Raw genomic sequence first — 55,958 nt, forward strand, 5'->3', positions numbered from 1 at the left:
TTATACGAGGGTTATCTGGCCAGGGGCCTGAAAACGACTCAAGCCCTGGTCATCATTGGCCGCAAGCTGGCGCGCATCGCCTTTTCGCTCATGAAAAACCTGAGCGAATACCAGTCAAAAGCGGTTTGGGGGGCTTCCCCAAAACCATAGAATCTCCCACATTAGGTATTGGGTGTACCGAATACCGTGTTTACAGGGTCTTTTCGAAGATCTTCGAGTTACGCTGGAAGTTGTACAACGAGGCCCGCGCCGACGGCAGGCGATCCACGCTGCTCGGCACAAAGCCGCGCTCGCGGAACCAGTGGGCGGTGCGGGTCGTCAGCACGAACAAGGTCTTCAAGCCTTGGGTGCGGGCGCGGGTTTCGATGCGCTCCAACAGCTCATCGCCACGGCCGCCATGGCGATACTCCGGATTGACCGCCAGGCACGCCAGTTCGCCAGCATCCGAGTCGGCAATCGGGTACAGCGCAGCGCAGGCGATGATCATGCCTTCGCGTTCCACTACGCTGAATTGCTCGATTTCCCGCTCCAGCACTTCCCGGGAGCGGCGTACCAGAATGCCCTGTTCTTCCAGTGGGCTGATCAGGTCCAGCAAGCCGCCGACATCTTCAATCGCCGCCTCACGCACCAGCTCGAACTGCTCCTGGGCCACCAGCGTACCGCCGCCGTCGCGGGTAAAAAGCTCGGTCAACAGCGCACCGTCCTCGACATAACTGACGATATGGCTGCGCCCCACGCCCCCACGACAGGCCTCGGCCGCCGCATCCAGCAGTTCGGCCTGGTAATTGTTGCCCAGGCGCTGCAGGTGCGCCGGTACTTGTTGCGGGCGCAGTTCGCGCACCAGCCGGCCGTTTTCGTCGATCAGGCCCAGGTCTGCGCCAAACAGCAGCAGCTTGTCGGCGCCCAGGTCGATGGCGGCGCGGGTGGCCACATCTTCACAGGCCAGGTTGAAAATCTCCCCGGTCGGCGAATAGCCCAGGGGCGACAGGACGACAATGGAGCGTTCGTCGAGCAGGCGGTTGATACCCTTGCGGTCGACCCGGCGCACTTCGCCGGTGTGGTGGTAGTCGATGCCGTCCAGCACGCCGATAGGCCGCGCGGTCACCAGGTTGCCGCTGGCCACCCGCAGGCGTGAGCCCTGCATCGGCGAGGACGCCATGTCCATGGACAGCCGCGCTTCGATAGCGATACGCAGGTGGCCGACCGCGTCGATCACGCACTCCAGGGTCGCGGCATCGGTGATGCGCATCCCATCGTGGTAATGCGGGGTCAGGCCGCGAGCGGCGAGGCGGGTTTCGATTTGCGGGCGCGAACCATGCACCAGTACCAGGCGCACGCCGAGGCTGTGCAGCAGCACCAGGTCATGGACGATATTGCCGAAGTTGGGGTGATCCACACCATCACCCGGCAGCATAACCACAAAGGTGCAGTCACGGTGGGCATTGATGTAGGGCGAAGCGTGACGAAGCCAATTGACGTATTCGGGCATAAAACCTGGGCCTGTAATAAAAAGCAGCCAAAAAAGGATGAATCGCTAAACGCACAGCGGGCTGATGGTTATCGTCGGAACAGGCTTGGCGACACGCTCGCTCTCCTTTTAAGTACGGGATGCAATGGGGTTAATTTATGCAGGCTTGAGGCAGTAATGTTCAATCAATTCCCGCAATAGACGCACTGTAGGCGTCAAGCGTGACATTTCAAGGTACTCGCCCGGCTGGTGGGCGCAGGCGATGTCCCCAGGGCCGAGTACCAGGGTTTCACAACCAAGGCGCTGAAGATAAGGCGCTTCAGTGCCGAACGCTACTGCTTCGGCACGATGACCGGTCAATCGTTCCGCGACCCGCACCAGTTCGGCGTCTTCAGGCTGCTCGAAGGGCGGTACTTCGGGGAACAGCGGCGCGTAGTCAATCTGCACCTGATGGCGCTCGGCGATGGGCCGCAGTTTCTGGCGGATAGCCTCGCGCAACACCTGGGGATCCATGCCGGGCAAGGGCCGCAGGTCGAACTCCAGGGAGCACTGGCCGCAAATGCGGTTGGGGTTATCGCCACCGTGGATGCAGCCGAAATTCAAGGTCGGCTGGGGCACACTGAACTGTGGGTTGCGGTACTCCCGTTGCCAGGCCAGGCGCAGGCCGCGCAGCTCGCCCATGGCGTCATGCATGGCTTCGAGGGCGCTGTGGCCCAGGCTCGGGTCCGACGAATGGCCGCTGCGGCCGAGGATATCAATGCGTTCCATCATCACGCCTTTGTGCAGGCGGATCGGCTTGAGGCCTGTGGGCTCGCCAATCACCGCGGCACGCCCCAGCGGGCGTCCGGCTGCAGCCAGGGCGCGGGCGCCGGCCATGGAGCTTTCTTCATCACAGGTGGCGAGAATCAGCAGCGGCTGCTTGAACGGTTGATCCAACAGCGGCAGGACCGCTTCGATGGCCAGCGCGAAAAACCCCTTCATGTCGCAGCTACCCAGCCCTACCCAACGGCCGTCGACTTCCGTCAGCTTCAGCGGATCGGTCTGCCACAGCGCTTCATCGTACGGCACCGTATCGCTGTGCCCCGCCAGCACCAGGCCACCGGGGCCGCTGCCGAAGCTGGCCAACAGGTTGAATTTGCCGGGGCTGACTTGCTGGATATCGCAGGCAAAACCCAGGTCGCCAAGCCAGGTGGCAAGCAAGTCGATCACCGGGCGGTTGGTCTGGTCGAGAGACGCTTGGGTACAACTGACAGAGGGCGCGGCAATCAGGGCGGCAAATTGTTCTTTCATGGACGGTAAAGGCATGCGCTGTCTCTCAACTTCCACAGATGAAACCCATCATAGAACCATCTGCGCTGCACAATAAACCCGTTGCGGCACGTTGCCCGGCTCAGTCCTGTACACTGCACGACCTTGGCAGCCACCTATTCTCCCGGCTGCACTCCCGATCCTGGATGTTCCGGCCATGCAAAAAGAAACCGAAATCAAGCTCCGCGTCAGCCGCGAGACCCTCGCCGCGCTGCGTGAGCACCCGCTCCTGAAAAAACGCAACAAAAGTGGCTGGGAACGCCGTGAGTTGATGAACCAGTACTTCGACACCCCCGAGCGCGACCTGGCCCAGGCCAAGGTTGCCCTGCGCCTGCGCAAAGATGGCGACGAAGTGATCCAGACCCTCAAGACCCGCGGCCACAGCGTTGCCGGCTTGTCGGAGCGTAATGAATACGACTGGAAACTGGCCAAGGCCAAGCTCGACGTGAAGAAACTCGACGGCGAATGCTGGCCCGAGCAACTGGCCGAGCTGGACAAAAAGACCCTCAAGCCGATCTTCACCACCGACTTCGTGCGCGAACGTGCCGAGATCGCCTGGGGCCGTGGCAAGGCCAAGGTGGTGATCGAAGCCGCCCTGGACCTGGGCCATGTGATTGCCGGCAAGCAGAAGGAAGAAATCTGCGAGCTGGAGCTGGAGCTGCGCGAAGGCGAACCTGCCGCCCTGCTGGAACTGGCTGCCGAACTGGCCCAGACCCTGGCGCTGATGCCCTGCGATATCAGCAAGGCCGAGCGCGGTTATCGCCTGTTCGACGCCAACAGCTATTCCCTGAGCCTGCCGGCCCCGCAACTGCAACCAGAAATGCCCCTGGACGACGCCTTCGCCGCGCTGACCTGGCATTTGCTGGGCAGCAGCCAGCGCCTGGCCGAACAGTACCGTTTCAACGGGCACTGGCGCCTGTTGCAGGACTGGGTAGACAACCTCGCCGAAATGCGCGCCCTGATCGGCAGCCTTGGCCAGGCCGCGCCACGCCAATCCACCAGCGAACTGCGCAGCGCCCTCGACGCCCTGCTGGAAGACTGGCGCCCGCTGGTCCAGGCCGGTGAAGACGATGAAGACGTGCGCAAGGCCGCGCCGGAACAGTTCCTCGAAGAATTGACCGACGTGCGCTGGGGCCTGTTCTCACTGAACACGTCCCGCTGGCTGCTGGCCCGCACCTGGACCCTGGAGCGCAATGTGCGCGGCAACCGCCAAGGTGCGGCCCAGGTCGCCAACTGGCTGCCACGCCTGCTGGCCGACGAAGCCGTCGCCCTGCGCCTGCCGCGCTACCAGCAACAGCCGGAAGACCTGGCCGAGCAACTGCCGCGCATCGAGCGTCTGCAGGCCTGGCTGCACCATGCCCGTCACCTGCTGGAGGTTCCAGAACTGGATCGCTTGTACGGTGAACTGAACAAGTTGGCGGCACTGGCCAACCAGCCGATCACCGATGAGTCGCTGGATGCGCGGATGCATCAGGTGATTGCGGTGTATCAGAACCGTGCCTGGAAGACCTTGTTGCGCATGTAAGATTGCTTTCGCGGGCAAGCCCACACACATTTGACCGAGCTTTCTAAAGTAGACCGGTTTGAAGGTGGGCTTGCCCGCGATGACACCCGCCCTCTCACCGCAACACTGGCAGACTGGTAGTGGACTTGATCTCCGACAGTGCCACAATCGAATTGACCTCCTGTATCCCCGGCACCATCGACAGTTTCTCGAAGAAGAAACGCTCATATGCCTCGATATCCGAGGTGACAATGCGCAGTAGAAAATCCACCGACCCCATCAGCACATAACACTCCAGCACTTGCGGGAACCCGCGAATCGCCTCGGTGAATTCCGTGAAGTTGGAACGCCCGTGGGCGTTGAGTTTGACCTCGGCAAAGATCTGCGTGTTAAGGCCGATTTTCTTGCGGTCGAGCAACGTCACCTGGCCTCGAATCACCCCCTCCTCCTTGAGCCGCTGGATCCGTCGCCAGCAGGGCGACTGCGACAGGCCGACCTGTTCGGCAATCTGCGCGCTGGAGAGCGATGCGTCTTCCTGGAGCAGCGCCAGAATCCGGCGGTCGTAGATATCCAACTCACTGTGCATAAAAATACCTTTCAATCCATATTATGCGAATTGCCTGATTCATTTATAAGGCATATCACTCCAACATAGATAAGAAATACCCCACAGCCCATGTAAAAATTTCTCCAGTCAAACTCGGAGAACGACCATGCATTCAGTCCTCGCCAGCCCAGCCACGCGCCTCGACGCCTGGGCAGTCAGCAACAGCCATTGCCAGGCGCGCTATCAGATCCTCGCCGAGGCTGAACCCGATGTGCTGTGTCGGATCCTCAATTACTTCGCCTTGCAGTTTTTGGTGCCACAACAGGTGAGCGTGACACGCGACGAAGACCTGCTGAACATCGACGTGGTGATGGATGGCCTGAGCTGGCACCGCGCCCAGGTGATCGGCGAAAAACTTCGTAACCTAATCAGCGTGTGCTCGCTCGAACTGCAACCCGTTGAATCCACGAGGCTGCAAACCGTACAGGCAGTAGCGCAGTAAAAAGCGGCAACAACCCTCGGGGCGACAGCAACCAGGACCGGACTAGCCTTGGCGCTACCACTTGAAACCGCCCAGGAAACCACCATGCCCGCTGCGCCAGAACTTCAGGATCGCAGGCTTTGCCTCGACGAACTGCTGCCCGCCCTCACCGCCCACGGCATGCTCGACAACGCCCTGGCCGAGCGCTTGCGGCGCACCCCGGGCAATGGCTTGCACCCGCTGGAATTGCTTGCCAACCAGTCACTGCCCGATCCCGCCCGGCCCGGCATGGCGCTGTCCCTGGAGCAACTGACGCAATGGCTCGCCAGTCATGTGGGGCAACCCTATCTGCGCATCGACCCGCTGAAAATCGACGTAGCAAGCATGGTGCCCCTGATGTCCCACGCCTTCGCCCAGCGCCACCATATCCTTGCCGTCGCCCTTGATCGCGACAGCGTGACGGTGGCCAGTGCCGAACCGTACCTGCGAGAGTGGGAGGCCGGCCTGGCCCACGTGTTGAAACGCTCGATCAAGCGCGTACTGGCCAACCCCCAGACGATCCGCAGTTGTACCCAGGAGTTCTTCCGGCTGGCCCGGTCGGTCAGCGGGGCCGACCAGACCACCCCCACGGCGGTCCCTGCCGAACAACTGCTGCACCTGGGTGCCGGCGACCAGGAGCCCGATGCCAACGATGCGCACATCGTCAACATTGTCGACTGGTTGCTGCAATTTGCCTTTGGCCAGCGCGCCAGCGATATCCATATCGAACCCGGCGGCGACCAGGGCCGCGTGCGCTTCCGTATTGATGGGTTGCTGCACGATGTCTATCAGTTTCCGCCCCAGGTCACGACCGCCGTGGTCAGCCGCCTGAAAAGCCTCGGCAGGATGAATGTCGCCGAGAAGCGCAAACCCCAGGACGGCCGGGTCAAGACCAAGACGCCCACGGGTATCGAAGTGGAACTGCGCCTTGCGACCCTGCCCACGGCCTTCGGCGAGAAGCTGGTGATGCGGATTTTCGATCCCCAGGTGCTGCTTCAGGACTTCCCGCAGTTGGGACTGTCGGCCGATGACCTGCAGCGCTGGCAACATATGACCGGCCAGGCCAACGGTATCATCCTGGTCACAGGCCCCACCGGATCAGGCAAGACCAGCACGCTCTATACCACCCTGCGACAGCTGGCGACCCGCACGGTCAACCTGTGTACGGTGGAAGATCCGATCGAGATGGTGGAGCCCGCCTTCAACCAGATGCAGGTCCAGCACAATATCGACCTGACCTTTGCCAGCGGCATCCGCGCGCTGATGCGCCAGGATCCGGACATCATCATGATCGGCGAGATCCGCGACCTGGAAACCGCTGAAATGGCGATCCAGGCGGCATTGACCGGCCACCTGGTGCTGTCGACCCTGCACACCAACGACGCCCCCAGCGCGATCAGTCGCCTGCTGGAACTGGGCATCCCCCATTACTTGATCAAGGCCACATTAATTGGGGTCATGGCCCAGCGTCTGGTGCGCCGGTTGTGCCCGCACTGTAAAAGCCCGGTGGCACTGAACCAGGACGATTGGCGCAGCGCCACCCAGTCCTGCACGCCGCCCCCCGCCAGCGTATACCGGGCCAACGGATGCGCAGAGTGTCGGGAAAGTGGCTATCGTGGGCGCATCGGGGTCTACGAGATCATGCTGATGAATGACGCGGCGAAGGCCCTGGTCAGCGCCGATACCGATCTGCAGGCATTGCGTCGCGAGGCGCTCAAGGGCGGCATGCACAGCCTGCGATTGTCGGGCGCCCACAAGGTTGCTGCGGGGCTGACCACCCTGGAAGAAGTGTTAAGGGTCACGCCTGCGAACGAGTAAACCGTTCTTATCTGCGACAAGCCCGTTACAATCGACAGACCTCGCGTTACCGCCACCACCAGACAAGGAATCGTTATGCAGATCGGAACAGTGCTTCTTCTCTTCGTAGGCTTGGCCATCGCCATCCTGTTCATGGGCTTCAAGGTCGTACCCCAGGGCTACCAGTGGACAGTGGAGCGCTTCGGCCGCTACACCAATACGCTCAAGCCGGGCCTGAATATCATCATTCCGGTGATGGACCGCATCGGTCGCAAGATCAACGTCATGGAAAGCGTGCTGGATATTCCACCTCAGGAAGTGATCACCGCCGATAACGCCACGGTGCAGATCGACGCAGTGTGTTTCTTCCAGGTGGTGAACACCGCCCAGGCGGCGTACGAGGTGAACAACCTCGAACATGCGATCCGCAACCTGCTGCAAACCAATATCCGTACGGTGCTCGGCTCCATGGAGCTGGACGCCATGCTCAGCCAGCGCGACGGCATCAACGAGAAGCTGCTGCGCACGGTCGATGAAGCCACTGCTCCCTGGGGCATCAAGATCACCCGTATCGAGATCAAGGACATCAGCCCGCCTGCCGACTTGATGGCTGCCATGTCCGGTCAGATGAAGGCCGAGCGGATCAAGCGTGCCCAGATCCTCGAAGCCGAAGGCCTGCGGGCTTCTGCAATCCTGACCGCTGAAGGCAAGAAACAGGCGCAGATCCTCGAGGCTGAAGGGGGTCGTCAGGCCGCGTTCCTCGAATCCGAAGCCCGTGAACGTCAGGCCGAGGCGGAAGCCCGCGCTACGCAGGTCGTGTCGGAAGCGATTGCCACCGGTAACGTGCAGGCCATCAACTACTTTGTCGCGCAGAAATACATTGATGCCCTGGGCAAGCTGGCTTCGGCCAACAACAGCAAAGTGATTCTGATGCCGCTGGAGGCCAGCCAGGTCATCGGTGCGGTGGGCGGCATCGGCGAAATCGTCAAGGCTACCTTCGACAACAAGAAAGCCTGAGGCCGGCACCATGTGGGAATTCCTGCAACACCTGTCGTTCTGGGATTGGCTGGCGCTGGGCACGGTGCTGTTGATTCTTGAAGTGTTTGGTGCCGGCGGTTATCTGCTGTGGATGGGGATCGCGGCGGCGGCCGTTGGCGTACTCAAGTTCCTGATTCCGGGGCTTGGGCTGGAACTGCAACTGCTGCTGTTTGCCGTGCTGTCCATACTGACGGCGGTGTACTGGTGGAAGCGCCAGCGCAGCAGTGCCAAGGCTAGCGACCAGCCAGGGCTGAATATGCGCGGATCGGAGCTGGTTGGCCGCACCTTTGTGGTGCATCAGGCAATTATCGACGGTCGGGGCAAGATCAAGGTCGGTGACGGCGTCTGGATGGTCACCGGCCCCGATGCGCCTGTAGGGGCTCAAGTACGGGTGATTGGTCAGGACGGCGTGATTTTACGGATCGAAACTGTTTAGTCAGTCATGGAACTAGGCTGGGTTATCTACAATCAAACCGTTCAGATAACCCAGTCGGAGTCACCCATCATGCGTCTCAAATATGCTGTCGCCACCCTCGCCGTGCTCTCTCTCCCAGTTGGATCGGCCATGGCCGATAGCTTCTGGCGTAATGTCATCTCATCGGGCGCCACCACCGGCTCCACGTACCTGACCTTCAAGGACCACAAGCTGGTAGTCGCCGCCCAGGACGACGCCGGTAGCTTCGTCGCCAGCGACGGCGGCATCCGTGGCCCTTACCTGGAAGCCGCCATGCAGAAAGTGCGTGCAGACAACCCCGGCCTGAAGGCCACTGACATGGAACTGGCCAACGCCATCCTGGCGAAGAACGCCATCGCCGCCGAGTAATACACGACACGCAAAAAAGCCGCTTGTGAAGCGGCTTTTTTGCGCTCGTCGTTCGACGATTCGTTCACGGACGACAGGCTATATTCAGTTGCCCCGTGCGACGATACCGGGGTTGATATGAGCTTTTATTCTTAGTTCTTCTTAAAACGGATGCCTTCAACGTCATGAGCCAACTGCCCTTCCTGCCGTTTTCAAAACCTACCATTGATGAAGCCACCATCGCGGCGGTCGGTGATGTGTTGCGTTCCGGCTGGATCACCAGCGGGCCCAAGGTGCAGGCGTTCGAAACGCAGCTGTCGGAATATTTTGGCGGCCGGCCGGTACGCACCTTCAACTCCGGTACCTGCACCATGGAGATTGCCTTGCGCATCGCCGGTGTCGGGCCGGGGGATGAAGTGATCACCACGCCGATTTCCTGGGTGGCAACGGCCAATGTGATTCTGGAGGTGGGCGCCACGCCGGTGTTTGCCGATATTGATCCGGTGACCCGCAATATCGACCTGGCCCGACTGGAAGCGGCTATTACGCCGCGCACCAAGGCGATCATTCCGGTGTACCTGGCCGGCCTGCCGCTGGACATGCCGATGCTTTACGCGCTGGCCAACAAGTACGGTCTGCGGATCATCGAGGATGCCGCCCAGGCGCTGGGCTCCCGTTGGGATGGCCAGCGCATTGGCGCCACCGGGGATTTTGTCTCGTTCAGTTTCCAGGCGAACAAGAACATCACCTGTTCCGAAGGCGGTTGCCTGGTTTTGAACAATGCTGAGGAAGCGCGCCTGGCGGAGAAGTACCGCCTGCAAGGCGTGACCCGCAGCGGGTTTGATGGCCTGGACGTGGATGTATTGGGCGGCAAGTTCAACATGACCGATATCGCCGCCGCCATTGGCCTGGGCCAGTTTGCCCATATCGAGCAGATAACTGCCCATCGCCAAGCGCTGGCCCGGCATTATTTCGAGTGTTTTGGTAGCGATTTCGAGACAACGTACGGCGCGCAATTACCGCCTGCGGACTTTGAAAACAGTAACTGGCACCTGTTCCAACTGGTACTGCCTGAGCGTGGGGATGGCCTGCCGGCCCGCGCCACGTTTATGGAGCGCATGCAGGCTCAGGGCGTGGGCATCGGCTATCACTACCCACCGATCCACTTGCTGAGTTTGTATCGGGCACAGGGATTCAGGGAAGGCATGTTCCCGGTAGCGGAAAAAGTCGGGCGTTTGATTGTGTCGTTGCCGATGTTTACGGCGATGACCAAGGCGGATGTGGAGCGTGCTGTCGCAGCGGTGAAGCAGGCGCTCAAGCCCTGACCTTTGCAGGAGCCGGCTTGCCGGCTCCTACAGGGGGCGGTGTTACTCGCCAATGGCGGCTTTATAGCCAGCGGCATCCAGCAGCTTGTCCAGTTCGGCGGCATTGCTTGGCTTGACCTTGAAGATCCAGGCTTCGTACGGCTTGTCATTGAGCGACTCGGGGGCATCGGCCAAGGCCTCGTTGACCGCAATCACTTCGCCCGACACTGGCGAATAAATATCCGAAGCAGCCTTCACCGACTCCACAACGCCTGCTGCGTCGCCTGCAGCGAACACTTTGCCCACCTCAGCCAACTCAACAAAAACCACATCACCCAATGCTTCCTGGGCGTGATCGGAGATCCCGACGGTCACACTGCCGTCAGCTTCCAGGCGTGCCCATTCGTGGCTTTCGGCAAAACGTAGTGCGGCAGGGATATCGCTCATAGTCTGTGTCCTCAAAAAGAAATGTCAGCGGCCATTGGCCCGGAAAAGATTAGATCAAGGTTTTACCATGGCGCACGAAGGTCGGTTTGACCACTCGCACCGGGTACCACTTACCGCGAATTTCTACCTCGGCACGGTCGGCGGTTGCCATCGGTACACGCGCCAGGGCAATGGATTTGCTTAGCGTAGGAGAGAAACTACCACTGGTGATCTCTCCTTCGCCAACATTGGCGATACGAACCACTTGATGAGCGCGCAAAACCCCGCGTTCTTCCAGCACCAGGCCTACCAGTTTGAGCTGCACCCCGGCCGCACGCTCGGCTTCCAGGGCGGCGCGCCCGATGAAATCGCGGCTGACGGGTTCCCAGGCGATGCTCCAGGCCATGTTGGCGGCCAACGGTGACACATTCAGGTGGATATCCTGGCCGTAGAGGTTCATGCCGGCCTCCAGGCGTAGGGTATCGCGAGCACCGAGGCCGATGGGCGAGATGCCCGCACCTACCAGGTCGTTGAAAAAACCCGGGGCCTGATCGGCAGGCAGGACGATTTCCAGGCCATCTTCGCCGGTATAGCCCGTGCGCGCGATAAACCAGTCACCGTCGGCACGTCCCTCGAAAGGCTTGAGCTGTTGGATCAACACGCCGCGAGACTGGGTGACCAACTCGGCAATCTTGTGCCGGGCCTGGGGGCCCTGGATCGCCAGCATGGCCAGGTCCGGGCGTTCGCGCATCAGCACCTGGTAGCTGCCCAACTGGCTCTGCATCCAGGCGATATCCTGGTCGCGGGTGGCCGCATTGACCACCAGCCGGTAACCCTCTTCGGTGCGGTAGACAATCATGTCGTCCACCACCCCGCCCTGCTCGTTGAGCATGGCGCTGTACAACGCATGGCCGCAGCCATGCAAACGATCGACATCATTGGCCAACAGGTACTGCAGCCATTCCCTGGCCTGCAGGCCCGAGATATCGATCACGGTCATGTGGGAAACATCAAACACCCCGCAGTCACGGCGCACCTGATGGTGCTCCTCGACTTGCGAGCCGTAGTGCAGAGGCATATCCCAACCGCCAAAATCGACCATTTTCGCGCCAAGGGCGAGATGCAGGTCATACAGAGGCGTACGCTGTCCCATGGGTTTCTCCTTCCGGGCGTGGCGAAGGTGCGGACGGTTGCTGTTCGGGCTACACACCTTGAAATACAAGGCTTGCAGCCACAATCAGCAACCCAACCCGAAAGACGGGCCGCACCGAATGCCGCGCATTGTAGCCTCAAGCCGTAGGACTGACACCTAACCGATTCGTCGCGCCGAACGTCGGATCAAGCCGATGACCGGCAACAGGCCGACCAACACCAGGGTCAGGGCGGGCAAGGAGGCGCGCGCCCACTCGCCTTCGCTGGTCATCTCAAAGATGCGTACCGCCAGCGTATCCCAGCCGAACGGGCGCATCAGCAGGGTCGCGGGCATTTCCTTGAGCACATCGACAAACACCAGCAGCGCGGCGCTCAAGGTGCCGGGCAACAAAAGTGGCAGATACACTTTGCAAAACAGTCGTGGCCCACTGACCCCCAGGCTGCGCGCTGCTTCCGGCAAGGACGGGCGGATGCGCGCCAGGCTGTTTTCCAGTGGGCCGTAGGCCACGGCGAGGAAGCGCACCAGATAGGCCATCAGCAGCGCCGACAGGCTGCCCAACAGCAACGGTTTGCCAGCACCGCCCAGCCAACTGGACACAGGGATCACCAACTCGCGGTCCAAATAGCTGAACGCCAGCATGATCGACACCGCCAATACCGAACCCGGCAAGGCATAGCCCAGGTTGCCCAGGCTGACCCCGGCGCGGATGGCGCGGGTCGGCGCCAGGCGGTTGGCAAACGCCAGCAGCAACGCCACGCTGACGGTGATCAACGCGGCCATGCCACCCAGGTAAAGGGTATGCACGATCAGCCCGGCGTAGCGCTCGTCGAGATCGAAACGCCCGCGCTGCCAGAACCAGGCCAGCAGTTGAAGCATCGGGATGACAAAGGCGCAGGCAAACACCAGGGCGCACCAGCCAGTGGCGGCGGCGGCCTTGAAGCCACTCAGGTGATACAGCGCCTTGCCCCGCGGTCGCTCGTTGCTCGGGCGGCTGGCGCCACGGGCCCGGCGCTCGCCGTAGAGCACCAGCATCACCACCAACAGCAGCAGGCTCGCCAGTTGCGCGGCGCTGGACAGGCTGAAAAAGCCATACCAGGTCTTGTAGATGGCGGTGGTGAACGTGTCGAAATTGAACACTGACACTGCGCCGAAATCCGCCAGGGTTTCCATCAACGCCAGGGCCACGCCGGCGCCGATGGCCGGGCGCGCCATGGGCAGGGCCACCCGCCAGAATGCCTGCCAGGGTGATTGGCCCAACACCCGCGCCGCTTCCATCAACCCCTTGCCCTGGGCCAGAAAGGCGGTGCGCGCCAGCAGGTAGACGTAGGGATAGAACACCAGCACCAGCACGATGATCACGCCACTGGTGGAGCGCACGCGCGGCAGGCGCAGGCCCGTGCCGAACCACTCGCGCAGCAGGGTTTGTACCGGCCCGGAGAAGTCCAGCAGGCCGACGAAGACAAACGCCAGGACATAGGCCGGGATGGCAAACGGCAGCATCAACGCCCAGTCCAGCCAACGCCGGCCGGGGAACTCACAGAGGCTGGTCAGCCACGCCAGGCTCACGCCCAGCACCGTTACACCAACCCCGACGCCCAGCACCAGGGTCAAGGTGTTGCCCAGCAGACGCGGCATCTGGGTGTCCCACAGGTGCGACCAGATTTGCGTGTCGATGCTTTGCCAGGACAGCAACAACACGCTCAACGGCAGCAGCACCAGGGCGGCGACAGTGAAGACTGGCAGGTACCAGCGGCGTTGGGCGGGGTGGGCCAAAAGGAATTCTCAAGCAGTGGATGATGTGGAAACCTGCACAAAGCACTGTGGGAGCGGGCTTGTGTGGGAGCTGGCTTGCCTGCGATGCAGACACCTCGGTTTATCAGCGATACCGGGTGATGCTATCGCAGGCAAGCCAGCTCCTACACAAGCCGCTCCCACATTAGAACTGCGGCGTCCTACAAATTGTACTCAGTTCCAGCCCGCACGATCCATCAGGCGAATCGCCTCGGCCTGGCGCTTGCCCGCCACTTCCACCGGCAGGGTGTCAGCCTTGAACTTGCCCCAGCTCGCCACTTCAGCCGAGGGTTCTACCGCCGGGTTGGCCGGGAACTCCTGGTTGACGTCGGCAAAGATCTTCTGCGCCTCAGGCGTAGTCATCCACTCCACCAGAGCCTTGGCGGCTTCCGGGTGCGGGGCGTACTTGGTCAGGCCAATGCCCGACAGGTTGACGTGCACGCCACGGTCGCCCTGGTTCGGCCAGAACAATTTGACTGCCAGCTTCGGGTCCTGCTTGTGCAGGCGGCCGTAGTAGTAAGTGTTGACGATCCCCACGTCGCACTGCCCGGCGTTGATTGCCTGCAATACCGCGACGTCATCGGAGAAGACATCGGTGGACAGGTTATTGACCCAGCCCTTGATGATTTCTTCAGTCTTTTCTGCGCCATGGGTCTCGATCAGGGTGGCGGTCAGCGACTGGTTGTAGACCTTTTTCGCGGTACGCAGGCACAGGCGGCCTTCCCATTGCTTGTCAGCCAGGGCTTCGTAGGTGGTCAGCTCTGCCGGCTTCACGCGGTCGGTGGAGTACGCGATGGTCCGCGCCCGCAGGCTCAAGCCGGTCCAGGCGTGGCTGGAAGCGCGATATTGCGCGGGGATGTTGGCGTCGATCACCTTGGAAGTGAACGGCTGCAGAATGCCCATCTGCTCGGCTTGCCAGAGGTTGCCAGCATCGACGGTCAGCAGCAGGTCGGCGGTGGCGTTCTGGCCTTCGGCCTTGATGCGCTGCATCAGCGGCGCTTCCTTGTCGGTGATGAACTTCACCTGCACCCCGGTTTTCTTGGTGTAGGCGTCGAACACCGGCTTGATCAACTCGTCGATACGAGAGGAGTAGACCACCACTTCGTCAGCCGCCTGGGCGGTGGTGCTGGCGATAAGGGTGAGTGCCAGGGCAGTCAGGAGGCGCTTGGGTGCCAACATAGGTGCGGTCTCTCGTAGGAAAAGTGAGCGCAAATGATAAGGACTCACATTTAGCATCTCAACCGAACACTGGCCGGAGGAGTTACGAGATGTTGCACGAGTGCCATTTAAGGTGCGACAGATGGCCTCAGGCCTTGGCCAGATCCGGCAGGTCTCCGGTCAAGCCCAATGCCTGGCGCACAAACAGCGCCTTGGCTTCGGGCATCTGGTCGACCATCTTCAGCCCCGCATTGCGCAACCAGCGCAATGGCAACTGGTCAGCCTGGAACAACCGTTCAAAGCCCTCCATCGCCGCCATCAGCGCCAGGTTGTGCGGCATGCGCCGACGCTCGTAGCGACTGAGCACCTTCACATCCGCCAAGCGCTCACCGCGCTCGCACGCCTTTAGCAGCACCTCGGCCAACACGGCGGCATCGAGGAACCCCAGATTCACCCCCTGCCCCGCCAATGGGTGGATAACGTGGGCAGCATCACCAATCAGCGCCAGGCCTTCGGCGACGTAGCGCTTGGCGTGGCGCTGGCGCAGCGGTACGCACAGACGCGGGTCGGCGCTGACCACGCTGCCGAGGCGCCCTTCAAAAGCGCGCTCCAGTTCGCGGCAGAAACTTTCGTCGTCCAGGGCCATCAGGCGTTCGGACTCACTTGGCGTGGTCGACCAGACGATCGAGCACCAATCTTCCTGGCCATCGCGTACCAGCGGCAGGAACGCCAGCGGACCATGGTCGGTGAAGCGCTGCCAGGCGGTACGCTGGTGCGGCTGGCTGCTGCGTACGCTGGTGACGATGGCGTGGTGCAGGTAATCCCATTCGCGGGTGGCGGTGCCGGTCAGGCGGCGCACAGCCGAGTTGGCGCCGTCGGCGGCGATCACCAGCGGCGCGCGCAAAGTGCGGCCATCGGCCAGGGTCAGCAGCCAGTCATCGCCGGAGCGGCGCATCTGCTCCAGGCGTGCATTGGCCAGCAGGCCCAGGTCGCAGTCGTGCAGGCGCTCAAGCAGGGCGTCCTGGACCACGCGGTTTTCGACGATATGCCCCAGCACCTCGGCATGCACACTGGCCGCCGAAAAGTGGATCTGCCCGGTGCCGCTGCCATCCCACACCTGCATCTCGCCGTAGGGGCTGGCGCGGCGGCTGGCGATGCCATCCCACACACCCAGGCGGTCGAGGATGCGCTGGCTGGCGGCCGACAAGGCGCTCACCCGCGGTTCAAACGGCGCATCGGCGTCGAATGGCTTGACGCTCATTGGGCTGCCGTCGAGCAGCAGCACCTGCAGGCCACTGCCCTGCAACGCCAGCGCCAGGGCGCTTCCGACCATTCCGGCCCCGACAATCAGCACATCTGCGCGCATGTCCATGCTTTATGCCTGTCTCGCTGGCGGCTTGCGCCGCACGTAAAGGGTTTTGTCGACTCGCGCCACCAGGGTGCCGGAGCCGTCGTGAATCTGCACCTTGAGGTGCGGCAAGTATTTCTCGCCGCCCTCGGTCTGCCGTCGCACCTCATCGAGCAAGGCCTGGTCGATGGAGAATTCGGCAAACACCGGGCCTTTGCCCGGCGAGATGAAATCAATGGTCGCGGCCTTGTCCCAGACGATGTAGTCGCGCCCCAGGTTCTCCATCAGCATCAGCATGTAGAACGGGTCGACCATCGAGTACAGGCTGCCGCCAAATTGCGTACCGACGTAGTTGCGGTTGTACCAGCCCAGGCCCATGCGCACCTTCACCTGACGAAAATCAGCGCTCATGTGCTGCACACGGACGCCTGCGCCCAGATACGGCGGATACAGGGTCATGATCCAGCGCAACAACCGCGCCTTGCCCAGGCGCTCCGTCAACCACTTACGCATCGGGACGCGTGCCCAGGCCCATGGCCTGCCGGGCGAACCAGCGCTTGGCCGGCGGCAACAGGTCCAGGCCCAGCAGGCCGAGGTTGCGGCCCATGGCGACCAGCGGCTGGCCGCTGCCAAACAGGCGGGTGACCTGGTCGGAGAAGCCCACGGTCAATTGCTGGTCCAGACGCTGGCGTTCGCGGTAGGCCTGCAAGGTCGCCAGGTCACCCGGCACTTGCGGCCCGGCCAACAGGGCCTCGGCCAGCGCATAGGCATCGCGCAGCGACAGGTTGAAACCCTGGCCGGCAATCGGGTGCAAGCTGTGGGCGGCATTGCCGAGGATCACCAGGTGCGAGCGCACTTGCTCCTCGGCCTCCACCAGGGTCAGCGGATACAAGTGGCGCGCGCCAACCTGTTTCAAGGTGCCCAGGCGATAACCAAACACGCCCTGCAACTCGCTGAGAAAACTGCGTTCATCCAGTTGCGCCAAGCGCTGGGCGTCCATGCCGACGCGAGTCCAGACCAGTGCGCAACGGTTGTCTGCCAGCGGCAGCAAGGCCATCGGGCCTTCGTCGGTGAAACGCTCGAAAGCCTCGCCGTTATGGGCTTCGCTGGGGGTGATGTTGGCGATCAGGGCGCTCTGGTTGTAAGGCCGTTGCTTGACGCCAATGCCCAACTGCTCGCGCAAGCCGGAGCGGCCACCATCGGCCAGTACCGCGAGATCGCACTCGATGACAGTTTCATCGTTGAGGGTCAGGCGGTAGCCGTCGGCCAGCGGTTCCATGCGGCTGACTTCTGCAGGGCAACGCCAACTGATCACGTCCTTGTCCAGGCCTTGCCAGAGGCACTGCCCGAGCCAGGCGTTTTCCACCACATAGCCCAGGGCCGGTACGCCCTCTTCGAGCGCCGACAGGCGCGCGGTAGAGAAGCGCCCACGGTCGGAAACATGGATCTGCTTGATCGGCTCGGCGCGCCGGGAAATGTCTTGCCACACACCCAGGCGCTGGTAGATCTGCCGCGCGCCAAAGGACAGTGCCGAGGAACGTGCGTCGTAGCTCGGCTGGTAGCTGTCGCCGGGGGCAAAGGGTTCGATCAGCACGATCTTCCAACCGCGAGCCTTGGCCCCGGCCTGCAACGCCAGCGCCAAGCTGGCGCCCACCAGGCCGCCACCGATAATCGCCAGGTTGACCCGGCTCATCGGGCGGCCGCCATCAGTGCTTCAATCTCGGCCACGGTCTTGGGCACGCCACCGGTCAGAATTTCACAGCCTTGCTTGGTCACCACCACGTCATCCTCGATGCGCACGCCTATGCCACGCCATTTCTTTGCCACGTTCTGGTTATCCGGGGCAATGTAGATGCCCGGCTCCACGGTCAGGGCCATGCCCACTTCCAGCACCCGCCACTCGCCGCCGACCTTGTACTCGCCCACATCATGCACATCCATGCCCAGCCAGTGCCCGGCGCGGTGCATATAGAACGCCTTGTAGGCTTCGCTGGCGATCAACTCGTCCACGTCACCTTGCAACAAGCCCAGCTTTACCAGCCCGGCGGTGATGACGTGCACCGTCGCCTCATGGGCCTGGTTCCAGTGTTTGTTCGGCGCGATCTGCGCAAAGGCGGCTTCCTGGGAGGCCAGCACCACTTCGTAGATCGCCTTCTGCTCGGCGGAAAACTTGCCGTTGACCGGCCAGGTACGGGTGATATCGCTGGCATAGCAGTCGATTTCACAACCGGCGTCGATCAGCACCAGGTCACCGTCCTTGAGCACCGCATCATTCTGCTGGTAGTGCAGGATGCAGCTGTTGCGCCCCGAAGCGACGATGGAGCCGTAGGCCGGCATCTTCGCCCCGCCCCGGCGGAACTCGTAGTCCAGCTCGGCTTCCAGGCTGAATTCATGCAACCCCGGGCGGCTGGCCTGCATTGCCCGGATATGGGCCGCGCAGGAAATCCGTGCGGCTTCGCGCATGACCTTCACTTCTGCGGCGGATTTATACAGGCGCATGTCGTGCAGCAGATGATCCAGGGCAACGAATTCGTTCGGCGGCTGCGCACCGAGGTGCGCCTTGGAGCGGATCACGTTGATCCACTCCATCAGGTGCCGGTCGAACTCGGCATTGCTGCCCATGGCCGAATACACCCGGTCGCGACCTTCGATCAGGCCGGGCAGGATGTCGTCGATATCGGTGATCGGGAAGGCATCGTCGGCGCCGTATTCGCGAATCGCGCCTTCGGTACCGGCGCGCAGGCCGTCCCACAATTCGCGCTCGGCATTGCGTTCACGGCAGAACAGCACGTACTCGCCGTGAATGCGCCCAGGCATCAACACAATCACTGCCTGGGGCTCGGGGAAGCCGCTCAGGTACTGGAAGTCGCTGTCCTGGCGGTAGACGTGTTCGACATCGCGGTTGCGGATCGCCACGGCGGCGGCCGGCAGGATCGCGATGCTGTTGGGTTCCATCTGCGCCATGAGCGCCTTGCGGCGGCGGGTGTATTCCGCTTTGGGGATATGGATCATGGGCAGGTGGGTTCCCTCTCTTAGTGCAGCGACGGCTTGACTGCTGCGGGTTCAGCAGACTTTTTGGTCTCGGTGAACAGCAGCAGCGGCGCGACGCGCAGGTATTCCATGACTTCCATATAGTCGCCTTCGCCGTCTTCGGACTCTTCCAGGGCGTCTTGCACCTGGGAGATGGCTGCCAGGTCCTGCAACACTTCCTTGGCGTCGGTGCTCAGCTCCAGGCCGCCGGCGTTCACGCCAAAGCCATGGAGGAAGCCCTGGCACCATTGACCCAGTGCAGCAGCACGCTCGGTGAGCGGCGCATCATCGGTTGGCAGCAGCAGGACTACGGTGACGTCATCACCGGTCAGCTCGCCTTTAACCATTTCTTGCAAGCCGATCAACGCGTTGCGCACGTTTTCGGTAGGCTCGGTTTCCAGCAGCTCGGCGACGTCGGCCAGCCAGTTGTCGGCGTCAAAGCCGACACCGGTGCAGCTACGGCCCAGCAGCACGCCATGCAGTTCGGCAGGCGAGCAAGGGTGACCGCTGGAGCTCAGCAGTTTGGAAAAAGCGTCGTACGGGGAATTCTGAATAGGCATGATGAGCTAGGCGCCAGGCGGCGCGATGTCTAGAATGAAGCGCTGTATCCTAGCACCGGCAGACGCACCCGACTATCAAGGGCGTCAGATCGTTTATCCTGCAGTTGCCATTCATCAGACAAATCCAGTGGAACCCTATGGAAGACGCCGACTTGCAAGCGCTGATGGCCAGACTCGAATTGCTAATTACCCGGGTCGAGCAACTAAAGAGTCAAAACGGACTCCTATTAGCTCAGGAAAAGACCTGGCGCGAGGAACGCGCTCACCTCATTGAAAAAAACGAAATCGCCCGGCGTAAGGTCGAGTCGATGATTTCGCGCCTGAAGGCCCTGGAGCAAGACTCATGAGTTCAAGCAATAGCGTCACCGTGCAGATTCTCGACAAAGAGTATTCGATCATCTGCCCCCAGGAAGAGCGCAGCAACCTGGTGAGCGCCGCCCGCTACCTGGATGGCAAGATGCGTGAAATCCGCAGCAGCGGCAAAGTCATCGGTGCCGACCGTATCGCCGTGATGGCCGCCCTGAACATTACCCACGATTTGCTGCATAAGCAGGAGCGCCCTGACGTACAGGCCAGCGGCTCGACACGCGAGCAGGTGCGTGACCTGCTGGAACGTGTGGATCTGGTGCTTTCCAGCGATTCAGACGCACCCAAGGGCTGATTGCCGAGTCTGTTTGGGGTATACTCGCCTCACTCCCTGGCGTGCTTGCCAGTCGGCGATGTCCCGGAGCCGATTCGCACTACCCTGGAAGTTGCACGTTGGGCTGGTGTGCATGTCCGCTAGACGGAAAGCCTTAAAGCCTACTGCTTCTTCCACCTTGAACTTTCGGGTTCAAGGGCTTAGTCGACAGCGGTTCTGTCGGGGAGCCTGAATTCCCAAACTCAATGCCAGTCCCCGGACTGGCATTGTTTTATGAGCCGAACACCATGACCGAACCTGCGCCGCTTTCCCGTCCGCAACTTCGACGCATGTTGCGCAATGCCCGCCGCGCCCTGACGCCGGGCGAGCAGCGCCAGGCAGCTCTTGGCCTGTATCGGCAACTGGCACAGCACCCGCTGTTTCGCCGGGCCAAACATATTGCTTTATACCTACCAACGGATGGCGAAATCGATCCGCGCTTGCTGCTGCGCGCTGCCCAGCGCCGGGGCAAGGCCACCTACCTGCCGGTGCTCAGTGCCTGGCCACGGACCAAGATGGTGTTCCAACGGGTACGTCCCCGGGAAAAACTTGCGCCCAATCGCTTCGGCATTCTTGAGCCACGGGTCAATATCGGGCGCCAGCGCAAGGTCTGGGCCCTGGACCTGGTGCTGCTGCCATTGGTGGGTTTCGATGATGCGGGCGGGCGGCTGGGCATGGGCGGCGGCTTTTACGATCGCAGCCTGGCGTACCTGGCGCGCCGCTCGTCGTGGCGCAAGCCGACGCTGCTGGGCCTGGCCCATGAGTGCCAGAAAGTCAAACGACTGGCGCAGGCCAGCTGGGACGTGCCATTGAATGGCACCGTTACCGATAAGAAGTGGTATATCGCAGAGGGGACGCCGCTGGAATCAACGGCGCCGAAATAGCATCAACGCTTGAAGGTTTGTGGCTGCTGCTGTGCAAATTCAACCGGGGCTTCGGTCTTGTTCGACCACAGGCTTTGCGCATACCCGGTGGTCACGACGCCCAGACCGAACAAAATAACCAAAATCCATAGTAAATCCGGTTTGCGTTTCATCGATTGCCCCCCTTCAGGCCTATCACACACGATGACAGCAACGTTCCAAAGTAGTCCGTTCCAGCTGCGTCAAGCTTAAAATCCCGGCATTCTGCGGTAACGTGAACCAACACGCAAACCTTGACGTCAACCGACCGTCGGTTTGTCATGAAATTGACAGACAACCTGCCCAATCCCCTGCAAAGGAGCAAAACCATGGCCTATTGGCTGATGAAGTCCGAGCCCGATGAGCTGTCCATCAAGGGCCTGGAAAAACTCGGCGAGGCGCGCTGGGATGGCGTGCGCAATTACCAGGCACGCAACTTCCTGCGGGCCATGGCCGTGGGTGACGCGTTCTTTTTTTACCACTCCAGTTGCCCCGAACCGGGGATTGCCGGCGTAGGGAAAATCATTGAGGCGGCTTATCCGGACCCGACAGCGCTGGAAGCTGACAGCCATTACTTCGATGCCAAGGCCACCCCGGAAAAAAATCCATGGAGCGCCATTACAGTGGCGCATGTCGAGACCTTCCCCAACGTTCTCGGGCTGGGCTACCTCAAGCAACAGACGGCCCTGGCCGAACTGCCGCTGGTGCAAAAAGGCAGTCGTTTGTCGGTGATGCCGGTGACGGCCCAGCAATGGGCGGCGGTAATGGCCCTGCGTTAACGCCTAACGGTATTCATTTGACCGGTATCAACGGCTATCGGTTACGATCCCGGCAAACTAGGACGCTAACACCGCAGGATGCACCCATGTCGACGTCACATCGCAGTTCGCACTTCTTTGCCTTTCTCCTGATTCTATTGCTGGTGGCCGCCGGTGGCTTCGGCTACTGGAAGTCCACCCTGGACCGCCTGCCGGAAGGTTTGAACATGGGCAATGGCCGGCTGGAGTCCACCGAAGTGCAGATCGCCACCAAGATCCCCGGCCGCCTGGCTGAAGTGCGGGTCGATGAAGGCGACAAAGTGCTCAAGGGCCAACTGCTGGCGCGTATCGACACCCGCACCTTGGAGGCCCAGCGCTCCCAGGCCGAGGCCGAAGTGCTGCGCGCCAAGGAGAACTTCGCCGCCGCCGAAGCCAACGTGCAATTGCGCCAGAGCGAGAACCTGCTGGCCAGCCAGGAACTCAAGCGCACCCAGGAGCTGTACCGCCGCGGCTTCGCCAGCGCACAGCTGATCGACCAGCAACAGGCACGGCAGAACACCGGCAATGCGGCGGTGACGGCAGCCCAGGCCCAGGTCAATGCGGTCAAGGCCGCCATCGGTGCGGCCCAGGCCCAGGTGGCACAACTGACCAGCGAGATCGAAGACAGCAGCCTGCGCGCGCCCATCGACGGCATCATCCAGTTGCGCCTGGCCGAACCTGGCGAAGTGCTCGGTGCCGGCGGGCGCGTGTTGCTGCTGATAGATCCGAATGACCAGTACATGAACCTCTACCTGCCCGCCTCCGTCACCGGTCGCCTGACCGTGGGCAGTGAAGCGCGGATCGTGCTCGATGCCCTGCCGGATCAACCCCTGCCGGCGAAAATCAGCTTTGTCGCCGCCAAGTCGCAGTTCACCCCCAAAGAAGTGGAAACCCGCGACGAGCGCCAGAAACTGGTGTTCCGCGTCAAACTGCGCCTGACTCAACCGAGCGCCGTGCCCCAGGCCAAGCCCGGCATGCCCGGCGCCGGCTATGTGCGCACCGCCGACCTGGACTGGCCGGCCAACCTGCAATGACCGGGCTGGCGCTGCAGGCCACGGGCATCAACCACCGCTACGGCAAGCAACAGGCGCTGATCGACATCGCCTTCAGCCTGCCGGCCGGTACCCGCTGCGGGTTGATCGGCCCGGATGGCGCGGGCAAGTCGAGCCTGTTGGGCTTGATCGCCGGGGTGAAAAAACTGCAGGACGGTGACTTGCAGGTGCTGGGCGGCTCCATCGAAGACCGCCGCCACCGCAACAGCCTGTACCCGTTGATCGCGTTTATGCCCCAGGGCCTGGGCGGCAACCTCTACCCCGAGCTGTCCATCAGCGAGAACATCCGTTTTTTCGCCACCCTGTTTGGCCTGTCCAAAGCCGATTGCGAGCAGCGCATGCACAACCTGCTGCTGGCCACCGACCTGGCACGCTTCGCCGACCGGCCGGCGGGCAAACTGTCGGGCGGGATGAAGCAAAAACTGGGGCTGTGCTGCGCGCTGATCCACGACCCGGACTTGCTGATCCTCGATGAACCCACCACCGGCGTCGACCCTTTGTCACGCCGGCGCTTCTGGGAACTGGTAGAAACCGTACGCAGCGAACGCCCGCAACTGACGCTGCTGGTGGCCACGGCCTACATGGAAGAAGCCGAGCAGTTCGAGCACTGCCTGATGCTCGACCGCGGCAAGCTGATCGCCGATGGCCTGAGCCGCGAACTGGCGGCGGTCACGCCCAGCGGCAAGCTGGATGAGGCCTTCACCCATTTCCAGGGCGACAGCGCGCACAACAACCAGCCGCTGGTGATCCCTCCTCGGGCAAACGACAACACCGACATCGCCATCGAAGCCCACGACCTGACCCTGCGCTTTGGCGACTTTACGGCAGTCAACAAGGTCAGCTTCGCCATTGGCCGTGGCGAGATCTTCGGCTTTCTCGGCTCCAACGGCTGCGGCAAGACCACCACCATGAAAGTCCTCACCGGGCTGATGCCGGCCAGTGAAGGCAGCGCCACACTGCTGGGCAACCCGGTAAATGCCAAGGACCTGGCGACCCGCAAACGCGTGGGCTTTATGTCCCAGAGCTTCTCGCTGTACGGCGAGCTCAGCGTGCGCCAGAACCTGGTGCTGCACGCACAGCTGTTCGACCTGCCCAAGGCCGACAGCGGCCCGCGCATCGAAGAATTGATTCAGCGTTTTGACCTGGGCAGTGTCGCCGAACAACCCTCCGGCGAGCTGCCCCTGGGTTTGCGCCAGCGCCTGTCCCTGGCCGTGGCGGTGTTGCATCGCCCGGAAGTGCTGATCCTCGACGAACCCACGTCCGGTGTGGACCCCGCCGCGCGCGACGATTTCTGGCGTTTGCTGGTGGAGTTGTCCCGCGAGCAAGGGGTGACGATTTTTCTCTCCACCCACTTTATGAACGAAGCCCAGCGCTGCGACCGCATCTCGTTGATGCACGCCGGCAAGGTGCTGGCCTGCGACACCCCGGACGCCCTGCAGCAACACTTCCACGGCGAGACCCTGGAAGCCGCATTTGTCACCTGTCTGGAACAAGCCCAGGAAGCCCCAGAAGCCGCCGCGCCCAGCGCAACCGTCAGCACACCGACCACGCCGCCAGTCAGCAAGCGCGGCTTCAGCCTGGTCCGCCTGCTGGCAGTGGCCAGTCGCGAAGGCAAGGAATTGTTGCGCGACAAAGTGCGCATGGCCTTTGCCCTGCTCGGGGCGATTTTCATGATGGTGATCTTCGGCTACGGCATTTCCCTGGACGTGGAGAAGCTCGCCTTCGCCGTGTATGACCAGGACCAGACGCCACAAAGCCGCTCCTATCTGGAGGCCTTTCGCAGTTCGCGCTACTTCGCCGAACAGCCGCCGATCAGCGATTCGGCCGAGCTGCACCGGCGCCTGCAACGCTCGGAAATCAAACTCGCCTTGGAGATTCCTCCCGGATTTGGCCGCGACCTGTACGCCGGGCGCCAACCGGCAGTGGCCGCCTGGCTGGATGGCGGCATGCCGTTTCGCGCCGAGACCAGCCGCAACTATGTCGAAGCGGTACACCAGGCCAATCTGCAGCAGTTGGCGGAACTCAACAGCTCCCCGCGAGCCCAGCCCGCCGCCGCCAGACTGGAGACGCGCTTTCGCTATAACCAGGACGTGGTCAGCGTAAATGCCATCGGCCCCGGCGTGATGGCACTGATCCTGGCGTTTATCCCGGCCATGCTCACCGCCCTGGGCATCGTGCGCGAGAAGGAGCTGGGGTCGATCACTAACTTCTACGCCACACCGCTGACCCGCCTGGAGTTTCTCCTCGGCAAGCAGGCGCCGTATCTGGTTATCAGCCTGATCAACCTGGCGCTGCTGGTGGCGATGAACCGCTGGCTGTTCGGCGTGCCGTTCAAGGGCAGTGGCGTGACCCTGGCGTTTGGCGGCCTGCTGTATGTGCTGGCCACCACCAGCATGGGCCTGCTGATTTCTGCGTTCACCCGCACCCAGATCGCAGCGATTCTCGGCACCATGATCATCACCAGCCTACCGACCATCCAGTTCTCCGGGCTGATCGTGCCGCGCTCGTCCCTGGAAGGGGCGGCCGCGCTGATGGGCATGCTGTTTCCCGCCGGCTACTTCCTGGATGTCGCCGTCGGCACCTTTACCAAAGCCCTGGACCTGCGCCAGCTGTGGCCACAGTGCCTGGCGCTGTTCGGGTTTTTCCTGGGGTTCACCGGGCTGAGCCTGGTGATGCTCAAGAAGCAGGAGGCCTGATGCATAAGTTCGCCCATATCATGCGCCTGGGAATCAAAGAGCTCACCAGCTTGCGCCACGACAGCGTGTTGCTGCTGTTTCTGTTCTACGCCTTCACCGTCGCCATTTATATGCCAGCGGCCGGTTCAGTGATTGGCGTGCATAACGCCAGCGTGGCCTTTGTCGATGAAGACCATGGCCAATTGTCACGCCAACTGGCCGAAGCCCTGCAACCACCAGAATTCCAGCCCGCCGTGCCACTGGCCTACGACCAGTTGGATAAGGTCATGGACAGCGGCCAGTACACTTTCGTGATCAACGTGCCGGCCAATTTCCAGGCCGACCTCCTGGCCGGCCGCCAGCCGAGCGTTCAGGTCAATGTGGATGCCACGGCGATGAGCCAGGCCTTTATGGGCGCGGGCTATATCGGGCGGATCTTCCAGCGTGAATTGCTGACCTACAGCGGCCAGGCGGACACCAGCCAGCGCGCACCGGCGACCCTCACCACCCGGGCATTGTTCAACACCAACCTGGAAGGCGGCTGGTTCCTGGCGGTGATCCAGATCGTCAACAACATCACCATCCTCGCCATCGTCCTGACCGGCACCGCGCTACTGCGCGAACGCGAACATGGCACCCTCGACCATTTGCTGGTGCTGCCGCTGACCGCCCTGGAAATCATGCTGGCAAAAATCTGGAGCAACATGCTGGTGGTGGTGCTGTGTACCTGGCTGTCACTGGAAGTGGTGGTCAAGGGCATGCTCGGCGTGCCGCTGGCCGGCTCATTGAGTCTGTTCCTGCTGGTAACCGCGCTGTATCTGTTTGCCAGCACTGCCCTGGGCATCTTCCTCGCTACCCTCGCCCGCTCGACGCCGCAGTTTGGCTTGCTGGCGATCCCGGTGATTATTCCGATGCTGCTGTTGTCAGGCGGCAGTACGCCGCTGGACAGCATGCCCGAATGGTTGCAATGGGTGATGCAGGGCTCGCCATCCACACATTTTGTGAGTTTGAGTGCGGCGATTCTGTTTCGCGATGCGGGGGTGAGCGTGGTGTGGCCGGATTTGCTGGCGCTGGCGGGGATTGGCTTGTTGTTTTTTGCGGTGGCGTTGGCGCGGTTCAGGAAGAGTCTGGCTTCTTGAACTTTCACTTATAAAAATCACTGAGCTTATTAAAAAACAAAATGAAAAACTGTCAATTCTGACAGTAGCCGGCGTTTATCTCTCGTTATTAACTATAACAATCGACCGCAAATTCATTGCATCGAGACTCTCGGGAGAGTAAAAAATGAGCGACATATCAGGCTCGGACAAGAATGGCTCCAGCGACGAAGCCCCCTCAGAAACAATAGAGATTAAGGTCGACCGAAATAACCCCACCAGCGTAACAACAGTGAGAGGTGAATATTCATTACATGGATACAAAGGAGCAATCGAGGTTGAAGCCACTTGGAGTAATGGCATTTACATCATACATGCGCTCCGCTATATGTTTGAACGAGGTGCGGTGACGGGAAAAAACCCTCGTTTCGAGATTCACTCTGTTACCTTCGGCGGCCCGATACTAGCAGTCCACCCTCCACAAGATGGCCAATGGCGCGTTTGGGGGTCGTCAACAAAATACACAACATCTAACACAGTAGACACATTCGAGTTCTACTTTGTCTTCGACGCGCCCCCCGATGGGGTATGGCGAACGGATAGAAAAAGAGTGAAAATCTATATATAAGCCCTATTATAACCAGCAACTTAGTTGCTGGTTTTCCAAACTCATTGAACTCCCGCCTATCCGGACTTGTCTCCACGATCCAGTATAAATTTAGTGGACTCAACCAAAGCAGAAATTCGATATTTGAAGTTATATGCCCCAGTGGGGCGGTACTGGCAAGAGTACCTATAAAGGGCGGCAATTGGCATAGCTGGATATCCTCCGAGGATACCCATGTTTCAAAAGGAAAAACTTATCGTTTTACTTTTATATTCGATAATCCTAGATCAGGCGGAGGCCCCACAATTTCCGTCTCCAAAAGCATAACGTTTGCGATAGAAAAACCTCCACAATAGAAACCAACCGAGCCTCTGAATCTTTATCATCATCGTGCAGAGGCGTTACCCCTCCTGAGGTTGGCGCCAAAGTTCGGGTTGCTGACGGTGACGGCCTTGTGAGCGTCGGTAGCTTCAAGGCCCCATCGCCAACAAGCCGACGCCCACAGGATGGGCGCTACTGGATAATCAGATTGTTAAACAACAAATCCTCAACCACCGGCTTGCCCGTCTCGTCATTCATCACTTGCTGCGTCTGCTTCAACGCTTCCTGACGCAACTTTTCCTTACCCTCGACACTGCCCATGCTCTCGACAGTCTGCTGGGTAAACAACGCCACCAGTTGGTTGCGGATCAACGGCTCATTGGCCTTGATCGCCGCCGCCGCTTCGGGGCCGGTCACGCGCAGGGCCACATCCGCTTTGTACACCCGCAGTTTCGGGCCGCCATCCAGGGCATAGTTGCCCACAAAAGGCGGCGTCAGGCTGTAATAGCTGACCTTCGGCGCTTCGCCTTCCTTGGCTTCTTCGGCATGGGCTGCCATCGGCAACGTCAGGGCCAGCATCAACAGGATCCACGCTTTCACAGTTCATTCCTCACATTCGGTTGCCAGTAGCATAACGCTAGCAAGGCAGAGCACAAGCTTATGGCGACTTATCAGGCCGGGGCATGCTCGTTGACCCGTGACCTTACCCACCTACACTTATCGGCCAATACGCCAAAAGGAATAGTCCGATGAAAGCCGTGCTGTGCAAAGCCTTCGGCCCTGCCGAAACCCTGGTGTTGGAAGACGTCGAAAGCCCGGCGATCAAGAAGAACGAGATCCTGCTGGACGTCCATGCCGCTGGGGTGAACTTCCCGGACACGCTGATCATCGAGGGCAAGTACCAGTTCAAACCGCCCTTCCCGTTCTCGCCGGGCGGCGAAGCGGCTGGGGTGGTCAGCGAAGTCGGGGAAAAGGTCAGCCACCTGAAGGTCGGCGACCGGGTCATGGCGCTGACCGGCTGGGGCAGCTTTGCCGAGCAGGTCGCGGTACCGGGCTATAACGTGCTGCCGATTCCGCCGAGCATGGATTTCAACACCGCCGCCGCCTTCAGCATGACCTACGGCACCTCGATGCACGCCCTCAAGCAGCGTGGCCACCTGGCCGCTGGCGAGACCCTGCTGGTACTGGGCGCGTCCGGTGGCGTGGGCCTGGCTGCCGTGGAGATCGGCAAGGCCATGGGTGCCCGGGTGATTGCCGCCGCCAGCAGTGCCGACAAGCTGGCCGTGGCCAAGGCGGCGGGCGCCGATGAATTGATCAACTACAGCGAAAGCAACCTCAAGGATGAGATCAAGCGCCTGACCGATGGCAACGGTGCCGATGTGATCTATGACCCGGTAGGGGGCGACCTGTTTGACCAGGCCATCCGCGCCATTGCCTGGAACGGCCGTCTGTTGGTGGTGGGGTTTGCCAGCGGGCGTATCCCCGAGCTGCCGGTGAACCTGGCGCTGCTCAAGGGCGCAGCGGTGGTCGGGGTGTTCTGGGGCTCGTTTGCCCAGCGCCAGCCGCAGGATAACGCGGCGAATTTCCAGCAGCTGTTTGGTTGGTATGCCGAGGGGAAGTTGAAGCCGCTGGTGTCGCAGGTGTATCCGCTGGACAACGCGGCGCAGGCGATCAATGACCTGGGGCAGCGCAAGGCAGTGGGCAAGGTGGTCGTGCAGGTCCGCCAGTGATTTGAAATGCAATTTATGTAGGAGCTGGCTTGCCTGCGATGGCGGTGGGTCAGCTACGTCTTTGGTAACTGGTCTACCGCCATCGCAGGCAAGCCAGCTCCTACATTTGATCTTCAGTGCGATGAGGAATCTGATCGCGCCCCATACTTATCTATTAGCGACATGTTCGTAAAAGAACATGCAATTACTCCCGTTTCCTGTGTTTGCAGATAAGAGGCGATGCTATTTTCGGTAACGAAACTGTAACATTCGCATCCGCAGTCAAAACAAGAAATTTGGAGCTCTTGAATGTTTGCTTTCTTTCGTCCTGCCCCCCACCAGGCACCCCTGCCTGAAGAAAAGATCGACAGTACCTACCGACGACTGCGCTGGCAGATCTTCGCCGGTATTTTCTTTGGCTACGCGGGTTACTACCTGCTGCGCAAAAACTTCTCCCTGGCCATGCCGTACCTGATCGACGAGGGTTATACCCGTGGTCAACTGGGCCTGGCCATGTCGGCAATCGCCATTGCCTACGGCCTGTCCAAGTTCCTCATGGGCCTGGTGTCCGACCGCTCCAACCCGCGCTACTTCCTGCCGTTTGGCTTGCTGGTATCGGCCGGGGTGATGTTCATTTTCGGTTTCGCGCCTTGGGCAACCTCCAGCGTGACCATGATGTTCATTCTGCTGTTCATCAACGGCTGGGCCCAGGGCATGGGCTGGCCGCCAAGTGGGCGGACCATGGTGCACTGGTGGTCGCAGAAAGAACGCGGCGGCGTGGTGTCGGTGTGGAACGTGGCGCATAACGTCGGCGGCGGTCTGATCGGCCCGCTGTTCCTGCTGGGCATGGCCTGGTTCAACGACTGGCACGCAGCGTTCTACGTCCCGGCCACCGTGGCCTTGGCAGTGGCGGCGTTTGCCTTCATCACCATGCGCGACACCCCGCAATCGGTGGGCCTGCCGCCGATCGAGAAGTACAAGAACGACTACCCGGAAGGCTACGACGCCAGCCACGAAGACGAATTCAGCGCCAAGGAAATCTTCGTCAAGTACGTGCTGCGCAACAAAATGCTGTGGTACATCGCCTTCGCCAACGTGTTCGTCTACCTGCTGCGCTACGGCGTGCTGGACTGGGCACCGACCTACCTCAAGGAAGCCAAGCACTTCACCGTCGACAAGTCGTCCTGGGCGTACTTCTTCTACGAGTGGGCGGGGATCCCCGGTACGCTGCTGTGCGGCTGGATGTCGGACAAGATCTTCCGTGGCAACCGTGGCCTGACCGGCATTGTGTTCATGGCTCTGGTGACCGTGGCGACCCTGGTGTACTGGCTCAACCCGCCAGGCAACCCGATGGTCGACATGATCGCGCTGTTCTCCATTGGCTTTTTGATCTACGGCCCGGTGATGCTGATCGGCCTGCAGGCCCTGGAACTGGCGCCGAAGAAAGCCGCAGGTACAGCCGCAGGTTTTACCGGCCTGTTCGGTTACCTGGGCGGATCGGTGGCAGCCAGTGCAGCCATGGGCTACACCGTGGACCACTTCGGCTGGGACGGCGGCTTTGTGCTGCTGATCGGCGCGTGCCTGCTGGCCATCGCGTTCCTGATCCCAACCCTGTGGCACACCAATAGCGTCAGCTCGGCACGTTAATCGCCGCGATGCCTTTGGCACATCGCTTGAGCCGCGCCTCCAGATTCTTGTCTGGCATGGCGTGGCTACGCAGGGCGTTGACGGTCTGCTCGACATAATCGCGAGTGGTGCCGTAACGCCCGCAAGCGCTGGCAAACACCTGGTTCAGCACACTGTCGGGCAAGTTACCGGCATAGCTGGGCAGGTGTCGCTCCAGCACAAAACCCAATGCCTGCACCTGATTGCCATCTTCAAGCCGGCAACTGAGCCAGTGTGGCCGATAGGATGGGTAAGGCATCTCGCGCTGCCACAAGGCATAGAGCGAGGCCTCCAGTTGATCTTCCGGCAGGCGGTAAGCAAAGCCGCTGCACGAGCCGCCGCGATCCAGGCCAAACACCAGCCCCGGTAACTCCGGCGTACCCCGGTGCTCGTGGGACCACAGGTACAGGCCCCGATGATAGCCATGGACCCGGGCGCGCAGGCGCTGGGTTGCCGAACACTCAGGGCGCCAGATCAGCGAGCCATAGGCAAACAGCCAGACCGGCCCACCCTTGTGCAGACCCATGGTGGCCTGCATCGAGCTCATCAATTGTTCGTGAGTGAGTTGCGGCCCCAGATCAAGCCGCGGCGGGTAAGCCAATTGCAGAAGTTCGGATTCGAGAACGGTCATGGCAGATCGCTTAGGTCTCCTGTGTACTACCAGTTATAGGTGACTTTACCGTAATAGAACGCGCCGCTGTAACCGTAAGGCGAAAAAGTACTATGGGCCAGGTTGCCGCCACTGCTGGCGGTTGATCACCCCGGCCATCGCGTCAGACCCGTAACGGGCCGACGCACCCTCGCGCAGCATTTCAATATGTCGACCGCTCCCCATACCGCTCCCCTTGCAATCAATACCTTTTAAAAATATGAAAAAGCATAAGCAATAGGCCCCATTCGTCAGGTTCACCGCGCAAAGCCGCGCTATTTTCAGCGCCCGTTCAGCCTTTATGCCCGACGGGACATCAAAATAGCGTCACGTCACGACCCACTTAGCCGCGCATTCACCGACTATCGAGGTCGCACCATGAAAAACCGACTTTCCGGCCTGCTGCTCCTGGCGCAGGCCACCACCGCCCTGGCCGCCGAAGCGCCGGCCAACGACGACAAAGGCTTCTGGTACGCCCAGACCAGCGTCTACACCCGGCACTTTGCGCCGGACCCCGAGCACAATAACCATCAAGACCTGATCGGCCTGGAGCGCAATGACGCTGCGGGGTGGGTGTATGGCGGTGCGATCTTTCGCAACTCGTTTCGCCAACGCTCGTACTACGCCTACGCCGGCAAGCGCTTCGACATGGCCGACTATCCGGTGTATCTGAAACTGACCGGCGGGGCGATCCAGGGCTATCGCGGCAAGTACCGCGACAAGATCCCGCTGAACCGCTACGGCGTGGCGCCGGTGATCATTCCGTCGGTGGGTGCGCACTACGGGCCGGTGGCGGCGGAGTTTGTGTTGCTGGGGTTCAATGCGGCGATGGTGACCACGGGCGTGCGATTCTGACGCCGCACACCTGAGTAGACACAGTTCAATGTGGGAGCGGGCTTGCCCGCGATGGCGGTGTAACAGTGCCAGATTTGTTGGCTGACACTCCGCTATCGCGGGCAAGCCCGCTCCCACAGTTTGATCGGCTTACGAGAATGTTTTCGTAGCGGTCAGGAGCGAGGGGCGTAGGCAAATACGTCAGCGCGCATCTGGTGCGCATCCATCCCGGCATTCACCAGCGCGTCCAGCGTGCCGTAGATCATCGCCGGCGATCCGCTGGCATACACATGCACGGCCTTGAGGTCGGTTATGTCTTCGCACACCGCCTCGTGCAACAAGCCACAGCGCCCTTCCCAACCACACAGGTCGCTGACCACTTTGTGCAGGAACAGATTGGGCAATTGCTGCCACTGTTCCCAATGTTCGACCTGGTAAAAATCCTCAGGACGACGCACGCCCCAGTACAGGTGCACCGGATACTTGAACCCCGTGGCCCGGCAATGTTCGATCAGGCTGTGCATCTGCGCCATGCCGGTGCCGGCCGCGATCAGTACCAGCGGGCCGTCGGGTAGCTCGGCCAGGTGGGTATCGCCAAACGGCAGCTCGACCCGCGCCATCTGGTTACGCTGCAACTGCTCGATCAGGCTGCGGGCGCTGTCTTCGCGTACCAGCACATGCAATTCCAGCTCGCGCCCGGCGTGGGGCGCCGAGGCCAGGGAAAACGCCGACTTCTCGCCGTTTTCGCGCTCGATCATCAGGTACTGGCCAGCGTGGTAACGCACCGCTTTGCCGGCCGGGGCCCGCAGGCGCACGCGCCACACATCGCCACCCAGTTCCACGCACTCGCTCAATTGGCAGGCCAGCGTGCGCACCGGCAACTCCCCCGGCGCCAGCACGCCATCCCACAGCACGATGCAATCCTCCAGCGGCTCGGCGATGCAGGTGTAGAACTCGCCATGGTCACGCACCTCGCCGGCCTGTTGCACCCGGCCCTCGACCAACAGCGCCGCGCACACATGGCACACACCGTTACGGCACGCCTGCGGGCAGTCGTAGCCCAGGCGCCGCGCACCTTCAAGAATCCGCTCGCCCGGCTGCAAGTCGAGGACCGCGCCGGAAGGTTGCAGGGTTACACGCATCAATCTATTCCCAATTCTTTCCACATCGCATCGACACGCGCCGTCACGGCTTCATCCTTGACGATCACCCGGCCCCACTCACGGGTGGTTTCACCCGGCCATTTATGGGTGGCATCCAGGCCCATCTTCGAACCCAGGCCCGACACCGGCGAGGCGAAGTCGAGATAGTCGATGGGTGTGTTATCAATCATCACCGTGTCGCGCTTGGGGTCCATGCGCGTGGTAATCGCCCAGATCACGTCGTTCCAGTCCCGGGCGTTGATGTCGTCGTCGGTGACAATAACGAACTTGGTGTACATGAACTGTCGCAAAAACGACCACACACCGAGCATCACGCGCTTGGCATGGCCCGGATACGACTTCTTCATGGTCACGATGGCCATGCGGTACGAGCAGCCCTCGGGCGGCAGGTAGAAGTCGGTGATTTCCGGGAACTGCTTCTGCAGGATCGGTACGAATACCTCGTTCAGCGCCACGCCGAGAATCGCCGGCTCATCCGGCGGCCGGCCGGTATAGGTGCTGTGGTAGATCGGTTTGACCCGGTGGGTGATGCGCTCGACGGTGAACACCGGGAAGCTGTCGACTTCATTGTAGTAGCCGGTGTGATCGCCGTAAGGGCCTTCATCGGCCATCTCGCCCGGATGAATCACGCCTTCGAGGATGATTTCGGCGGTGGCCGGCACTTGCAGGTCGTTGCCACGGCATTTCACCAGTTCGGTGCGATTGCCGCGCAACAGGCCGGCGAAGGCGTATTCGGACAGGCTGTCGGGCACCGGCGTCACGGCGCCGAGGATGGTGGCCGGGTCGGCCCCCAGGGCCACGGAAACCGGGAACGGCTGGCCGGGGTGCTTCTCGCACCACTCACGGAAGTCGAGGGCGCCGCCACGGTGGCTCAGCCAGCGCATGATCACCTTGTTGCGGCCAATCACTTGCTGACGGTAGATCCCCAGGTTCTGGCGGTCCTTGTTCGGGCCTTTGGTGACGGTCAGGCCCCAGGTGATCAGCGGGCCGACGTCGCCGGGCCAGCAGGTCTGCACCGGGAGCATCGCCAGGTCGACATCATCACCTTCGATGACCACTTCCTGGCAGACCGCGTCCTTGACCACCTTGGGCGCCATGGCAATGATCTTGCGGAAGATCGGCAGCTTCGACCACGCGTCCTTCAGGCCTTTGGGCGGCTCGGGCTCCTTGAGGAAGGCCAGCAGCTTGCCGATCTCGCGCAGTTCGCTGACCGACTCGGCCCCCATGCCGAACGCCACCCGGTCGGGCGTGCCGAACAGGTTGCCCAGCACGGGGATATCAAAGCCTGTGGGGTTTTCGAACAGCAGCGCCGGCCCCTTGTTACGCAGGGTGCGGTCGCAAATCTCAGTCATTTCCAGGACCGGGGAAACCGGCACCTGAATACGTTTCAACTCTCCGCGCTGCTCAAGTTGCTGCACGAAATCCCGAAGATCCTTGAATTTCATTAACCATGCCACCCGTAAAATAGGCGTACATCGTACCTGCTCTGAGGGCGGCTGGCAGCCCTATCGACGGCGCAATTGCCCACCAGCTGTGGTTAAAGATTTCAGGCAAAAAAAATGGCGCCCCTGGGGGCGCCATTCTTTCGGACCTGAAACGTCGTATTACTTACGTTTCATCGACAGGAAGAACTCGTCGTTGGTCTTGGTGGTTTTCAGCTTGTCGATCAGGAACTCGATGGCTGCCACTTCGTCCATCGGGTGCAGCAGCTTGCGCAGGATCCACATGCGCTGCAGTTCGTCGTCGGCGGTCAGCAACTCTTCGCGGCGGGTGCCGGAGCGGTTGATGTTGATGGCCGGGAACACACGCTTTTCAGCGATGCGACGGTCCAAAGGCAGTTCCATGTTGCCGGTACCCTTGAACTCTTCGTAGATCACTTCGTCCATCTTCGAGCCGGTTTCAACCAGCGCGGTGGCGATAATGGTCAGCGAGCCGCCTTCTTCGATGTTACGCGCGGCGCCGAAGAAACGTTTCGGCTTCTCCAGGGCGTGGGCATCGACACCACCGGTCAATACCTTGCCGGAGCTCGGGATCACGGTGTTGTAGGCACGGGCCAGACGGGTGATGGAGTCGAGCAGGATCACCACGTCCTTCTTGTGTTCGACCAGGCGCTTGGCCTTCTCGATCACCATTTCGGCAACCTGCACGTGGCGGGTTGGCGGTTCATCGAACGTCGAGGCAACCACTTCGCCGCGCACGGTGCGCTGCATTTCGGTGACTTCTTCCGGACGCTCATCGATCAGCAGCACGATCAGGTGAACTTCAGGATTGTTACGCGCGATGTTCGCTGCAATGTTCTGCAGCATGATGGTCTTACCGGCTTTCGGCGGTGCGACGATCAGGCCACGCTGGCCTTTGCCGATCGGGGCGCACAGGTCGATCACACGACCGGTCAGGTCTTCGGTGGAACCGTTACCGGCTTCCATCTTCATGCGCACGGTCGGGAACAGCGGCGTCAGGTTCTCGAAGAGAATCTTGTTCTTCGCGTTCTCAGGACGATCGAAGTTGATCGTGTCGACCTTGAGCAGGGCGAAATAACGCTCGCCTTCCTTTGGAGGACGGATCTTGCCAACGATGGTGTCACCGGTGCGCAAGTTGAAGCGACGGATCTGGCTCGGCGAGACGTAGATATCGTCTGGGCCGGCGAGATAGGACGCGTCTGCAGAGCGAAGGAAGCCGAAGCCGTCCTGGAGAATCTCCAGCACGCCATCACCGGAGATTTCCTCGCCGCTTTTCGCGTGCTTTTTCAGCAGGGAGAAAATCACGTCCTGCTTGCGCGAACGGGCCATATTTTCTATGCCCATTTCTTCGGCCAGTTGGAGCAGGTCGGTAATCGGCTTTTGCTTGAGTTCAGTCAGATTCATATAGGAATGACGTAATCATTTATAGAGGGGGGGAATTAAGCTTTTGGCTTAATGAGGCCGCGCCGCAGAGAAGGCGACAGGATCGCGTACTAATCGAAAGGAATGCGTCGGCGACGGCTTGCAGGGGGCAGTGGAGAAACCAGTGCGGGGCCGAATGTACCACCTGAATTTCAGAGCGTCTAGCCCTGCTTTACGAAAAAGCCCCGCAATTTGCGGGGCTTTTTGACGACGTTTAGATGTTGGCGTCGAGGAATGCAGCCAATTGCGACTTGGACAGTGCGCCGACCTTGGTCGCTTCGACGTTGCCGTTCTTGAACAACATCAGCGTCGGGATACCACGCACGCCATGCTTGGCCGGGGTTTCCTGGTTCTCGTCGATGTTCAGCTTGGCAATGGTCAGTTTGCCTTCGTAGGTGGTTGCGATGTCGTCCAGGACCGGAGCGATCATTTTGCAAGGACCGCACCACTCAGCCCAGTAGTCAACCAGCACCGGGCCCTGGGCCTGCAGTACTTCGGCCTCAAAGGTCGCGTCGGTGACGTGCTTGATAAGATCGTTGCTCATGGATGTCTCCGGGTTGTAAGCAAAAAAAACGTTGCCCATCATAGCCGCCCTTCCTGCGTTCAGGAAGCCGCTGCTGATTGACTCTTGCTATGGAGCGTCATCATTTTGGATATGGCGGGTTCAAGAGGCCGTCGGAGTCACAAAGGCTATTCCCGTGCGCAACGCAGCGTTACGCACGTGTTCCTGCATAGCTTTGTGCGCCGCCGCGCTGCTGCGCCGGGCCAGGGCCCGGAGGATCTTGCGATGCTCCTGCCAGGTTTCCATCGCCCGTTCCGGTCGGATGAACGGTAGCTTCTGACTTTCCAGAAACACCTCGGCACTGGCGCTGAGGATGCTCATCATCGCCTGATTGCCACTGGCCAACAGGATGCGCTGGTGGAACGCGAAGTCCAGCCGCGCAGCGGCCTCGAAATCCCCGGCCTTGAGTTCCCGGCGCATGGCCTGGACATTGTCTTCGAGCCCATCCAGTTCCTCGGTGGTCAGGGTCATGGCCGCCAGCCCCGCCGCAAAGCCCTCCAGGGCATAACGCAATTGGAAGATATCCAGGGGGCTTGCCTGCGCCGTAAAGGGCCAGGCCACCCCGCTCATGTCGGCCGTCGGTGGCGCTTGCACAAACACGCCTTTGCCCGGCTGCACGCTGACCAGCCCCAGTGCACTGAGCGAAGACAAGGCCTCGCGCAACGAGGCCCGACTGACCCCCAACTGCAATGCCAGGTCGCGCTGGGAAGGCAGTGCATCACCTGGCCCGAAGCCCCGTTGCTTGATCAGTTTGCGGATGGCTTGCAAAGCCGCTTCCGGTACGGCTTGGGCGATGGAATTCATAAAAAACTCAAGATTTCGGTCAACAGTGAGGCTAGTTGTAAATCTATTCTCGCTGGCCGGCAAGCCACGCCCCAAAGGGGCTCGCCGGGTTTTGCGGGCGCTCGAAAAGGGTGCGTAATCGCTTCTGACTGTTCAGACCAGTAAGACCGCTGTACACCTGTAAAACCCTGCCTTGCAGCCGCTTTGGCGCGGCATGGCATGGGCTGTGCAGTGGCAAAACTCAGAAAATCCCTTCGCCCTTTTCGGAGAGTTGCCATGACCAAGCGTTGCAGCGCCCTGCTCACTGCCTTGTTTGCCAGCCTGATGCTCAGCCAGACGCCAGCCCAGGCCAATGGCCTGGACGATATCGTCGCCCGTGGCACCCTCAAGGTCGCAGTGCCCCAGGACTTCCCGCCCTTCGGCTCGGTCGGCCCCGATATGAAGCCGCGCGGCCTGGACATCGACACCGCAAAACTGCTGGCCGAGCAGCTCAAGGTCAAACTGGAACTGACCCCGGTCAACAGCACCAACCGCATCCCGTTCCTGACCACCGGCAAAGTGGACCTGGTGATTTCCAGCCTGGGCAAGAACCCGGATCGCGAGAAGGTCATCGACTTCTCCAAGGCCTACGCGCCGTTCTATCTCGCCGTGTTCGGCCCGCCTGAGGCGGCGATTGCGACCCTGGACGATCTCAAGGGCAAGACCATCAGCGTGACCCGCGGTGCCATCGAAGATATCGAGTTGAGCGCCGTCGCCCCCAAGGAAGCCACGATCAAGCGCTTCGAGGATAACAACTCGACCATCGCCGCCTACCTCGCCGGCCAGGTGGACCTGATCGCCAGTGGCAACGTGGTGATGGTGGCGATCAGCGAGCGCAACCCCAAGCGGGTGCCGGCGTTGAAAGTCAAACTCAAGGATTCGCCGGTGTATGTCGGCGTGAACAAAAACGAGCCGGCACTGCTGGAGAAGGTCAACCAGATCCTGGTCGCCGCCAAGGCTGACGGCAGCCTGCAAAAGAACGCGATGCAGTGGCTCAAAGAACCATTGCCTGCCGATCTCTGAAGCGGAGCTGATTGATGGCCTATCAATTCGACTTTGTGCCGGTGCTGGCCAATACCGACCTGTTGTTGCGCGGCGCGCTGTTCACCCTGGAGCTGACAGCCATCGGCGCCCTCCTCGGCGTGGCCCTGGGCATCGTCGGCGCCGTGGTGCGGGCATGGAAAATCCAGCCGTTCTGCTGGCTCTTCGGGGTGTATGTCGAGTTGATTCGCAACACGCCGTTTCTGGTGCAGTTGTTCTTTATCTTCTTCGGCCTGCCTTCACTGGGAGTACAGTTTTCCGAATGGCAGGCCGCAGTACTGGCGATGGTGATCAACCTGGGGGCCTATTCCACGGAGATCATCCGCGCCGGGATCCAGGCGATCCCTCGTGGGCAGCTGGAGGCCGCGGCAGCGCTGGCGATGACCCGCTTTGAAGCGTTCCGCCATGTGGTGCTGCTGCCGGCGCTGGGCAAGGTCTGGCCGGCCCTGAGCAGCCAGATCATCATCGTGATGCTTGGCTCGGCGGTGTGCTCGCAGATCGCCACTGAAGAGTTGAGTTTTGCCGCCAACTTTATTCAATCGCGCAATTTCCGCGCCTTTGAAACCTATGCCCTGACCACGCTGGTGTACCTGTGCATGGCGTTGATGATCCGCCAGTTGCTCAATTGGATCGGTCGCCGCTATGTGATGAGGAACAGCCGATGAGTGATTTTTCGTTCTGGGACATCGTGCGCAACCTGCTGACCGGCCTGCAATGGACCCTGCTGCTGTCGCTGGTGGCGTTTGTCGGCGGCGGGCTGATTGGCCTGCTGGTAATGACCCTGCGCATCAGCAAAAAGGCGCTACCGCGCAATATTGCCCGGACCTATATCGAACTGTTCCAGGGCACACCGCTGCTGATGCAACTGTTCCTGGTGTTTTTCGGCATCGCCTTGCTGGGGATTGATATCTCGCCGTGGCTGGCCGCCGCGATTGCCCTGACCCTGTTTACCAGCGCCTACCTGGCCGAGATCTGGCGCGGCTGTGTCGACTCCATCGCCCACGGGCAGTGGGAAGCCTCCGCCAGCCTGTCCCTCAACCCTTATGAGCAACTGCGCTACGTGATATTGCCCCAGGCCCTGCGAATTGCCGTGGCGCCGACGGTGGGGTTCTCGGTGCAGGTGGTCAAGGGCACAGCGGTGACCTCGATCATCGGCTTCACCGAACTGACCAAGACCGGCGGCATGCTCGCCAATGCCACCTTCGAGCCCTTCATGGTCTACGGCCTGGTGGCGCTCGGGTACTTCCTGCTCTGCTACCCCTTGTCCCTCAGTGCCCGCTACCTGGAAAGGAGACTGCATGCCTCTGCTTAGAATATCCGCGCTGCATAAGTATTACGGCGATCACCATGTGCTCAAGGGCATCGACTTGAGTATCGAGGAAGGCCAGGTGGTGGCAATCATCGGCCGCAGCGGCTCGGGAAAATCCACGCTGCTGCGCACCCTCAACGGCCTGGAGTCGATCAACGACGGGGTGATTGAGGTCGACGGCGAATACCTCGACGCGGCCCGCGCCGACCTGCGCAGCCTGCGGCAAAAAGTCGGCATGGTGTTCCAGCAATTCAACCTGTTCCCCCATTTGACCGTGGGTGAAAACGTCATGCTCGCGCCCCAGGTCGTGCAAAAAGTCGCCAAGGCCAAGGCTGCGGAGCTGGCCCGGCAGATGCTGGAGCGGGTCGGCCTGGGGGAAAAGTTCGATGCATTCCCCGATCGCCTGTCTGGCGGCCAGCAGCAACGGGTGGCGATCGCCCGCGCGCTGGCGATGTCGCCCAAGGTGTTGCTGTGCGATGAAATCACCTCGGCGCTGGACCCTGAACTGGTCAATGAAGTCCTCAGCGTGGTGCGCCAACTGGCCAAGGACGGCATGACCCTGATCATGGTCACCCATGAAATGCGCTTTGCCCGTGAGGTCGGCGACAAGCTGGTGTTCATGCATCAGGGCAAGGTGCATGAAGTCGGCGACCCGAACGTCCTGTTTGCCCAACCGCGCACGCCCGAATTGGCTAACTTTATAGGCTCGGTGGAACAACCAGGCTGAGGCTTCAGGCGCCGGGTACCCATTCGAAACTGCCCTGCCCCTCGAAGGCCGTTTCGTCACGCACTGCCAGCCCGACCGCTGGCACAAAGGTCTCGATGTTCACCAGCGCTGTAAATCGGCGCCCGTGTATCGGGGCGCCGCCTGCCCGTGCGACCAGCGTCTGGCCGGGCAACAACTGTCCGCTTGGCGGCTCTCCCGACACCCGCAACTCCACCGCCTGCCCATCCACCTGAGGATGCTGCAGGCTCAGGGTGAAATAGCCTTGGCGGCCGAACCGAAAACCTTTCGACCCGGCAGACACCCCCGTGAAACGCAGGGCCATGGGTGCCGACTCGGCACAGGCGATGTTCAGTTGCAGCGTGCGTTTCCCCAGGGCCAACTGGTCTCCCGCCCGCTCCGCGCTGCGGATCAAACCGTAGTCGACCCGGGGCTGGCTCAAGGACATACGGCATTCACCCGCCAGCGCTTCCTCCGGCATCAGCCCCGCCCACAGCAGAACGCTGCACAGAGCGAGGCCAGGCCCAAAGCGGTTCAGGGATTCACTGCGCACGGCAGACTGCCGAACCTGTTTCGTAGAGTTTGTCGTCATCGGTTTCTGGCTCAGGGTTGAGTTGCAATACACAGGAGGTTGAATCCGGCAGGGAGACGCTCAGGGTTTGCGACTCGTCCAGATTGTTCAGGAACACCATGCCCTCACCCACCACGCTGGTCAGGAAGGCATTGCCCGGGCCGAATACCGAGGCCCCTTGAGGCAAGGGGCGCCCTTGCTCGTCACGCACTTCCAGCAGCAGGCGGCGCACTTTCACCACCTCGAAATCAACGGTATTGAAGGATCCACGACCCGCCGTGAGTGCCTTGGTGCCGTTTTTCAGGTCGACACGCTTGGGCAGGGAGCGGGTCTGCACCTCAACGTTACTGTTGAGGTAGGCCGGCAAACCGGCGATCACCGCCTGCCCGCGATAATCGGTCCAGACCGGGCCCTGGGGGGTCGCGACCTTGACCGCGCCAACATCGCCCACCGAGACGATGCCAAAGGTGTCCTGGACGGCGTAGGGCGAGAACGTCACACCGCGTTCATGGGCCACCACGCCGCCCTGCAATTGCCCGGTGTAGCTGGTACTGAAAGAGTCGCGACGCATGCCCAAGCCAACCTGGGTGTAACGCGGTATGGCATTTACCCGGCCTTGAACCGACTGATCACCACTCGTCTGCTCCCGGGCAACACCCACCTCATAATTCACATAGTCGTTCACCCGATCACTGAACGCGCTGCCGAACTCCACCTCGCCCCCGCGCCGGCTGGCATAGGAAGTGACACGACGTTCGCCGCCAAATGGCATGGTGACTTGCAATCGCAGCGACAGCCCTGTCTCGAGAGCATCATTGCGCTCGTGGCGGCGGATATTCCGCTCCTTGCGCGGTCGAGCCCCACCCACCCGGGAGTCGGCGATCAACGACACCTGGGTGCCACTGAAGTCTCGGTTCCAGGAGGCAAAGACATGTTCAGCCGATTGCCCGTCAAATTGCGCACTGTGCGAGTAGCTGATGGAGAAGCCACCCAGCAGCGGGTCAGCCCAGCTCAGGCCCAGGGTGTATTGGTTCTTGAAGCGCGCGTCCAGGTCGTCGCGGGCGCTCGACAGCCCGGCCTCCGTGACTTCGCGATACCCCCGCGTCTGGCGTGTAGCGCTGAGGTTGGCCTCAAGGCTGGCAGACAGCGGGCTACTCAATGAAATGGAGCTGCGAGCGCCGTTGACATTGCCTGAACCATCGCGAGACAGGTTGTGACGCCCGCCCACTGCCAGCCGCTGGAAAAAAACGCTGCTCCATGTTCCGCCCGCGGCCTGGTACTCGTCAGTGCTCAATAGGCCAAAACCCAGCGAAGAACTGCGCCCAAGGCCCCAGGTACCACTGGCCATCGCCACCACCGGGGGCTCCCGCTCGTCCAGCGTTGCGCCCCGCACCTTGCCCATGGAAAAGAAGTAGCCCGGCACCACCGGCACACTCGCGCCAAAGGACGCCGCAGGTACCCTGAAGCTGTGCCCACCGCCACGGGTGCCAATCACGTTCACCTCCAGGTCGCTGGTGCCATTGAGCAACGGCAGGTCAGTCAGGGAGAAAGGGCCTTCCGGTACCAGGGTGGTATGGATCAACACCCCTGACTGGCGCACCTCCACCCTGGACGGGCTGCGAGCCAGCCCTTCGACCACCACCGCGCTGCCGCCGGCCGCGCGCGACTGCCCATCGGGGAACAGTTGCAGGCCGGAGAGCTGCAGCCCGCCGAACACCGGGTTGTTGCTGGAGATCTGCCCCACCTGAAAGGTCGAGCGCAGGCCCGCGAAATCGCGCTGGGCGTAGGCGTTCACATGCTCGCTGCTGGCCTTGCCATTATCGGAGATATAAAACTGGCGACTGCGCACAATCCAGTTGCCCAGGTTGAACCCCGCCTCGGTATAGGCGGAGACGGAGCGGGAAGAGCCACTGTTGAAACGATCCTCAAAACCCTGCACGTCGTAGTTGAACAAGGCCGCCATGCCACCCTGGGAAGCATTGCCCCCGCCCCATTCAAACTCGCGCATCGACTGGGTGGGCACCACCAGGGAGACTTCATCGCTGCCAGGGCTCAGCCGCACAAGGGTCGCCGGGTACTCACCGACAAAATCATGGCACGCCTGATCGCGCGCGATGCCCTGGCGAGTGACCATCGCCGGGACGCGCAGCCCGGCCTTTTCCAGCAGGCCGGGGGTGAAACACAGCTGCCCTTCATAGTCGAAACGCGCTTCCACCAAGCCCAGTGGGTTGCCGTTGACCCGCAACCCGACCACATGGACGCCCTCGCGAAAGCGCGCCGCACTGCGAAAATAATGGGCAACCTTCGGGTCAATACCGTTCGCAGAGAGTACGGCAAGATCAAACCCCTCTCCCAGCTCCAAGGCATGGGCAGGCCCGCTGCACAGTGAGGCCAGCCCGATGACAATGCCCGAGCCATACGCCAGGGAGCCCGGGGCCCGGAAGAACGATGCGGACTGATTGAAACAACCGGCTTTGTCGACAGTTCTCATAGCTCGATCAACCCGCCTCGACAACAACGGGAGCCTGGTAGACGGAGGTCGAATAGCCGTAGACCGTCGCCGGTTGAATCTCGACGGCATTGACCCCTGCGACATTGCCCTCGACCGTGGTCCAAAGCGTTTCGCCAGGCAGCACATAGGTGCGCGACAATATTGCCGGGCGCTTGGCCGGCAGCAGCTGCACCTGTAAGCCCAAGCGGACAACGTAGGCACTGTCGTTCTGCACGGCCAGGCGATTGCCTTGCAGGGTCCACTTGAGCAACTTCCAGGGCTCTTCAAGCCGCGGCAAACCCTGGGGGTGCAGGATCAGCGGCAGGTCCTGGCGAATGGTGATACCAATGGTCGCACGCCCTTCGGCCCTGGCCTGGGGAATCCCTTCAAAAGTGACCCGCTTCAAGCGTTGAGTCTTGAGTGGTTCCTTGAGTGTTGCGATAAAGCGCACTAGTTGTGTTTCGCCAGGTTCCACGCGCGCAATCGGCGGCGTAACAATCAATAATGGTTCCGGGTCTTCAGCAAGATTTTGAATGACCGAATGTAATAAAGCCGGACCGGCATCGGTATTCTTGACATTAATAGTCGCCTCGCCATTTTCTTCATAAAGAATTACAACAGATGTTTCAGGCTCCATACCGTCAGCCAGTACGTTGCCATGTAGTAGCAGAGAAAGACTTACGCCCCCTAGCAGGGCAGTAACTGTATTGAAAAGAAAACTCATCAAGTTCTACCCACACACAATTTAAGAGACCGTCAATACACCCAGGACTGTAAGCAGCCCGCACGCAGTCGCAACAGCTAGTTACGACTGCAGTGCGGATTTACTACCTGTTTAGATACGAGTAACGACTAAGGTGGCAAGGCCGTTCAAAGGAACATCCTTGCTCAGGTCCAGGGCGCTGCCCCGGTTGATGACGGCCTTGACGTTGATCGTGCCGCTGACAACGTTGACCAGTGCTGGAACCGGGCTGGTGGTGCGGCTCCAGGAGTGCTGGTACGGGAACTTGTCGACCCGGCCATCGGCGCTATACATCCAGGCTGCGACAGAGCTGGTCCTTTTGAGCGGTAGCAGGCTGGCACCGGCGCTGGACAGGTTCGAAAGCCTGACCGAATAGCCACCGGTACGCCGGCCATCCACCGCACCCAGGCCAAAGTTCTGGGATTCGGCGAAGCCGGTTCCCAGGATACCCGCAACGGTGCTGGCCGCCTGCGTGTCAGATACCGACAGCGCCATCTGCGTAGCCGCGGTGCCGCAGTTCACGGACAGCGGCAGGGTTTTCTCCTGCAAGGGGTTGAAAGCATTTGGCAAGATAGAAGCTGCACTGATCTGACCATAATCAATGACGCCGCTGCTGATACTGACAGTGCAGGGCGCTGGCTTGATAGTACCAATGACCCTCAAGTTCCCCGAACCACTTGTATCGGCGTGTGCAACCACGCTTGCGGCCAAACAGACAACACCCATTACCAAACCAGATATTTTTTTCATGCTGAACCTGTCACTAGAAGTTATCAGGTGCCTTTATTCCTACCCGGGCAATTGCATTGCCCAACATCCCGCCGTCCGTGACAAATGAGCTGTAAATAAATAACACCAAGGCAGAATTGCCGAGTGACAGTCTCTCCCGCATGCACCCCACTAAAGAATAAGACAATACCCTGATTACTGTCAGAACTATAAAAAACAATCGTCGCCTTAACCCAACTCAAGAGTAGTACCAAACAAATAACCAATGGGTATAACTGATCTTAAGATGTAGGTTAAATCAAGAGAAGTTTCCAAATTTTGAAATTCTACTGTTTCCCATAGATCCTACGGAATAATTACAAGGAACCAATGGAGCCCCCCTACATTCCCTACAAACCTGTGTCCCGAACCTCCGTAGGAGAACTCCTCTGCGCACTACGCGTTGGCGTCAGCGTTTGATCGTGGCACGATGGCGAGGTTATCGACCGAGATCCCCTACCCATGCCGCAATCCCAAGCCAAGAATCTGTCCCTGATCGCCGCCATCGACCTGGGCTCCAACAGCTTTCACATGGTCGTGGCCAAGGCCCAGAACGGTGAGATCCGCATCCTTGAGCGGCTCGGCGAAAAGGTACAACTGGCTGCCGGAATCGACGACGAGCGCAAGCTCAACGAAGAATCCATGCAGCGCGGGCTCGATTGCCTCAAGCGTTTTGCCCAACTGATCAACGGCATGCCCCAGGGCGCCGTGCGCATCGTCGGCACCAACGCGTTGCGCGAAGCGCGTAACCGCGGCGAATTCATCCGCCGTGCCGAGGAGATCCTCGGGCACCCGGTAGAAGTGATTTCCGGCCGTGAAGAAGCACGCCTGATCTACCTCGGCGTCTCCCACACCCTGGCCGACACCCCCGGTAAGCGCCTGGTGGCCGACATTGGCGGCGGCAGCACCGAGTTCATCATCGGCCAGCGCTTCGAGCCGTTGCTGCGCGAAAGCCTGCAAATGGGTTGCGTCAGCTACACCCAGCGCTATTTCAAGGACGGCAAGATCACCCCGGCCCGCTACGCCCAGGCGTACACGGCGGCGCGGCTGGAGATCATGAGCATCGAACACGCCCTGCACCGCCTGACCTGGGATGAAGCCATCGGCTCATCCGGCACTATCCGCGCCATCGGCCTGGCCCTGAAGGCCGGCGGCCATGGCACCGGTGAGGTGAATGCCGAAGGCCTGGCCTGGCTCAAGCGCAAACTGTTCAAACTTGGGGATGCCGAGAAGATCGACTTCGACGGCATCAAGCCCGACCGCCGGACCATCTTCCCTGCAGGCCTGGCAATCCTCGAAGCCATCTTCGACGCCCTCGAACTGCAACGCATGGACCATTGCGATGGTGCCCTGCGTGAAGGCGTGCTCTACGACCTGCTGGGCCGCCATCACCACGAAGACGTGCGTGAACGCACCCTGGGCTCGCTGATGGAGCGTTACCACGTCGACCTGGAACAGGCGGCGCGGGTCGAGCGCAAAGCGTTGCATGCCTTCGACCAGGTCGCTGCAGATTGGGAATTGGAAGACGGGGTCTGGCGTGAACTGCTGGGCTGGGCCGCCAAGGTCCATGAAGTAGGGCTGGATATCGCCCACTACCATTACCACAAACACGGCGCGTACCTGATCGAGCACTCCGACCTGGCAGGGTTTTCGCGCGAGGACCAGCAGATGCTGGCGCTGCTGGTGCGCGGCCATCGCCGTAACATCCCCAGGGACAAGTTCGCCGAATTCGGCGCCGAGGGCATCAAGCTGATTCGCCTGTGTGCCCTGCTGCGCTTTGCGATCCTGTTCCACCACATTCGCGGCACTCAGCAGATGCCGCAAGTCACCCTGCGCGCCAACGGCGACAGCCTGGATGTGGTGTTCCCTAAAGGCTGGCTGGATGAGAACCAACTGACCCAGGCGGATTTCGCCCAGGAAGCCGAGTGGCTGACGCGAGTGGGCTTCAGCCTGAATGTGCACTAACCCCTAGACGCTCTCGGACGACACCGGCGCCCCCGGCAGGAACGCCGGCTCACGAATAGCCTGCGTGGCCTGTTCATAACCATAGGCGACCGAGAGCAGTGTGGCTTCACTGTTGCCCGTACCGTAAAAGTGCAGCGCGGTCGGCATACCCTCATCATCCATGCCCGAGGGCACCGAGATGCCGGGGTAACCGGCGGCGGCGGCAAAGTAGTAACTGTCGGCGCGAAAGTTCGACACGATGGCATCGAGGCGGTGTTCGCTCAGCGGCTTGTCGAGGGTGCCTTTGAAAATCGGCAGAACGGCCGCCCACAGTTGCTCGCGCTGCTCATCCGTCACGTCCAGGCTGTTGATGTGCTCCAGCAACGCCTGGTCCGGTTCCCCGGCTTGCTTGTCGCGCTCGTTGAAGGCAATCAGTTCAGCCAGCGACTTCACTGGCAGCCCTTCCCGGGCGGCCAGGTAGCTGTCCAGGTTTTGCTTGATCCCGGCCAGCAGCGCGTCACTGTATTGATCGTAAGCCTCACGTGAGACACCCGCGTCCAGCCTGCCTATCGGCACCATGACTGCCCCCTTGGCCCCGAGCATCGCGATCGCGTCTTCGAAGTGCTTCCGGTCCGCACGCAGGGCCGGGTCCCTGGCGTCTTCAGGCGACAGCACCGGCAGCGGCGTGTAGCCAATGCGCTTGCCCTGCAAGGCATCCGGTGTGAGCCCGGCGGTGTAGGCCGTTGTTTCGGTCATGGCATTGAGTGCTTCGCCAGCATCGCGCACGTTGCGCGTAAAGGTGCCCACCGCGTCCAGTTTTGAACTGGTCATCACCCCTTCGGTACTCACCAGCCCGGCTGTGGTTTTCAAACCGACCACGCCGTTGTAGGCCGCCGGGGCAATCACCGAGCCATTGGTCTCGATGCCCAATGCCAGCGGCACAAGCCCCTGGGCGACCGCCACCGCCGATCCCGAACTGGACCCAGCCACCTGCCCTCCCAGCCGATGGGGGTTAAGCGTTTGCCCACCACGGGAGCTCCAGCCATCCACCGGCACGCTGGAGCGAAAGTTGGACAGTTCGCTCATATTGGTCTTGCCCACGATCACGGCCCCGGCCTTGAGCAAGTTATCCACAACCTTGGCGTTTTTGCTCGTCGGTGAGCCGACCAGCGCACGGGAACCGGCACTGGTGTGCATTTTCCCACTGGTTTCGAAGACATCTTTCAGGGCAATCGGCACGCCGTGCAAAAAACCGCGCACGGTACCGCTGGCTCGCTCCTGGTCACGCGCCCGAGCCTGTTCACGCGCATCGGGGTTAACCTGCACAAAGGCATTGCCGCCCTGCAGACCCTGATCGATGTTGGCAATACTTTTTAATGAGTCCCGCACCAGGGACTCTGAAGTGACTACCGCCCCAGCCATATCGGACGCCATGGCCTGTGCACTGCGGTAGCCCTTCGGCGGCAAGGCCAGCGCCTCGAATAGCCCCGCAGTTCCGAACCCGATACCTATGCCTGATCCCACCATCGAAAACTCCTTAACTGCCCTGTACAGGCTATCGTCTGATAGCCCAAGGTCAGTCTAGGAACGGGAGCATGGGATCCCCAACCTGGGAAATCTGACGGTCCTGTCCGATTTCCCAGTGAGGGATGTAGGTCTAGTCGATATCAGCGAACCGCCAGCAACGGGCTGCCCAACCGCTCCAGCAACGTGGCCTGTGCACTGCGCGGGTTCTGGTTGCCCGTCGGGGTGTTGCGCACGTAGCGCCCATCGGACTGCAGGCTCCAGCTGTGGGTGTTATCGGTCAGATAACTCTCCAACTCTTTCTTGACCCGCATGATCAGCTTCTTGCCTTCCACCGGGAAGCAGGTCTCCACACGCTTGTCGAGGTTGCGCTCCATCCAGTCGGCGCTGGAGAGGAACATCTGCTCTTCACCGCCATTGAGGAAGTAGAACACCCGCGTGTGCTCGAGGAAGCGGCCGATGATCGAACGCACGTGGATATTGTGGGACACCCCGGCAATGCCCGGGCGCAGGCAGCACATGCCACGCACCACGAGGTCGATACGCACGCCGGACTGGCTGGCCTTGTACAGCGCGCGGATGATCTTCGGATCGGTCAGCGAGTTGAACTTGGCGATGATGTGCGCCGGCTTGCCGTCGAGGGCGAACTGGGTCTCGCGGGCAATCATGTCGAGCATGCCCTTCTTCAGGGTGAACGGCGCATGCAGCAGCTTTTTCATGCGCAGCGTCTTGCCCATGCCGATCAACTGGCTGAACAGTTTGCCGACGTCTTCGCACAGCGCGTCGTCGGAAGTCAGCAAGCTGTAGTCGGTGTAGAGCTTAGCGTTGCCGGCGTGATAGTTACCGGTGCCCAGGTGCGCGTAACGCACGATCTCACCGGCCTCGCGGCGCAGGATCAGCATCATCTTGGCGTGGGTCTTGAAGCCCACCACGCCATAGATCACTACCGCACCGGCCGCTTGCAGGCGGCTGGCCAGTTGCAGGTTGGACTCTTCGTCGAACCGCGCACGCAGCTCGATCACCACCGTGACTTCCTTGCCGTTACGCGCGGCGTCCACCAGCGCATCGACGATTTCCGAGTTGGCACCGCTGCGGTAGAGGGTCTGGCGCACGGCCAGGACATGGGGGTCCTTGGCGGCCTGACGCAACAGATCGACCACCGGGGTGAACGACTCGAACGGGTGCAGCAGCAGAATGTCTTGCTTGCTGACCACGCTGAAGATGTTTTCGCTGTTTTGCAGCAGTTTCGGAATCTGCGGGGTGAACGGCGTGTATTGCAGCTCCGGATGGCTGTCCAGGCTGGTGATGCTGAACAGGCGCGTCAGGTTCACCGGGCCGTTGACCTGGTACAGCTCGGTCTCGGCCAGGTTGAATTGCTTGAGCAGGTAGTCCGACAAATGTTTGGGGCAGGTATCCGCCACTTCCAGGCGCACCGCGTCACCGTAGCGCCGCGAGAACAGCTCGCCACGCAGGGCGCGGGCCAGGTCTTCGACGTCTTCGGTGTCTACCGCCAGGTCGGCGTTTCGGGTCAGGCGGAACTGGTAGCAACCCTTGACCTTCATGCCCTGGAACAGGTCATCGGCGTGGGCGTGGATCATCGACGAAAGGAATACATAGTTATCGCCAGCCCCCCCGACCTCTTCCGGTACCTTGATGATGCGTGGCAACAGGCGCGGTGCGGGGATGATCGCCAGGCCCGAATCACGGCCGAAGGCATCGATCCCTTCGAGCTCGACGATAAAGTTCAGGCTCTTGTTCACCAGCAGCGGGAACGGGTGCGTCGGGTCCAGGCCAATCGGGGTGATGATCGGCGCGATCTCGTCACGGAAATAGCGACGGACCCAGGTCTTGAGCTTGACGGTCCAGTTGCGGCGACGGATGAAGCGCACTTGGTGCTTTTCCAGCTCCGGCAGCAGGATGTCGTTGAGGATGGCGTATTGGCGATCCACATGGCCATGCACCAGCTCGCTGATGCGCGCCAGGGCCTGGTGCGGCTGCAGGCCGTCGGCGCCGGCCTGTTCACGGGCAAAGGTGATCTGTTTCTTGAGGCCGGCGACACGAATCTCGAAGAACTCGTCCAGGTTGCTGGAGAAGATCAGCAGGAACTTCAAACGCTCCAGCAACGGATAGGACTCATCCAGCGCCTGTTCCAACACGCGGATGTTGAATTGCAGTTGCGACAGCTCGCGATGGATGTACAGGCTGCTGTCATCCAGGTTCGGAATCACGATAGGCGGTGCCGCCACCACCGGCTCCGCGACCACGGCAGGCTGCTCAGGCGCAAGCTCCGGCGGGGTTTCGGCGACCTGTTCAACTACCGGGTGCGCATCTTTTACGGCAACTTCTGTGAGTCCTTCGGTATTCATCGAGTGTTCCTGTGAGGGCTATTGTTGCTCTCTAAGCAATTGGGCGGCACGGGCGGCAAAGTAAGTCAGGATGCCATCGGCACCCGCACGTTTAAAGGCGGTAAGGGATTCCAGGATGACGCCTTCACTCAACCAGCCATTTTGAATCGCAGCCATGTGCATGGCGTATTCACCACTGACCTGATAGACAAAGGTCGGCACCTTGAATTCCTCCTTGACCCGATAAAGGATGTCCAGGTACGGCATACCGGGCTTGACCATCACCATATCAGCGCCTTCAGCCAGGTCCGCCGCCACTTCGTGCAGGGCTTCGTGGCTGTTGGCCGGGTCCATCTGGTACGAGGCCTTGTTGGCCTTGCCCAGGTTCAACGCCGAGCCGACCGCATCGCGGAACGGGCCGTAGTAGGCGCTGGCGTACTTGGCTGAATAGGCCATGATCCGCACATTGACGTGCCCGGCCAGTTCCAACGCCTCGCGGATCGCCTGGATCCGGCCGTCCATCATGTCTGACGGGGCCACCACCTGGGCGCCCGCAGCGGCATGGGACAGCGCCTGCTTGACCAGTGCGTCGACGGTGATGTCGTTCTGCACATAGCCTTCTTCATCCAGGATGCCATCCTGCCCGTGGGTGGTAAACGGGTCCAGCGCCACGTCAGTAATCACCCCAAGCTCCGGGAAACGCTCGCGCAGGGCGCGGGTCGCACGCTGGGCAATGCCTTCGGGGTTCCAGGCCTCGGCGGCGTCCAGGGACTTGAGCCCGACGGGTGTGACCGGGAACAGCGCCAGCGCCGGGATCCCCAGTTCAACCCACTGCGCCGCCTCTTGCAGCAGCAGATCAATGGTCAAACGCTCGACACCCGGCATCGACGCCACCGCTTCCCGACGATTTTCACCATCGAGCACAAACACCGGCAGGATCAGATCATTCACCGTCAGGACGTTTTCACGCACCAGACGACGGGAAAAATCATCACGACGGTTGCGGCGCAGGCGGGTAGCGGGAAACAGGCGTTGGGCGGGGGTAAAGCTCACGGCAGACTCCTGAGCCCGGCTTGACGGGCGAGCGTGACAGTTATAAGCGGCCATTATGACGAAGGAATGACAGTTGTGCTTACTCATACGACCGGCATGTGACCTGTAGTCGCATTCATGCTTTCCGTAGGAAATGTTCACTTCGTGACACATCTCGATACTTTCATGAATGTTCACGAAGGCGTAGGCTGCGCGTTCATTTCGCCAGCACCCAGACAATGCTCCAACAATTTCTGAATGACTTTGGCTACTTTGCCCTCTTCCTGGGGACGTTCTTTGAAGGTGAGACCATCCTGGTTCTCGCAGGCTTCCTTGCGTTCCGCGGATACATGGATATCAACGTGGTGGTGGTGGTGGCGTTCTTCGGCAGCTACGCCGGCGACCAGCTCTGGTACTTCATGGGCCGCAAGCATGGGCGCAAATTGTTGGCGCGCAGGCCACGCTGGCAACTGCTGGGCGATCGGGCACTGGAGCATATCCGCCGACACCCCGATATCTGGGTTCTGAGTTTCCGCTTCGTCTATGGCCTGCGCACGGTCATGCCCGTGGCCATTGGCTTGTCCGGCTACCCGCCGGGGCGCTACCTGTTGCTCAACGGCATCGGCGCGGCGATCTGGGCAGCAGCACTGGGCGCGGCGGCCTACCACTTCGGCGCCGTGCTCGAAGGCATGCTGGGTAGCGTCAAGAAATATGAGCTGTGGGTGCTGGGTGCCTTGCTGGTACTCGGCCTGGGCTTGTGGCTGCGCCGGCGCATCCGCAACGCCCGCCTGACCCGGGAAAACTGCGCGGCCGAAAAAGCCCGGCTGGAGCAGGAGCAACTGGCCGAGCCGAAAAAGCCCGAGCCTACGACACCCATCGAGTAAGCCGGCCCCTGCAACAGTAGAGGCCGATGACACTGAGCAGGCTATAGCTGGCCAGCCCCGACCAGCCCAACGCACTGGCCGGCCACAACCCGACCAGCGGCGCCAGCCACACCAGCGGCACATTCAGCCCCAACCGCAGCAGCTCGGCCTTCAAGGCCCACGGGCGATTCTCCAGGGCCACGCCCAGGGTAAACAGGCCCAGCGCCATCACACTCCAACCCAGCACAAGCGCAGCCGTCGGCATGCCCTCGCCAACATTCATCAGGTAGCTGCCCAAACCCACATACGCGGCAAATTGCAGGGCGATGTAAATCTGCTGGCGCGCGTCCAGGGGCACCTCGAATTTACGGAACTGGCTCAAGTCCGGCTTGGCCAGTGGGTACTTGGCCTTGACGTCCGCCGGGCGCCAGCCGGTGCGCATGAACCAGATGCGCAGTTTGTCCCACCCGCTTTCGGTACGCCGGGCATCACTCCACAGCTGGGCATAGAACTGCAGGTTGGCCCACAGCGGATTCCAACTGGCCAGAGGCGTGGTCACGCCAAAGATCACCGGCTCGTTTTCGTCTTCTTCCTGGAACGAGCCAAACAAACGGTCCCAAATAATGAACACCCCGCCGTAGTTGCGATCCATGTAGAGAGCGTTCTGTGCATGGTGGGCCCGATGATTGGACGGGGTGACGAAAAACCACTCGAACCAACCGAGCTTGGGCACATGGCGGGTATGCACCCAGAATTGATACAACAGGTTGAGCGACGCCACGCTGATAAACACCAGCAGCGGCACGCCGACGACAGCCAGTGGCAGATAGAAGATCCAGCTCAGCAAAAAGCCCGTGCTGGTCTGGCGCAAGGCGGTGGTGAGGTTATAGTCCTCGCTCTGGTGATGCACCGAGTGCGCCGCCCACAGAATATTGCGCTCGTGGCCGCAGCGATGCAGCCAGTAGTAGCAGAAGTCGTAGAGGACAAAGGCGAACACCCAGGTCCAGACGCTCTGGGCTGGCAGCTCGAACAGCGCCAAATGCTTGAGGGCGAAGGCGTAGGTCAGCAGGCCCACGCCTTTGGTCAGCAGCCCAGTGGTGGTGGACAATACACCGGTGCTCAAGCTGTTGATGGCGTCGGCCACCCGGTAGTTGCGCTCGCCGCGCCAACGGTCAGCCAACAGTTCGACCACAATCAAGGCAATGAAAAACGGTACCGCGTAAGGGACGAAGTCCATGGGCCAGTCCGGTCAATTATTGTTACATCAAGGTTAGGCCAGTGACCGGATATCCCAATGGCAATGCGAGACAAATAAGTAGACATTTAACGCCATAAATCAGGAGAAATGCCCATGAGCAAAAAGATTGCAGTGATCCTTTCCGGCTGTGGCGTGTACGACGGCGCTGAAATCCATGAAAGTGTTATCACGCTGCTGCGCCTGGATCAGCGCGGCGCTCAGGTTCAGTGCTTTGCCCCGGACATCGCGCAGCTGCATGTGATCAATCACCTCACGGGCGAAGAAATGCCCGAGTCGCGCAATGTATTGGTGGAGTCGGCGCGCATCGCCCGAGGCGAGGTGAAAGACATTCGCGAGGCCCGCGTGGAAGAATTCGATGCGCTGGTCGTGCCCGGCGGTTTTGGCGCGGCGAAGAACCTGTCGAACTTTGCCATCGAAGGCGCCGGTTGCAGCGTCAACCCGGACGTGCTGGCACTGGCCGAAGCCTTTGCCGAAGCAGGCAAGCCCGTGGGCCTGATCTGCATCTCGCCGGCCCTGGCGGCAAAAATCTACGGCCCAGGCGTGACCTGCACCATCGGCAACGACGCCGACACCGCGGCCGCCCTGGACAAGATGGGCGCCACCCACCAGGAATGCGCGGTAGACGAAATCGTCGAAGACAAGGCGCGCAAGCTGGTGAGCACGCCGGCCTATATGCTGGGCAAAAACATCAGCGAAGTGGCATCGGGGATCAACAAGCTGGTGGACCGGGTGCTGGAGCTGACCCACGAGAGCGACTGAATGGGCGACACCGATTAAAAATGTGGGAGCTGGCTTGTGTGGGAGCCAGCGCCCACACAAGCCAGCTCCCACGATTTGACCGCCAGTACCTTCAGGAAGCCGCCACCCGGCGCTTATCGGCCAACCGGCTGCGGCTGTACAGCACCACAATCGCAATGATCGCCACGGCCTGGGCACTCAACGAATACGCATCGGCATGGATGCCCAGCCAGTCGAAGTCAAAGAACGCCACCGGCCGGGTGCCGAAGATGCCCGCTTCCTGCAACGCCTTCACGCCATGCCCGGCAAATACCACCGACAGCGCGCACAGCAACGCCGCGTTGATCCCGAAGAACAGCGCCAACGGCAGCTTCGCCGAGCCGCGCAGGATGATCCACGCCAAGCCCATCAACAGCACCAGCGCCGTGGCGCCACCGG

Annotated in this window: 54 protein-coding genes, 1 other RNA gene and 1 pseudogene (1 of these 56 running past the window's edge); 27 read left to right on the plus strand and 29 right to left on the minus strand. The window is 61.0% G+C overall.

Annotated features, from left to right (window positions below):
• A pseudogene (locus tag HBO24_RS29580) lies at positions 1-150 on the plus strand (IS110 family transposase); the annotation flags it as partial.
• Between the two features lie 40 nt (positions 151-190).
• On the opposite strand, the gene argA reads toward HBO24_RS29580, so the two are convergent.
• Both argA and argE read right to left on the minus strand, forming a co-directional pair.
• Positions 191-1,489 (minus strand): amino-acid N-acetyltransferase, encoded by a 1,299-nt coding sequence (gene argA, locus HBO24_RS13470; protein WP_032858930.1) that lies wholly within the window; start codon positions 1,487-1,489, stop codon positions 191-193.
• A gap of 135 nt (positions 1,490-1,624) precedes the next feature.
• Positions 1,625-2,773 carry an acetylornithine deacetylase gene (argE, locus tag HBO24_RS13475; protein ID WP_169960088.1) on the minus strand — a complete coding sequence of 383 codons (1,149 nt, stop codon included), beginning with the start codon at positions 2,771-2,773 and terminating at the stop codon, positions 1,625-1,627.
• Positions 2,774-2,933: 160 nt separating this feature from the next.
• Between argE and HBO24_RS13480 the strand changes: the two genes are divergently transcribed.
• Positions 2,934-4,301, plus strand: coding sequence for a CYTH domain-containing protein (locus HBO24_RS13480; RefSeq protein ID WP_057960932.1), 1,368 nt, complete (start codon positions 2,934-2,936; stop codon positions 4,299-4,301).
• A 94-nt stretch (positions 4,302-4,395) separates the two neighbouring features.
• Here the strand turns inward: HBO24_RS13480 and HBO24_RS13485 are convergent, their stop codons facing one another.
• On the minus strand, positions 4,396-4,866 hold the full coding sequence (locus HBO24_RS13485; RefSeq protein WP_057440435.1) for an Lrp/AsnC family transcriptional regulator: 471 nt from the start codon (positions 4,864-4,866) through the stop codon (positions 4,396-4,398).
• A gap of 127 nt (positions 4,867-4,993) precedes the next feature.
• Between HBO24_RS13485 and HBO24_RS13490 the strand changes: the two genes are divergently transcribed.
• From HBO24_RS13490 to HBO24_RS13515, 6 genes are all read left to right on the plus strand, one after another.
• Positions 4,994-5,329, plus strand: coding sequence for a hypothetical protein (locus HBO24_RS13490; RefSeq protein WP_170059874.1), 336 nt, complete (start codon positions 4,994-4,996; stop codon positions 5,327-5,329).
• Positions 5,330-5,413: 84 nt separating this feature from the next.
• Positions 5,414-7,165: a GspE/PulE family protein gene (locus HBO24_RS13495; RefSeq protein ID WP_115129239.1), complete on the plus strand. Its 1,752-nt coding sequence runs from the start codon at positions 5,414-5,416 to the stop codon at positions 7,163-7,165.
• A gap of 75 nt (positions 7,166-7,240) precedes the next feature.
• The gene (locus HBO24_RS13500; protein WP_027608388.1) at positions 7,241-8,161 is read left to right on the plus strand and encodes an SPFH domain-containing protein; all 921 of its coding nucleotides are present in this window, start codon (positions 7,241-7,243) and stop codon (positions 8,159-8,161) included.
• A gap of 10 nt (positions 8,162-8,171) precedes the next feature.
• Positions 8,172-8,618 carry an NfeD family protein gene (locus HBO24_RS13505; protein WP_057440437.1) on the plus strand — a complete coding sequence of 149 codons (447 nt, stop codon included), beginning with the start codon at positions 8,172-8,174 and terminating at the stop codon, positions 8,616-8,618.
• 69 nt (positions 8,619-8,687) lie between these two features.
• A complete protein-coding gene (locus tag HBO24_RS13510; protein WP_057440438.1) occupies positions 8,688-9,005 on the plus strand; it encodes a DUF2388 domain-containing protein in 318 nt (105 codons plus the stop codon).
• Between the two features lie 164 nt (positions 9,006-9,169).
• A complete protein-coding gene (locus HBO24_RS13515; protein WP_057440439.1) occupies positions 9,170-10,309 on the plus strand; it encodes a DegT/DnrJ/EryC1/StrS aminotransferase family protein in 1,140 nt (379 codons plus the stop codon).
• Positions 10,310-10,351: 42 nt separating this feature from the next.
• On the opposite strand, the gene gcvH is transcribed toward HBO24_RS13515, so the two are convergent.
• The 9 genes from gcvH to HBO24_RS13560 form a co-directional block, all read right to left on the minus strand.
• Complete coding sequence (gene gcvH, locus HBO24_RS13520) at positions 10,352-10,735, minus strand: glycine cleavage system protein GcvH (RefSeq protein ID WP_057440440.1); 384 nt, start codon at positions 10,733-10,735, stop codon at positions 10,352-10,354.
• A gap of 49 nt (positions 10,736-10,784) precedes the next feature.
• Entirely contained in the window at positions 10,785-11,867 is a 1,083-nt protein-coding gene (gene gcvT, locus HBO24_RS13525) for a glycine cleavage system aminomethyltransferase GcvT (protein WP_057960936.1), read from the minus strand.
• Between the two features lie 156 nt (positions 11,868-12,023).
• Positions 12,024-13,640 carry an iron ABC transporter permease gene (locus HBO24_RS13530; RefSeq protein ID WP_057960937.1) on the minus strand — a complete coding sequence of 539 codons (1,617 nt, stop codon included), beginning with the start codon at positions 13,638-13,640 and terminating at the stop codon, positions 12,024-12,026.
• Between the two features lie 192 nt (positions 13,641-13,832).
• Positions 13,833-14,837 (minus strand): extracellular solute-binding protein, encoded by a 1,005-nt coding sequence (locus HBO24_RS13535; protein ID WP_170044525.1) that lies wholly within the window; start codon positions 14,835-14,837, stop codon positions 13,833-13,835.
• A gap of 127 nt (positions 14,838-14,964) precedes the next feature.
• Positions 14,965-16,182: a 2-octaprenyl-3-methyl-6-methoxy-1,4-benzoquinol hydroxylase gene (locus HBO24_RS13540; RefSeq protein WP_162947810.1), complete on the minus strand. Its 1,218-nt coding sequence runs from the start codon at positions 16,180-16,182 to the stop codon at positions 14,965-14,967.
• A 9-nt stretch (positions 16,183-16,191) separates the two neighbouring features.
• A complete protein-coding gene (locus HBO24_RS13545; protein WP_057444198.1) occupies positions 16,192-16,677 on the minus strand; it encodes a DUF4442 domain-containing protein in 486 nt (161 codons plus the stop codon).
• Positions 16,670-17,857: a 2-octaprenyl-6-methoxyphenyl hydroxylase gene (ubiH, locus tag HBO24_RS13550; protein WP_057960939.1), complete on the minus strand. Its 1,188-nt coding sequence runs from the start codon at positions 17,855-17,857 to the stop codon at positions 16,670-16,672. The genes HBO24_RS13545 and ubiH overlap by 8 nt, the downstream gene beginning before the upstream one ends.
• Entirely contained in the window at positions 17,854-19,176 is a 1,323-nt protein-coding gene (gene pepP, locus HBO24_RS13555) for a Xaa-Pro aminopeptidase (protein WP_115129244.1), read from the minus strand. The genes ubiH and pepP overlap by 4 nt, the downstream gene beginning before the upstream one ends.
• Before the next feature lie 20 nt (positions 19,177-19,196).
• A complete protein-coding gene (locus HBO24_RS13560; protein ID WP_057440443.1) occupies positions 19,197-19,754 on the minus strand; it encodes a YecA family protein in 558 nt (185 codons plus the stop codon).
• 137 nt (positions 19,755-19,891) lie between these two features.
• Between HBO24_RS13560 and HBO24_RS13565 the strand changes: the two genes are divergently transcribed.
• The 4 genes from HBO24_RS13565 (at position 19,892) to HBO24_RS13580 (ending at position 21,317) form a co-directional block, all read left to right on the plus strand.
• Complete coding sequence (locus HBO24_RS13565; protein ID WP_057440444.1) at positions 19,892-20,101, plus strand: TIGR02449 family protein; 210 nt, start codon at positions 19,892-19,894, stop codon at positions 20,099-20,101.
• A complete protein-coding gene (locus HBO24_RS13570; protein ID WP_010207385.1) occupies positions 20,098-20,415 on the plus strand; it encodes a cell division protein ZapA in 318 nt (105 codons plus the stop codon). The genes HBO24_RS13565 and HBO24_RS13570 overlap by 4 nt, the downstream gene beginning before the upstream one ends.
• A 30-nt stretch (positions 20,416-20,445) precedes the next feature.
• Positions 20,446-20,624: non-coding RNA, 6S RNA (gene ssrS, locus HBO24_RS13575), on the plus strand.
• 57 nt (positions 20,625-20,681) lie between these two features.
• Positions 20,682-21,317 (plus strand): 5-formyltetrahydrofolate cyclo-ligase, encoded by a 636-nt coding sequence (locus HBO24_RS13580; RefSeq protein WP_057440445.1) that lies wholly within the window; start codon positions 20,682-20,684, stop codon positions 21,315-21,317.
• 2 nt (positions 21,318-21,319) lie between these two features.
• Here HBO24_RS13580 and HBO24_RS13585 read toward each other — a convergent pair whose 3' ends face one another.
• Positions 21,320-21,469 (minus strand): hypothetical protein, encoded by a 150-nt coding sequence (locus tag HBO24_RS13585; RefSeq protein ID WP_143110453.1) that lies wholly within the window; start codon positions 21,467-21,469, stop codon positions 21,320-21,322.
• Positions 21,470-21,664: 195 nt separating this feature from the next.
• Here HBO24_RS13585 and HBO24_RS13590 point away from each other — a divergent pair, with 195 nt between their 5' ends.
• The 5 genes from HBO24_RS13590 (at position 21,665) to HBO24_RS13610 (ending at position 27,584) form a co-directional block, all read left to right on the plus strand.
• A complete protein-coding gene (locus HBO24_RS13590; protein WP_057960942.1) occupies positions 21,665-22,114 on the plus strand; it encodes an EVE domain-containing protein in 450 nt (149 codons plus the stop codon).
• Between the two features lie 86 nt (positions 22,115-22,200).
• Positions 22,201-23,166, plus strand: coding sequence for an HlyD family efflux transporter periplasmic adaptor subunit (locus HBO24_RS13595; protein WP_057440447.1), 966 nt, complete (start codon positions 22,201-22,203; stop codon positions 23,164-23,166).
• Positions 23,163-25,880: a ribosome-associated ATPase/putative transporter RbbA gene (gene rbbA / locus HBO24_RS13600; RefSeq protein ID WP_170059875.1), complete on the plus strand. Its 2,718-nt coding sequence runs from the start codon at positions 23,163-23,165 to the stop codon at positions 25,878-25,880. The genes HBO24_RS13595 and rbbA overlap by 4 nt, the downstream gene beginning before the upstream one ends.
• Positions 25,880-26,998: an ABC transporter permease gene (locus HBO24_RS13605; protein WP_170059876.1), complete on the plus strand. Its 1,119-nt coding sequence runs from the start codon at positions 25,880-25,882 to the stop codon at positions 26,996-26,998. Before rbbA ends, HBO24_RS13605 begins: the two co-directional genes overlap by 1 nt.
• A gap of 145 nt (positions 26,999-27,143) precedes the next feature.
• Entirely contained in the window at positions 27,144-27,584 is a 441-nt protein-coding gene (locus tag HBO24_RS13610) for a hypothetical protein (protein WP_170059877.1), read from the plus strand.
• A gap of 492 nt (positions 27,585-28,076) precedes the next feature.
• On the opposite strand, the gene HBO24_RS13615 is transcribed toward HBO24_RS13610, so the two are convergent.
• Positions 28,077-28,484 (minus strand): flagellar basal body-associated protein FliL, encoded by a 408-nt coding sequence (locus HBO24_RS13615; RefSeq protein WP_029289542.1) that lies wholly within the window; start codon positions 28,482-28,484, stop codon positions 28,077-28,079.
• A 149-nt stretch (positions 28,485-28,633) separates the two neighbouring features.
• Between HBO24_RS13615 and HBO24_RS13620 the strand changes: the two genes are divergently transcribed.
• Together HBO24_RS13620 and glpT are read left to right on the plus strand one after the other, a co-directional pair.
• Positions 28,634-29,614: an NADPH:quinone oxidoreductase family protein gene (locus HBO24_RS13620; protein WP_170059878.1), complete on the plus strand. Its 981-nt coding sequence runs from the start codon at positions 28,634-28,636 to the stop codon at positions 29,612-29,614.
• Between the two features lie 288 nt (positions 29,615-29,902).
• On the plus strand, positions 29,903-31,240 hold the full coding sequence (gene glpT, locus HBO24_RS13625) for a glycerol-3-phosphate transporter (RefSeq protein ID WP_057440450.1): 1,338 nt from the start codon (positions 29,903-29,905) through the stop codon (positions 31,238-31,240).
• On the opposite strand, the gene HBO24_RS13630 is transcribed toward glpT, so the two are convergent.
• The gene (locus HBO24_RS13630) at positions 31,224-31,889 is read right to left on the minus strand and encodes a gamma-glutamylcyclotransferase (protein ID WP_057440451.1); all 666 of its coding nucleotides are present in this window, start codon (positions 31,887-31,889) and stop codon (positions 31,224-31,226) included. The two genes, glpT and HBO24_RS13630, sit on opposite strands and share 17 nt — an antisense overlap.
• 396 nt (positions 31,890-32,285) lie before the next feature.
• On the opposite strand from HBO24_RS13630, the gene HBO24_RS13635 reads away from it, so the two are divergent.
• Positions 32,286-32,762, plus strand: coding sequence for a sn-glycerol-3-phosphate transporter (locus HBO24_RS13635; protein ID WP_170059879.1), 477 nt, complete (start codon positions 32,286-32,288; stop codon positions 32,760-32,762).
• A 152-nt stretch (positions 32,763-32,914) separates the two neighbouring features.
• On the opposite strand, the gene HBO24_RS13640 is transcribed toward HBO24_RS13635, so the two are convergent.
• The 5 genes from HBO24_RS13640 to HBO24_RS13660 form a co-directional block, all read right to left on the minus strand.
• Positions 32,915-33,883: a CDP-6-deoxy-delta-3,4-glucoseen reductase gene (locus HBO24_RS13640; RefSeq protein ID WP_057960948.1), complete on the minus strand. Its 969-nt coding sequence runs from the start codon at positions 33,881-33,883 to the stop codon at positions 32,915-32,917.
• Positions 33,883-35,349 carry a 4-hydroxy-3-polyprenylbenzoate decarboxylase gene (gene ubiD / locus HBO24_RS13645; RefSeq protein WP_029289556.1) on the minus strand — a complete coding sequence of 489 codons (1,467 nt, stop codon included), beginning with the start codon at positions 35,347-35,349 and terminating at the stop codon, positions 33,883-33,885. Before ubiD ends, HBO24_RS13640 begins: the two co-directional genes overlap by 1 nt.
• A gap of 159 nt (positions 35,350-35,508) precedes the next feature.
• Positions 35,509-36,768 (minus strand): transcription termination factor Rho, encoded by a 1,260-nt coding sequence (gene rho / locus HBO24_RS13650; protein ID WP_003176825.1) that lies wholly within the window; start codon positions 36,766-36,768, stop codon positions 35,509-35,511.
• A 232-nt stretch (positions 36,769-37,000) separates the two neighbouring features.
• A complete protein-coding gene (gene trxA / locus HBO24_RS13655) occupies positions 37,001-37,330 on the minus strand; it encodes a thioredoxin TrxA (RefSeq protein ID WP_029289563.1) in 330 nt (109 codons plus the stop codon).
• Between the two features lie 120 nt (positions 37,331-37,450).
• Positions 37,451-38,152 carry an FCD domain-containing protein gene (locus tag HBO24_RS13660; RefSeq protein WP_057440453.1) on the minus strand — a complete coding sequence of 234 codons (702 nt, stop codon included), beginning with the start codon at positions 38,150-38,152 and terminating at the stop codon, positions 37,451-37,453.
• 255 nt (positions 38,153-38,407) lie between these two features.
• On the opposite strand from HBO24_RS13660, the gene HBO24_RS13665 reads away from it, so the two are divergent.
• From HBO24_RS13665 to HBO24_RS13680, 4 genes are read left to right on the plus strand one after another with little or no spacing between them, the layout of a single operon-like run.
• Entirely contained in the window at positions 38,408-39,193 is a 786-nt protein-coding gene (locus HBO24_RS13665; protein WP_170059880.1) for a transporter substrate-binding domain-containing protein, read from the plus strand.
• A gap of 14 nt (positions 39,194-39,207) precedes the next feature.
• Positions 39,208-39,876 carry an amino acid ABC transporter permease gene (locus HBO24_RS13670; protein WP_170059881.1) on the plus strand — a complete coding sequence of 223 codons (669 nt, stop codon included), beginning with the start codon at positions 39,208-39,210 and terminating at the stop codon, positions 39,874-39,876.
• Positions 39,873-40,523, plus strand: a complete 651-nt coding sequence (locus HBO24_RS13675) for an amino acid ABC transporter permease (protein WP_170059882.1) — start codon at positions 39,873-39,875, stop codon at positions 40,521-40,523. Before HBO24_RS13670 ends, HBO24_RS13675 begins: the two co-directional genes overlap by 4 nt.
• On the plus strand, positions 40,510-41,247 hold the full coding sequence (locus HBO24_RS13680) for an amino acid ABC transporter ATP-binding protein (protein ID WP_057440457.1): 738 nt from the start codon (positions 40,510-40,512) through the stop codon (positions 41,245-41,247). Before HBO24_RS13675 ends, HBO24_RS13680 begins: the two co-directional genes overlap by 14 nt.
• Positions 41,248-41,251: 4 nt before the next feature.
• Here HBO24_RS13680 and HBO24_RS13685 read toward each other — a convergent pair whose 3' ends face one another.
• From HBO24_RS13685 to HBO24_RS13700, 4 genes are all read right to left on the minus strand, one after another.
• Entirely contained in the window at positions 41,252-41,725 is a 474-nt protein-coding gene (locus tag HBO24_RS13685; RefSeq protein ID WP_233092036.1) for a hypothetical protein, read from the minus strand.
• A 61-nt stretch (positions 41,726-41,786) separates the two neighbouring features.
• The gene (locus tag HBO24_RS13690) at positions 41,787-44,306 is read right to left on the minus strand and encodes a fimbria/pilus outer membrane usher protein (RefSeq protein ID WP_170059883.1); all 2,520 of its coding nucleotides are present in this window, start codon (positions 44,304-44,306) and stop codon (positions 41,787-41,789) included.
• Between the two features lie 7 nt (positions 44,307-44,313).
• Positions 44,314-45,030 carry a fimbria/pilus chaperone family protein gene (locus HBO24_RS13695; RefSeq protein ID WP_170059884.1) on the minus strand — a complete coding sequence of 239 codons (717 nt, stop codon included), beginning with the start codon at positions 45,028-45,030 and terminating at the stop codon, positions 44,314-44,316.
• A 111-nt stretch (positions 45,031-45,141) separates the two neighbouring features.
• Entirely contained in the window at positions 45,142-45,798 is a 657-nt protein-coding gene (locus HBO24_RS13700; RefSeq protein ID WP_057440460.1) for a DUF1120 domain-containing protein, read from the minus strand.
• Positions 45,799-46,278: 480 nt separating this feature from the next.
• Here HBO24_RS13700 and ppx point away from each other — a divergent pair, with 480 nt between their 5' ends.
• Positions 46,279-47,781, plus strand: a complete 1,503-nt coding sequence (gene ppx, locus HBO24_RS13705) for an exopolyphosphatase (protein WP_170044539.1) — start codon at positions 46,279-46,281, stop codon at positions 47,779-47,781.
• 3 nt (positions 47,782-47,784) lie between these two features.
• Here the strand turns inward: ppx and HBO24_RS13710 are convergent, their stop codons facing one another.
• From HBO24_RS13710 to hemB, 3 genes are all read right to left on the minus strand, one after another.
• Positions 47,785-49,287 (minus strand): amidase family protein, encoded by a 1,503-nt coding sequence (locus HBO24_RS13710; protein WP_262152976.1) that lies wholly within the window; start codon positions 49,285-49,287, stop codon positions 47,785-47,787.
• A gap of 140 nt (positions 49,288-49,427) precedes the next feature.
• On the minus strand, positions 49,428-51,650 hold the full coding sequence (ppk1, locus tag HBO24_RS13715; protein WP_057960957.1) for a polyphosphate kinase 1: 2,223 nt from the start codon (positions 51,648-51,650) through the stop codon (positions 49,428-49,430).
• Between the two features lie 18 nt (positions 51,651-51,668).
• Positions 51,669-52,682 carry a porphobilinogen synthase gene (gene hemB, locus HBO24_RS13720; RefSeq protein ID WP_057440462.1) on the minus strand — a complete coding sequence of 338 codons (1,014 nt, stop codon included), beginning with the start codon at positions 52,680-52,682 and terminating at the stop codon, positions 51,669-51,671.
• Between the two features lie 218 nt (positions 52,683-52,900).
• On the opposite strand from hemB, the gene HBO24_RS13725 reads away from it, so the two are divergent.
• Positions 52,901-53,545, plus strand: a complete 645-nt coding sequence (locus HBO24_RS13725) for a DedA family protein (RefSeq protein WP_057960959.1) — start codon at positions 52,901-52,903, stop codon at positions 53,543-53,545.
• On the opposite strand, the gene HBO24_RS13730 is transcribed toward HBO24_RS13725, so the two are convergent.
• Positions 53,526-54,761 (minus strand): sterol desaturase family protein, encoded by a 1,236-nt coding sequence (locus HBO24_RS13730; protein ID WP_057440463.1) that lies wholly within the window; start codon positions 54,759-54,761, stop codon positions 53,526-53,528. The two genes, HBO24_RS13725 and HBO24_RS13730, sit on opposite strands and share 20 nt — an antisense overlap.
• A 114-nt stretch (positions 54,762-54,875) precedes the next feature.
• Between HBO24_RS13730 and elbB the strand changes: the two genes are divergently transcribed.
• Positions 54,876-55,541 (plus strand): isoprenoid biosynthesis glyoxalase ElbB, encoded by a 666-nt coding sequence (gene elbB / locus HBO24_RS13735; RefSeq protein ID WP_057440464.1) that lies wholly within the window; start codon positions 54,876-54,878, stop codon positions 55,539-55,541.
• 91 nt (positions 55,542-55,632) lie between these two features.
• On the opposite strand, the gene HBO24_RS13740 is transcribed toward elbB, so the two are convergent.
• Positions 55,633-55,958 carry the end of an FTR1 family protein gene (locus HBO24_RS13740; RefSeq protein WP_057960962.1) on the minus strand. Its footprint extends 1,573 nt past the window's final position, so only the last 326 of its 1,899 coding nucleotides appear in the window; its start codon lies beyond the right edge, outside the window; it ends in the stop codon at positions 55,633-55,635.

It is taken from the genome of Pseudomonas sp. WS 5410, from assembly GCF_012985645.1.
In the GTDB taxonomy this organism is placed as follows: Bacteria; Pseudomonadota; Gammaproteobacteria; order Pseudomonadales; family Pseudomonadaceae; genus Aquipseudomonas; species Aquipseudomonas shahriarae.

What these genes read in the sequence shown, in the direction of transcription:
- HBO24_RS13700 (WP_057440460.1), bottom strand. Translation starts at nt 45,798, where the DNA reads ATGAAAAAAATATCTGGTTTGGTAATGGGTGTTGTCTGTTTGGCCGCA.
- HBO24_RS13695 (WP_170059884.1), bottom strand. Translation starts at nt 45,030, where the DNA reads ATGAGTTTTCTTTTCAATACAGTTACTGCCCTGCTAGGGGGCGTAAGT.
- rbbA (WP_170059875.1), top strand. Translation starts at nt 23,163, where the DNA reads ATGACCGGGCTGGCGCTGCAGGCCACGGGCATCAACCACCGCTACGGC.
- HBO24_RS13620 (WP_170059878.1), top strand. Translation starts at nt 28,634, where the DNA reads ATGAAAGCCGTGCTGTGCAAAGCCTTCGGCCCTGCCGAAACCCTGGTG.
- argA (WP_032858930.1), bottom strand. Translation starts at nt 1,489, where the DNA reads ATGCCCGAATACGTCAATTGGCTTCGTCACGCTTCGCCCTACATCAAT.
- HBO24_RS13660 (WP_057440453.1), bottom strand. Translation starts at nt 38,152, where the DNA reads ATGAATTCCATCGCCCAAGCCGTACCGGAAGCGGCTTTGCAAGCCATC.
- HBO24_RS13565 (WP_057440444.1), top strand. Translation starts at nt 19,892, where the DNA reads ATGGAAGACGCCGACTTGCAAGCGCTGATGGCCAGACTCGAATTGCTA.
- HBO24_RS13500 (WP_027608388.1), top strand. Translation starts at nt 7,241, where the DNA reads ATGCAGATCGGAACAGTGCTTCTTCTCTTCGTAGGCTTGGCCATCGCC.
- gcvT (WP_057960936.1), bottom strand. Translation starts at nt 11,867, where the DNA reads ATGGGACAGCGTACGCCTCTGTATGACCTGCATCTCGCCCTTGGCGCG.
- HBO24_RS13580 (WP_057440445.1), top strand. Translation starts at nt 20,682, where the DNA reads ATGACCGAACCTGCGCCGCTTTCCCGTCCGCAACTTCGACGCATGTTG.
- HBO24_RS13665 (WP_170059880.1), top strand. Translation starts at nt 38,408, where the DNA reads ATGACCAAGCGTTGCAGCGCCCTGCTCACTGCCTTGTTTGCCAGCCTG.
- argE (WP_169960088.1), bottom strand. Translation starts at nt 2,773, where the DNA reads ATGCCTTTACCGTCCATGAAAGAACAATTTGCCGCCCTGATTGCCGCG.
- HBO24_RS13505 (WP_057440437.1), top strand. Translation starts at nt 8,172, where the DNA reads ATGTGGGAATTCCTGCAACACCTGTCGTTCTGGGATTGGCTGGCGCTG.
- HBO24_RS13595 (WP_057440447.1), top strand. Translation starts at nt 22,201, where the DNA reads ATGTCGACGTCACATCGCAGTTCGCACTTCTTTGCCTTTCTCCTGATT.
- ubiH (WP_057960939.1), bottom strand. Translation starts at nt 17,857, where the DNA reads ATGAGCCGGGTCAACCTGGCGATTATCGGTGGCGGCCTGGTGGGCGCC.
- HBO24_RS13545 (WP_057444198.1), bottom strand. Translation starts at nt 16,677, where the DNA reads ATGCGTAAGTGGTTGACGGAGCGCCTGGGCAAGGCGCGGTTGTTGCGC.
- HBO24_RS13730 (WP_057440463.1), bottom strand. Translation starts at nt 54,761, where the DNA reads ATGGACTTCGTCCCTTACGCGGTACCGTTTTTCATTGCCTTGATTGTG.
- HBO24_RS13570 (WP_010207385.1), top strand. Translation starts at nt 20,098, where the DNA reads ATGAGTTCAAGCAATAGCGTCACCGTGCAGATTCTCGACAAAGAGTAT.
- HBO24_RS13560 (WP_057440443.1), bottom strand. Translation starts at nt 19,754, where the DNA reads ATGCCTATTCAGAATTCCCCGTACGACGCTTTTTCCAAACTGCTGAGC.
- HBO24_RS13610 (WP_170059877.1), top strand. Translation starts at nt 27,144, where the DNA reads ATGAGCGACATATCAGGCTCGGACAAGAATGGCTCCAGCGACGAAGCC.
- HBO24_RS13710 (WP_262152976.1), bottom strand. Translation starts at nt 49,287, where the DNA reads ATGGTGGGATCAGGCATAGGTATCGGGTTCGGAACTGCGGGGCTATTC.
- HBO24_RS13590 (WP_057960942.1), top strand. Translation starts at nt 21,665, where the DNA reads ATGGCCTATTGGCTGATGAAGTCCGAGCCCGATGAGCTGTCCATCAAG.
- HBO24_RS13515 (WP_057440439.1), top strand. Translation starts at nt 9,170, where the DNA reads ATGAGCCAACTGCCCTTCCTGCCGTTTTCAAAACCTACCATTGATGAA.
- ubiD (WP_029289556.1), bottom strand. Translation starts at nt 35,349, where the DNA reads ATGAAATTCAAGGATCTTCGGGATTTCGTGCAGCAACTTGAGCAGCGC.
- HBO24_RS13675 (WP_170059882.1), top strand. Translation starts at nt 39,873, where the DNA reads ATGAGTGATTTTTCGTTCTGGGACATCGTGCGCAACCTGCTGACCGGC.
- HBO24_RS13640 (WP_057960948.1), bottom strand. Translation starts at nt 33,883, where the DNA reads ATGCGTGTAACCCTGCAACCTTCCGGCGCGGTCCTCGACTTGCAGCCG.
- elbB (WP_057440464.1), top strand. Translation starts at nt 54,876, where the DNA reads ATGAGCAAAAAGATTGCAGTGATCCTTTCCGGCTGTGGCGTGTACGAC.
- glpT (WP_057440450.1), top strand. Translation starts at nt 29,903, where the DNA reads ATGTTTGCTTTCTTTCGTCCTGCCCCCCACCAGGCACCCCTGCCTGAA.
- HBO24_RS13690 (WP_170059883.1), bottom strand. Translation starts at nt 44,306, where the DNA reads ATGAGAACTGTCGACAAAGCCGGTTGTTTCAATCAGTCCGCATCGTTC.
- trxA (WP_029289563.1), bottom strand. Translation starts at nt 37,330, where the DNA reads ATGAGCAACGATCTTATCAAGCACGTCACCGACGCGACCTTTGAGGCC.
- HBO24_RS13485 (WP_057440435.1), bottom strand. Translation starts at nt 4,866, where the DNA reads ATGCACAGTGAGTTGGATATCTACGACCGCCGGATTCTGGCGCTGCTC.
- HBO24_RS13495 (WP_115129239.1), top strand. Translation starts at nt 5,414, where the DNA reads ATGCCCGCTGCGCCAGAACTTCAGGATCGCAGGCTTTGCCTCGACGAA.
- HBO24_RS13685 (WP_233092036.1), bottom strand. Translation starts at nt 41,725, where the DNA reads ATGCCGGAGGAAGCGCTGGCGGGTGAATGCCGTATGTCCTTGAGCCAG.
- HBO24_RS13725 (WP_057960959.1), top strand. Translation starts at nt 52,901, where the DNA reads ATGCTCCAACAATTTCTGAATGACTTTGGCTACTTTGCCCTCTTCCTG.
- HBO24_RS13630 (WP_057440451.1), bottom strand. Translation starts at nt 31,889, where the DNA reads ATGACCGTTCTCGAATCCGAACTTCTGCAATTGGCTTACCCGCCGCGG.
- HBO24_RS13535 (WP_170044525.1), bottom strand. Translation starts at nt 14,837, where the DNA reads ATGTTGGCACCCAAGCGCCTCCTGACTGCCCTGGCACTCACCCTTATC.
- HBO24_RS13480 (WP_057960932.1), top strand. Translation starts at nt 2,934, where the DNA reads ATGCAAAAAGAAACCGAAATCAAGCTCCGCGTCAGCCGCGAGACCCTC.
- rho (WP_003176825.1), bottom strand. Translation starts at nt 36,768, where the DNA reads ATGAATCTGACTGAACTCAAGCAAAAGCCGATTACCGACCTGCTCCAA.
- HBO24_RS13490 (WP_170059874.1), top strand. Translation starts at nt 4,994, where the DNA reads ATGCATTCAGTCCTCGCCAGCCCAGCCACGCGCCTCGACGCCTGGGCA.
- HBO24_RS13680 (WP_057440457.1), top strand. Translation starts at nt 40,510, where the DNA reads ATGCCTCTGCTTAGAATATCCGCGCTGCATAAGTATTACGGCGATCAC.
- HBO24_RS13635 (WP_170059879.1), top strand. Translation starts at nt 32,286, where the DNA reads ATGAAAAACCGACTTTCCGGCCTGCTGCTCCTGGCGCAGGCCACCACC.
- HBO24_RS13605 (WP_170059876.1), top strand. Translation starts at nt 25,880, where the DNA reads ATGCATAAGTTCGCCCATATCATGCGCCTGGGAATCAAAGAGCTCACC.
- HBO24_RS13510 (WP_057440438.1), top strand. Translation starts at nt 8,688, where the DNA reads ATGCGTCTCAAATATGCTGTCGCCACCCTCGCCGTGCTCTCTCTCCCA.
- pepP (WP_115129244.1), bottom strand. Translation starts at nt 19,176, where the DNA reads ATGATCCATATCCCCAAAGCGGAATACACCCGCCGCCGCAAGGCGCTC.
- ppk1 (WP_057960957.1), bottom strand. Translation starts at nt 51,650, where the DNA reads ATGAATACCGAAGGACTCACAGAAGTTGCCGTAAAAGATGCGCACCCG.
- HBO24_RS13670 (WP_170059881.1), top strand. Translation starts at nt 39,208, where the DNA reads ATGGCCTATCAATTCGACTTTGTGCCGGTGCTGGCCAATACCGACCTG.
- HBO24_RS13540 (WP_162947810.1), bottom strand. Translation starts at nt 16,182, where the DNA reads ATGCGCGCAGATGTGCTGATTGTCGGGGCCGGAATGGTCGGAAGCGCC.
- gcvH (WP_057440440.1), bottom strand. Translation starts at nt 10,735, where the DNA reads ATGAGCGATATCCCTGCCGCACTACGTTTTGCCGAAAGCCACGAATGG.
- HBO24_RS13585 (WP_143110453.1), bottom strand. Translation starts at nt 21,469, where the DNA reads ATGAAACGCAAACCGGATTTACTATGGATTTTGGTTATTTTGTTCGGT.
- ppx (WP_170044539.1), top strand. Translation starts at nt 46,279, where the DNA reads ATGCCGCAATCCCAAGCCAAGAATCTGTCCCTGATCGCCGCCATCGAC.